The organism is Candidatus Saccharimonadales bacterium (assembly GCA_035697325.1).
Classification (GTDB): Bacteria; Patescibacteriota; Saccharimonadia; order Saccharimonadales; family Saccharimonadaceae; genus JALRBM01.
The window spans coordinates 167,044-222,221 of the sequence record DASSDB010000004.1; the positions used below are offsets into that span (position 1 = coordinate 167,044).

Below are 55,178 nucleotides of genomic sequence, written 5' to 3' on the forward strand. Positions count from 1 at the left end.
TGCGCCTCGACAAGGCGGTAGGCGACGCCGTCAAGCACCGCTTGTGGGCTTGGCTCGTACAGCGCATCGCGGACACTTCCCGATACTTCCGTCTCAGTATAGCCGGCAGGAAGTACTCGCTTGACTATCGCTTTCTGGTTGATGCTCGAGATGAACTCGGTATAAATCACGTCAACAGCATCAATCTCGCCGCGCTCAAACAGCCCGATCGCTGTATCGAGAATTGCATGAAGCTCAGCACCATTCGGCCTGTCAGGAAGCCCTTCGTAAACCCCACTGAGTTCAACGTCTTTCAGACGAGTAGCAAATTGAGATACACGGCGGCCCACGGTAATACTTGTATTTTCGATAGCTGCTTTTTTATCGGTTTCAAGCTCACGGATATATGCCTTGAACACATTGCTATTATAGGCACCTACTAGTCCGCGGTCGGCAGCAATAACAATAAGAAGCCTCCTCTTTACCTCGCGCACCTGAAACAACGGGTGTTCATCAGTAATACCTTGCTGCGCAAAGTAGGTGAGCAACTCATTTGCTGCTCGAGTATACGGTGCCGAAGCCTTATCTGCTTCCTGCGCACGACGCATTTTACTTGCCGCAACCAACTCCATCGCCTTTGTAATCTGCTTGGTGTTCTTTACCGAGCGAATGCGAGATTTAAGCTGACGGATAGAAGCCATTGTTAGCCCTCAAATCCTTTCGCGGCTGCCTTACCGGTTTTTTCGATCAAGCTAAGCACCTTCTCGTCGGGCTTATCACCCTTGTTAAGCGTTCGCATATCTTCTTTATGATCCGTCCAGAGCTTCGTAAGAAGCGCGCCCTGTGCATCTTTAATTTTTGCGACAGGCACACTGTCAAAACACCCCTGGTTTACGGCGTAGACACTCGCAACCTGTTCCCAGACACCCATCGGCTGATATTGAGGCTGCTTCAAAAGTTCAGTCAGACGCTGACCACGGTCAATCTGTGATTTCGTCGCTTCATCAAGGTCACTACCAAACTGCGCAAAGCTTGCAAGTTCGCGGAACTGGCTAAGGCTAAGTTTAAGGTGTCCGCTTACGCTCTTTACGGCCTTGGTCTGAGCATTACCACCCACACGTGAAACAGAGAGACCGGCTGAAATTGCGGGGCGGATACCCTGGTAAAAGAGGTCCGTTTCCATGAAAATCTGACCGTCTGTGATCGAAATCACATTGGTTGGAATATAGGCAGAGATGTCTCCAGCCTGGGTCTCAATAATAGGCAACGCCGTAAGGCTTCCCGCACCAAGCGCATCAGAAAGCTTAGCCGAACGTTCAAGAAGGCGAGAGTGAAGATAAAAAACGTCTCCAGGAAAGGCTTCGCGTCCCGGTGGACGGCGAAGGAGCAACGACATTTGACGATAAGCAACGGCATGTTTTGTGAGGTCATCGTAGATCATCAGCGCATGCTGCTTGTTGTCACGGAAGTACTCTCCCATGGCGGTGCCGGCATATGGCGCAAGGTAAAGAAGAGAAGCGGGATCACTCGGGCCGGTTGCCACAATAATCGTCTGGTCCATTACACCCTCTTGCTTCAGCCGCTCAACCAGCCGCGCAACCTTAGAGCGCTTTTGACCAATCGCAACATACACATTTACAATGCCAGATTTTTGACGTGCTTGATTGATCATCGTGTCGATGGCAATGGCCGTCTTACCGGTTTGGCGGTCACCGATAATAAGCTCACGCTGACCACGGCCGATAGGGAACATCGAATCGATTGCCATAATACCGGTCATCATCGGCTCGTGCACAGGTTTACGACCCATCACACCAATGGCTTCGCGTTCTACCAAACCGGTTTGCTTGGTTTTGATAGCAGGACCACCATCAAGTGGGTTACCGAGTGGATCAACCACACGGCCGAGTAGCTCGGGACCAACAGGTACTTCAAGCACAGTACCCTTAAGCTTTACTGTGTCACCGGCAACCACATCGGCGTCGCTCCCCAGAAGAACCGCACCGATTTCGTCTTCCATAAGGTTGAGGGCAAACGCCTCAACGATGCCATTCTTTGTTTCAATCTGGAGTACTTCTGAGTAGCCAGCCTTTCGAAGGCCATGCACCCAAGCCACACCGTCACCTACGCGAGTGACGATGCCTGTTGCCTCCAGATTTCCCTTTGTTTCTAGCTTCGCGATGGCGTCGCGGAGCTCCCGGGATAATTCGCTTACTGCAATATCTGCCATTATTTCCTTCTTTCTTACCGTTTTAAGCTTTCAGTGCTTGGATTTTCCGTTTTAGAGTTGCGTCGAGCCGTTCGCCCGGAGTTGTAAGGCGAATGCCCCCTAAAACAGCAGGGTCAACCGTTTCACGCAAGATGAGTTGCTTGCCGCCCACCAGCTCCTTGATGTTGTTTTTGAGCGTTTCAGATAGGGGATAGGCACTTGTCACATCCGCAATCACGACACCGTGGGTCGAAAGCGCATATTCAATGTCGCGAACAAGCAATTCTAATTCACGAGTGCGTCGGTTCTCTACCAAAAATGCTGCTACCTCAAGAAGAACTTTCGTATCATTCTTGATCAGACGCTCAGCGGCGTACTCGGCAATTTTCTTTCGTGACAAACGCGTAGCCATAGCTACTTCGCTTCCTTTACGGCTTCTGCGACCACATTTTGGTCTACCTTAGCCGTTACCACCTTGCCAACTACTTTTTCAGTTGCCTGAGCCACTAAGTCAAGCGTTTCGCTTCGCAGGGCTTTCCGGGCAGCCAGAACATCTTTTTCAATCTGCTCTTGAGCTTCTGCCACGATGTGCTCGGCACGTGTTTTTGCCTTGGCACCAGCACTTTCTATAGTAGCCGCAGCTTCTTCTTTTGCGGTAGAGACGATATCGCTCGCTTCCATCCGGGCTTGTTTGAGTAACTTTTCAACCTGATCACTCGCTTCTTCAGCCTTCTTCTCAGCCGCTTGGGCTGCTTTTACACCTGCTTCAATATCAGCCTCGCGCTTATCAAGCATCTTAGTGAGTGGGGGATACACGAACTTACCCAGAAACCACAGAAGCACCAAAAAGGCGATCGTCTGTAGTACAAGCAGTTTCCAGTCGATACCAAGCGCCTCAAAGAAGCCTTTTCCTTCGGCCGCCGCTATAGTGGTTAGTATGCTCTCCATAAAAAGCTACCTTAAATAAACTTCGCGATAATTGCCACGATAATACCGATGATGGCAAGGGCGTCAACGAATGAAATACCAAGAATCATCATCGTACGGATGTCGTTGATCTTCTCTGGGTTACGGCCAACCGCATTTACAGCAGCGTTAGCGACGATACCCGCACCAAGTGCTGCAAACCCTGCTGGAATTGCGTAAGTCAAGCCAAAAGCTAATTGTTCCATTTTATTATCTCCTTTTATTTATTACCTAAATTATATCATTCCCTCGTTGGGACAGCCTTGGCAGTCTTAGGGGTAGGTGAATGATCGGATACATGTTCGTCGTGCGTGTCGTGGCTGACGAGGCCCAGGGAAATAAACACAGTGGTAAGCATAAAGAAAATGTACGCCTGAATACCTCCGATGAAGAGTTCGAAGATATAAAACGGTGGCAAAGCGGCCACAGAAAAGTACGATGTAAGGAAACCTACCATTACAAGAAGTACCTCGCCGGCAAAAACATTACCGAATAAACGAAGACTCAAGGCTACGGTACGCGAAAAGTCGGCGATGATCTCAAGAATTCCCTCAAATGCCCCGGCCGGATCCTTGATAGGATTCTTGATAAAACGCTTTACGTTTCCGAAGAACCCATGGGCGCGGATAGCATAAATTTGCATTGTAACGAGCGTAATGATGGCAAGCCCGAACGTTGTGTTGAGATCGGCCGCAAAGCCACGGAATAAAGGTGTCTCATGTAACGTCACTGGCCCAACGAACGGTAAGATACCCAAGTAGTACTGTGTAATAATGAAGAAGAAGAGAGTGATTGGCAGCGGCGCCAACCGTTTTGCAACCGTCTTGTCACCGATGATATTTTCTACTGTTTTATAGAGGCCCTCGTATCCCCAAACAATCAATTTTGTAAGAAATCCGCGCTTTTTATTTTTCTTGACAACATATACCGCACGAAGCAAAACCGCAAGAAGGACTACATACCCTAAAACACCAAGCAAGATCGCATTTGTAACCGGAACACCTGCTACATTAAAAATTTCTTCAGCAGCAAGTGAAACATGAGGTCCTGAATGTTCAGCGGCAAATTGAGTGAGCTGTATCATAATTGTTTTACCTTCTTTATTTGTGCACGTACTAATAGATAGGCAATCACTCCACCAAGTATGATCGATGCGACCATAACCCACGGCTTTGTTCCGAGCGTTTTATCAAGTAACAACCCTGCGATTGTCATTCCTACAAGGGGAACAAAAAGTCGCCATGTCGTGTCAGTGATCGTCAGCATTAAAAGAACCGTCGAAGCTTTCGGCGGCAGCTGGTGATCATCGCCCTGCTTTGGTGATGTAGCCATGTACTCATATACTATAGCAGCAGACAGATCATTTGTATAGTAGTGAAAACTTCTCTATACGACATAAAAAAACACCCGGGAAGGGGGGTGTAAAGGTGGTGTGCATGCGACTCCCGGGGACATCTCTGTCCTCCAGGAGCCGCATGCACGTCGGGTTGGTACTAGCGGTTGACCGGAGCAGTGAACGAAGCCATCTTGGGGGCCCAGTCCGGAAGGGACTGGGACACGCTCGAGTCAGCGTCGGTCACGAACAGGTCGACACACACGGTGTTCGGAAAGGTCAGGACGATCGTCTTGCCCTTGTCGATGACCTGGGAGTCCAGCTGGCCCAATGCGTTCTCACCCTTCAGGGTGGGCAGCGCCAGCATACCGTTCTGGGTCCAGTCGACTATGACCGTGCAAGTCGTGCCCTGGTGGGAAACGAAAACGCCCCGGGGGACGTCGCCGTAGTCGAAGGCGTTGCAGCCCAGACCGTCACGACCGGGACCGGCCTCGACGGGGACAACCGTGATGCGACCCGTATAAGACGTGTACACCGCGGCCTGCCTGGCAGCCACCAACTCCTCGGGCGACTGACTGGTCAAGGGGCCGAACGTACCGAGCATGGCCAACGCCATGGCTGCGGCGACGCCCATGGGGACGGCAACCCGCACACCGGTGACGAGCTTGTCGGTGATGTCGAACGCCACGAAGGCCGCCCCGATCGTCAGAACCCCACCGACAACAACGGCGATGACGCCAGCGGTCGTGAGGGTGTAGTTGACGAAGGAACAGACGGAAGCAGCGATGACGACGAGGATGCTCAGCAAAAGGCCAAGCCGACGCAAGACTTCGGACACGGTGATCTCCTAGATCTAGATCAGTACCAATGATTGACGTGCGAGATTGAAAAGCCAAAAACTCTTCTCAATCAGTAAATACAATTATAACACTTTAATTTAATATAGTCAACTATCATTATTCATATTAAGATAGGGGTATGCCCCGACGAAACAATCGCCAATTATCCAAAATTTCTCCTGTCCAAGGAAATTGCCAGACTAAACGACGCTACGCTACAAAAAGCGAAGCAGAAGCAACCGCCAGCTATCAAATGACCCTAAAGCCAGAACTACACCTGAGAGTATATAAATGTCCTATCTGTAACAAATGGCACCTCACTAATCAGAAATAGTTGTGGTTGTTGTCAGCTCATAAAATGATATTATGTATATGTCAATCCGTGAACGAAGGAAGGAAGTGGCACATTGCGTATCTTACGTGGTGGAGCAATGGCTCTCGCGGCCAGCTTCGCCCTGCTGTCCACCGGCTGTGGTGCCGAGGACTGGAAAAGCCCGAACGAAAAGCTGAGCGAACGGCTGACCGCCGACCTGACCAAAAGCGGCTTCACCGATATCACTGTAGAAAGTGCCGACGTGGGCATTTTCTACGATGACGGCCAAGCGCTGGTTTCCGTCGACAACTGCCGCATCCGGCTCGACTGGAGACAGGGCAACGGCTGGAAGTTGCACGAAGGTACGGTGGATACCGGACCGGGTGAGCTGACCGCCGACCTGATCAAGAAGCAGCCCCAGTTTGCCGGGTGCGTGAAGCAACCGACGACATCAACCACACCAGTGCCCCCGAGCCAGTAACTCGTTCGCGGATTCCGCTTGCTACCATGCGTGGCAAGCGGTTTTCGCTATTTAAATACTGATATACTAGGTGTAGAAAAAGACAAGAAAGTATACTATACTTAGTATAGTAAAGGGGAATATATGGACGAACCAACCAAGCAGACAATCGACGACAACGACTCAAAAGTCATTATCTATAGCACAACGTGGTGTGCATTTTGTAAAACCGAAGAGCAATACCTTCAAAAACTGGGTGTTGGCTACGTAAAAAAAGATATTGAAGAAGATAAAGAAGCTTACGAAGAACTCATGGAGAAGAGCAATGGAGCCTTTCAGGGAGTTCCCGTAACAGACATCGCGGGCGATCTCGTGCTCGGTTTTGATAGAGCTAAAATCGATACTCTATTGAAAGAAAAGCAGCTCGTTACGGCTTAATCCGGCTCTTATGTAAAAAAACAGCACTTAGCAATAGGTGCTGTTTTTTACATAAGAGATGGTGTGCCACTTGCATTTTTTTGAAATTAGGTCAATAATACCTACCGCAATCCCGATTACAAGGAGGTTAGTCCCGATGAGAATCGGTGCAATGTGTTTTGCTCAGATTCGCGACGAGCAAGGGCGCTACTGCTTGCTCCTCAACAAAGGTCGACTGAAGCACAGCCAAGAGCGTATCTTGTCACCTGTGGGTGGCGGGATCGAGGGTAGGGACGCTGGCCTGAAGCACTTGACCAAGCTAGGTGCAACTGACTTCGAGAGCCTTCCCGATTTGCGGTTCCGCATCGCAGACGAGAAAGTGGCCAAGGTCGAGGAATGGTTCGCGAAGCAGGTCGACCGTGAGGTTTCGGTACTTCGCGAGCTCCGAGAGGAGCTGGGCGAGGAAACCGGCGTTCTCTCCGAAGATGACATGCAGCACATCACCGAAAAGTTCATCGAAGCCTCACGCTTCGATGCCTTCACCAAGCGGCGCAATGTGGCCGAGAAGAAGACCGCCTACCTCATTGAGGTGTTCCAGGTGGGCTTCCCGGCCAACGTCATGCGAAAGCTCTTGGAAGCAGCCACGCGTCCCATCGAGGACCGCTGGGCGTACTTCGTTTCGCGAGAAGAGATCGAGAAGGGCGAAACGCACGACTCGGTCAAGATCGGCCCCATCTCTGCGTACATTCTGTAATCGGGATCGGACAGTACCCGTACTAGGGTGCTGTCCGAAAACGATTGACATTTATTCATTTTTCTGATATAGTTATCGCCATGTCTGCCGGAAGTTTTGTTTCTCGGCAGCGTACATCTCAGCGACTACCTTAAGGAGTGATCGCCATGCTCGACACCCAGTCCCGCCCGAGTCCCGCCACGTTCGCCAAGCTGCTGGCCGCCAAGAAGGCCCAGCCCGCGGCACCCGCCACGAGCACGACCAGGCCGGCGCCTTCGAGACGACGCAAGCCGTACACCACCCAGTCCGCCGGCTACGAGGTCCCGCGCAGCCTGCCCGCGAAAGCGACCCCGGTCGACCAGCTCGTGCCGCGCGACATCGACCCGCTCGACTCCGACATCATCGAGCTCGAGGGCGACGACACCGAGCGCGAGCCCGAAGGCGACCGCGCTGACGTGTGGATGCCGGGCCTCGGTGCCTTCGACATCGACCAGAGGCCGCGCCTCAAGCGCCCCACGATCATCGACGAGCTCGACCCGACCGAGGAACTCGACCTGACTCCCGAATTCTGGGGATTCAGCATCGTGACCTGGTAGTTTCCATCTGAGATAGCCGGTATCGCAACCCTTACCAAGGGGGGCGCGATACCGGCTTTTTCGCACTCATTCAAGATAGAGAAAGCAAGACCGACTCTCTTCTATGCACCAATTTTTATTACTTCACCTCCAATAGCCTGTTGAAAGTAGCCATCATGGCTCACATAGAGGATCGCACCGCTATATTTAGCAAGTGCCGTTTCAAGTTCTTCAATACTAGGGAGATCCAGGTGGTTAGTAGGTTCGTCGAGTATGAGTAGCTGGGGATCATTCGCCAGCATAGAAATCAGCTGAAACCTAGCCTTTTGGCCTCCGCTAAGACGAGAGAGAGGCACTTTGCCATCTCCTTCGGTAAAGAGGTAGTCATTCATAAGACCTCGCACTTTTGTCGTTGAAATGGACAATCCGCGGTCAAGATACATGCGTTCGATTGCGTCTTCAAGAGGGAGAGGGAAGTACTTCTGATCAACTTCTTGCTCATAGATACCGATACGAACGCGCGTATCAAGCGTGACTTCGCCGTCAAATAGGCGGATTGCTTTAGTGACACCATAAGAATCTACCTCAGCAAAATGGCTTCTCGCCAGGTCTGATAAGGGCCCCGGCGCCTTTTCAGACGTGGGTTGCAGATATTTTGCATCAGTAAAATTCTCATGGTTATTGCGTTTTGCAAGCAGTACCTTAATCAACGTCGTCTTACCCGCACCATTCCGACCTCTTAGTTCCATCGCTTCGCCCTCACGCAAATCGATATTCACCCCCGAAAAAAGAGGCGTATCGCCATACCCAAGGCTGACATTTTTAGCATTCACAAGAATATGCTTACTCCGAGATTCATCATTTCGAAGATTCATGCGGATATTCTTAGCTTTGAACTTATCGTATTGGGAAGCTACTTTATAATTAAGATTCTCAGCGGATGCTTTATCGATCCAAAACGTCGGCTTCTCCTTTGCCTGAAGTTCCGCCAGCTCTTTGCGCGATGTCTCCTCAAGTCGTTTGAATTTCTGTATCGTGCCTGGGTTCCGTGACTTTTCCTTTAGCCGCTGATAGTCAAGCACCTTTACCTTCAGATTAGCAATGCGTTTTTCAATCATCTCGAATTCGTTCATCTGTGAGCCGGTACTAACGGCATTTTGCTTAAGATATGCATCGTAATTACCCTTATAACTGACACTTCCGCCGTCCTTTAATTCAACGATGCGATCAACCTCATTTAGTACATCGCGATCGTGGGTAATTACGAGAACAGCTTCTTTTGCCGATTTTAGCCATTCAACGAACTGAGCCTTCGCAACATAATCCATATGGTTTGTCGGTTCATCCACCAACGCAAGCTGCGCTTGAGAATGCATGACTTTTACTACCTCGACAAGCCGTTTCTGGCCACCAGAGAGAGTAGAGAATTGTCGGTGAGCAATGCCCTCAAGCTGAAAAGCATCGAGCTCGCGTTCGATCTGCTCCTCAATCTGATAGAACCCTTTGTCGTCAAACCGCTGCAAGGCCGCAGTATACTCTTCGATTTTCTTCATGTCGCTCCCCATTGTTTCAGGGTAGGTTTCGATAATGTCACTGAGCGAGGCATACTCTGGCAGCCCTTGCAATACATATTGCAATACGGTGGTATCGCCAATATCGTGATGCTCTTGCTGTGTTGCTACCACTACGGTTCCCCGACGATATACGATGTCGCCGGTAAAATCGTGATCTGTGCCAGCCAAAATACCGAAAAGGGTAGATTTACCAACACCATTACGACCTATCACGCCGATTTTTTCTCCGTCATCAATACTAAAGCGAACTCCGGTCATAAGTGACTTGGGGCCAAAGCTCTTTTCAGTAATGGTAATATCAGCGATCATATCTGTAAAAGTATACCACAAATGAACTCCGGGTATTGCATTTTGTATGAGCTTATGTTATAATAGTTATTGAATCGGTTTGGATCTACACCTAGAAGGAAATCGAGGAACCTCATGAACATCGACCCTGTCGGCTGGAGCGGAATCATCCTCGTCGGCATCCTGATCGTCGGTCTGATCGTCAACCGCATCGCGAAGACGTTCGGCAAGGCCGACACCACCGTCAGCGATGAAGCCCGGATCACGCGCGACATCGAGCTGGAGCCGACCGCTCTGGCCAAGATCGACACGCAGTTCCGCGGCCTCGGCGACACCCTCGCGATGACCGGGCTGCGCAACATGCTCGCCTGGAACGAACTCCCCAGCTACATCACCGAGGAGGTGGTCGAGCAGGGCATCGACGCCGTCGAGCGACTGATCGAGCGTACGAGCTACCAGCGCACGCAGGCCGCGCACACGTTCGTGAAGACCGGCCTCGTCACCGCTGTCTGAGGCAAGCGCCGAGAAGTACCCCCGAAGCTTTTTCTATAAACGAAAAGAGCGCCGGGTACTCCCCGGCGCTCTTTTCGTATCAAAAAATAACTTTCCTTACATTGCAATATGTGTTTGATATGTGTAATAATAGTAAGGCTTTACCTTATGCCGTTTCTGCCGAAAGGAAAGCCATATGAACAGTCAAGAGTTTGCGCGTAAGGCACTCGTACTTATCTACCAGACAACAACGACACAAATGCCTGGATTCGACATTTCCCGAATCATTCAGGGAACACAAAGTGCCCTTCCGGCCTGCTTCAGCACTGATGATCTCGCGACCAACACAGCGTTCATCACTGCGCTTGAAGCCAAAGCCGAGGTGCTCCCAGAGCACGAGCTACAAGGCCTGGCAAGGTTGGCTCAAACCCTTGCCGCGTTTGAAAACGCCATGCATTATCACTTCGCGAGTGGCGAACTTCCGGTATCATGGGCGCGTCGGTTCAAGGATTGTAAGAGCGACTACCGCACACTTGACCTGCTCCATCAAGGAATGAAAAACCTCGTGTCTGAGGCTGAGTAATTCCTACAAGCGCCAGCAAAATCGCCTTCGCCCGAACAACAAGGGGGAGCGCCGGTACTTTTCTGGCGCTCTTTTCTATTTCGTAATAATGGGTGCCACCTCATAAAGGGCGATCATTTTTTTAGCAAGATGCATTACGTCAAAGTCTTTTGCCACTTTGCGGGAGGCCCGTGCCATAGCTGCAAGCCGCTCATCATCACTCAATAGCTCATCGAATGCCTTAGCAAATGCTTTTCCGGATCGGCCACGGGTAAGAAGAGCATTTTCTTTGGTAAGGCCCTCTGTAAGCTTATTATCGCAGTATACCATTGGAAGTCCGCTCGCGATCGCCTCTAAAATAACCATGGGCTGATTATCAAAGCGATACGAAGATTGCACAAAAATATCCGATTGCTTCATGATTGCCGCAACTGCGGGAGAGTCCTGGTGACCAGCAAAAATAATCTTATCCGAAACACCCAGTCCTTCCGCTTGACTTCGCAGTTCTTCATCAGACGGACCCGTGCCGACAAGGATTAGTTTGACATTGGCAGTCTTTATATATTTCATGGCATCGACAAGGACTTTTTGTCGCTTTTCACCACTTAAACGTCCCACGCACAAAATGAACTTTTCGCTCTTGTTTTTCGTAAGCGGCGAATCACTGGCTTTTGCGGCAGTGTAATTGTCAAGAAAAACGCCGTTCGGAATGACATGGCATTCGGTTTGAGCACCATGGGCAATCAAAGTTTTAGCAAGGTGGTTTGACGGCGCAACAAAACCGCTGGTGTGATTAACAAACTCCGCCATAAGGCGCCAGCCTTGTTTCTTTTTGATGTCCGTAAATGTAGAATATGGCCAATCAAGAATCTCGCGTGGATTCGTATATGGCAGTACTGGCTTGGATTTAAATAAGAAAGGGAAGCCGATTGAAAACGCAATAAGGCCCGCGCTCACGGCAACGGGATAATCATCCGCCAGTTCCGTAAAAAGGGTGTGAATAGTGGTGATATGCGGAATGCCTTTACGCTTCGCTACCATATAGGCTAGACCGCCAAGATAAAACTGGGTCTGACTGTGAATAACATCAAAATCATACTGATCGAGTTTGCGAGCAATACCGGGATAATGGATAGAGATTGGTCGTTTGTCAAATACCATTGGATTAATAGAGGGAAGACGTATGATATGATCGTCGTTATCCTCATAACCAGCATTTTTGGGCGCAACGATATACACCTCATGGCCCAATGCTTCAAAAGCCTGACGATAATTTTGAATTGAACGAGTGACACCGTGTACGAACGGCAGGTAATCATCTGTAAAAAAAGCTATTTTCATATTGGTAAAATGATCGCCGCTTGGCAGCGATCGATTAGCGCTAGTATAGCAAACCTAGGGAGGCTACGCTATTTCTTTTACTGCGTCCACCACGGACTGAACGGTCATTGTATAGGGGTGGTCGTGGTCTTTATATTGTTTGTCAAAAACTACAACACCCTTGGCTTGGAGGTAATTTCTCACAAGGTTATACGCGATCGGATCCGATAAATGGCTGGCCGTTCCGCGTGTCATCAGTACAGGGACGCCTTGTTCCCGAAGACCCGAAACGTCGCCAAGATCATGCAAAAACCGGTCGCGCCGAAGGCCAGTAATATACGGATAATTCGCAGGCCACGCCTCTTTAACGCGAGAAGCCCAGTGGAGTAGTGCTTCAGGGGGAATAATAGCTGGGTTTTGCTCTAGATAATTTTTTGCGTACCGGTTTTGCAAGGCAAATTGCGCCCCAAGCGTCACCATTGTGCGTTCCTTAAAGTTCACTCCTTCAGAGAAGACAATCCCAGCAGGCGGGTTTCCGCTATCAAACGTCGCCGCCACAGCCGCACCAGCGAGGGCGACACCTTGAGAAGAGGAGTGGTAGAAGTAATCGCCAGATAGCCCAAATTGCTCCGAAGCGCCGGCAAGGGCTCGCGCCACCGCCGCCCCAACCTTTTTGAATGAACCCTTCGAACGTAACTCTTCTATCTGGTCGGGGGTTATACGGTGATCTTGAGCATATTCTTCGTCGCGCCACTCTGAAAAATCAACCCCTGGAGCATTAGGTGACACCACAGGCCTGCCAGTAGCATGGGCAAGAAGCGCATCGAAGTAACCGCCTTCTAGACGACCATTATCGTCACTCCAGGCAGGAAAACGCACGATAGGCGTCGCTTTACGATTAACCCCTTCGGGTACGGTAAGGTAGACGGCAAGTTTTTGATCGCTGGTATCGCCAGCGCCTGTAGAAACATACGCCCGCTCACGAGTTTCAATGGCGGCCTTAGCTATAGCATCTTCATCATAGGGGGTAGTGTAAGCAAAATCTTCAAATCGTGGCTTTGTCATAGAATTTTATTAAAACATATTTCCATTACTTTTACCATTACTGCTGCGGCAAAAGAGCCACCAAAAAAGGTGGCTCACGGAACGGACACAATGCCGCCGTTCCTCGGCTTCTTGATGCCTGGCTAGTCCTCATCCTCGTCGTTGATGGCGTCGCCAAGCGCTTCCCGGAGCCGCTGCTCCAGGGAGTCGAGCTTCACACCAACCTCGTGCGGGTACAAAGCTCGCTCGGTGCGACCGGTCGCCGCGTAGGGGGCCACCATCAAGCGCAACACCGGATACGAGCGCTTCGGCTCGTTCGTCACTCGCAAAAGCAGCAAGTGCCCAGTGATGGCATCGAGGCCAAGGGCGATGAGACCGAGCATATGCCCATCTCCGCCGCCCAGCATTACCGGTTCACTCAGGCTGGAACCCATAGTAGCCAGCTCCTCACGAACCTTTTTGACATTGTCCTCTGCCAACAGCATTTCCTTGTCCTCCCTGTGCCACACAGTGGACTTGAGAGGAATGGCGCGCTCCGGCCAAATGTTCATCAAACAATCCTTCCAGTAGTAGGCAAGATTTCGTTTAATATTATATCATATTATAAATAATTTTGCAATTATATCTTCGAACTTGAAGAGGCCACTAAGGCTGCAAACCAGCGTCGGCCATGTGCTCGGCGGCTTCGAAATGAAGAATATGACCTGGCCCAGGAATGATCAGTATGCGAGAAAAAGGAAGAAGGCGGCGCATGCGGTCAAAAGAGCGTTTGGTCGCAACGTTATCCTTCGTGCCAAAAATAATTGTGATTCGCTCTTGCACTGACCGTCTTGGAGGTACAGCTTCGTAAGGATTGTGTGTCTCAAGGAGCATCGCCATGCAATTGCTAATCTTGGCATCAATAAACGGTATTTTATGGAGTTCAGACTCTTTTAGCCACTTTTTAGATGAACCGTCCCGCATTTTGCTCAAATAAGCGACCCGCGTATCAATGGCTCGGCGCGAATTATAGGCCGTGGTGCCGATCGATCCGGGCAGAAGGCCGCTAGCCACCCTAAGAGCACGTGACGACCACGCTACACGAGGGGTAGGGCAGGCTAAAATGATGTGAGTTCTTTCGTTTACCAAGTCACGAACGGCCATATTATAACAGATACCCGCAGCAAAAGAGTTTCCTATTAAGATATCTGGAATGCACTCCATTGCCCTAATGCAATTACTTAGCCAATCGCCAAGTGCGTCAAACGTATCAATGTCAAGAGCCGGTGCACTACCATGACCAGGAAGATCCGGCGCATATACCGCAAAGCCGCGCTTTACATATTCTTTTCCTACGACCACCATATCAAGCTTATTACCAGTAACACCGTGTACAAGAACGACGCTTTTTTTTGCTTTTTCATTAGTGACAAGCCAACAGAATGTTCCATCTGCGGTCTTAATAGTTTTTTCGGTGAAGATTTTTCCAATTTCAACAAGAGTAGTGTGGCTCTGGCCCATATAGCAAGTATACAACATGCGTCTCGTCTCCCGTGGTATACTGCGAATATGAAATTGTCTGTCGTTATCCCTTGTAAAAACGAGGCCGGAACTGTCGAGCATCTCCTTGATTCTATACTTAAGCAAACACGTCTTCCTGATGAAGTTATTATCGTCGATTCGCACTCCACCGATACGACGGTGGCATCAGTAAATAACTATGTCGATAGATTGCCAGTTCGAGTCGTCGCTGCTCAAAAACAAGGAGTCACCCATGCCCGAAACGAAGGAGCAGCGGCCGCTATGGGTGATGTCCTTCTTTTCATTGATGCGGATGTGCGGCTAGCCCCTAATTTGATAGAAAAGATAGTAAAGTACACCAACAAAGGTGTTGAGGCAGGAGGATTCTCGCAGCATATGGATGCCGAGGCCGCTCATCTGCGTGTAGGGTCACGTGTTATGAACGGCTATGTGCGAACGATGTCACTCACGCCATGGCCTATCTTTTTTAGTTGCTTTTTCGTGACGAAAAGACTTCACCAAGAACTAGGAGGTTTTGACCCAGATATTTGGATAATGGAAGATTACGATTACGCATACCGGGCCCGTCAACACGGCGCTAAGTTTCGTATTCTTCCGGGCACATATTTCATATCTTCGGCACGCCGGTTTGAAGAAGGTGAGAAGCATAGCATACTAAGGGCAGTCTACGCTGAGGCGTACCGGTATACTCATGGCATGAAGATCACCAAACCGCTTTTTCGTTACTCTATGGGCGGGCACGAAAAGAAAACAGGGAAGTAACTTACGCTTTAATACTGCGGGTATTCCCACGGTGACTGCATACTACGCTCAGAGAGTGAGCGCAGGAGAGAGTTAACAGCCAACTCATAATCAGCCCTCCGGTTGGGTGGTATTTCACCATTTTCATCTTTCTCCCAAAGACCATCAGTGACACCAGTAGCAACTTCAAGAGGTGTCCAGCGCTTCGCACTTTCAACACGTTGCATCCTACCGTATACCGTACCGAATGTCGTTAAATATGTCCTTTCGCCCCTCTCTACAATCTCTGCCATAGTAAAGGAATTGCCGTTGACGTCGACGACCACACCCATAGGCCCCCCATCTTCAGCCTCGACTACATCACCAAAATTTACCGTAACTCGCGGGGGTTTTTCTGGATTACTCACTTTATTTTTGTCCCGATTACTTTACCCGCAGCAGCGCTTGCTATGTTGCCCGCCTTAAGCAACTCAAACACGATGATCGACTGCATATTATCCGCCGCCAGAGCTATAGCCGCTTTGTCCATCACGCGGATTTCGGGCCGTTCAACAGCCTCCTGAAGCGTTAGGGTTTCGTATTTTGAAGCCGCTGCGTCGCGCGTAGGATCAGCGGTATATACGCCATCGACTTTCGTGGCTTTAAAAATCACATCGCAGTTAAGCTGGAGTGCGAGGCTGACCGCAGCCGTGTCGGTGGTAAGATATGGCTGACCGATCCCGCCCGCAATCACCACAACGCGGCCTTTCTCCAGGTGACTGAATGCCCGGCGATGGGTAAATTGATCGAGGATCTGATCGGCCTTGATACTGCTAAGTGATCGTGTTTCCAGCCCGGCCGAATTAAAGACATCCGTTACGGCTAGTGCGTTCATCATCGTGCCCATCATTCCCATATTATCGGCAGTCACACGGTTGATCGCATCGTTTGTCACTTGGGCTCCGCGCACAAAATTACCACCTCCGACCATAACGACCACCTGCGTATCTTTGACCTTTTTGATTTCATCTGCGACCCATCGTATTCGCTCCGTATCAATGCCGCTATCGTATTTGCCTTGAAGTTGCTCGCCTGAAAGTTTTAAAAGAACACGTTTATACATAGTTTCAGTATACAAGATTGAGCAAAAGCGCTTCTACCTCTGATATAATGTAAAAAGTTATGCCAGGTAAAAAAAAGAACTCATCGTCTGCAATTGTTAATCGTCGTGCACGATTTGATTATGAATTGGGAGATGAAATTATTACCGGGCTCGTGCTTGTAGGTCCTGAGGTGCGGGCGGCACGAGATGGACACATTCAGCTGAAAGGCTCTTATGTCACTATAAAAAACAATGAACTTTGGCTCAATAATGCCAGTTTTAGCCTCAAACTTAATCAGGCCGGACAGGCGGGAGCTCGCAGCGTCGATACGACTGCACGTAAACTCCTTGCCAGCCGCAAACAAATCGAAAGTCTGGCCGAACAAAAGCATAAAGGGATGTCGATCATCCCGATAAAACTTTTAACAAATGGTAAATATATCAAGCTCGTTATTGCGCTTGGTAAGGGCAAAAAGAAGTACGATAAGCGCGAAACATTGAAACGCCGCGACCAAGAGCGCGATGCTAAACGCATGATGAAATAAGAAACCCCATAGCTGGCTGCTATGGGGTGAAGAAGGCTAGGAGTTCGTATCGAGCCTCCGAGCGTAATCCTGCGCACTGCGCAGTTCATCCGGGCGCAAGCTGCCAAGCCAGAACATGATGTCGTCAAACGGCTGCCAGCCCTCAAGCTTGACCTGACCAATGAGGTCGGAGCCGCAAGGCGATTTGAATTCATCGTGCTGCCATAATTCAGCAACGAATTGTTCGAGGAACATCTTCATCGTCCAGGCTGCTTCGCCAAAAGTACTCTTCGAAAAGTGCACCGAAAAGCTGTAGCGCCCAAACGTTCGAGTTGTCACCTCAAAATCGGGCCGACGGGCTTTCAAGAATTCGCTGAAGAGTGCACGGAGCGGATGCCCTTCTTCTCCCATTTGCTCAAGGAGTACGTGGTATTTGGGCGAAAACGAACCTTCGAAACGAAGAATGAACTGGTCACTCTCAATCCGCTTGATAATCAGGATCATAGCAGGCTCAACTTCCTCACAGGGTTTCTTCCACAGACTTTTATATCAGCATTCTCGAGTTTATACAAATAATCTCCGGACTAGAGAAGACCCCTAGCTGGTACCATAGTAAAAAGTGCCCTATACTGGACCTATGAAGATCTACTCATGGAACGTTAACGGCATCCGCGCCGTTGTGCGTAAAGAACTATTTGTCCCATTTATTGAAAAGCATCAGCCCGATATCCTTTGCTTGCAAGAAACAAAAGCACAGCAAGGTCAGGCCGAAATTGAGCTTTCGGGGTATGAAGAATACTGGAATTCCGCCGAACGAAAAGGGTATTCCGGAACAGCGATTTTTACAAAAGTAAAGCCCATTAGCGTTGTAAATGGCTTTGCCAATGGTATCGCAGAAAAGCACGGACTAACTGCCGATGGCTATGGAGACCCAGCAAAAGAGGGGCGGGTTATTACGGCAGAATTTGAGGATTTTTATATCGTCACTGTTTACACACCGAATGCCAAGGACGATCTTTCGCGGATCCCGCTTCGCCACAAGCAGTGGGATCCGGCATTCTTAGAGCACTGTAAGACGCTCGAGAAAAAGAAGCCCGTCATTTTCTGCGGAGACTTGAATGTTGCTCACACAGAAGATGACCTTGCCCGACCGAAAGAAAACCGGGGTAAAAAGGGCTTTACCGACGAAGAACGAGAAGGTTTTGATAACTTTGAGAAAGCCGGATTTATTGATACATTCCGGCAATTTGTACAAGGAAATGGTCATTACAGCTGGTGGTCAAACTGGGGCAAAGCACGAGAGAGGAATGTCGGATGGCGCATTGATTATTTCCTTATTTCGGATTCCTTAAAACCAAAGCTCAAAAGTGCCGCCATTCATGCTGATGTTATGGGAAGCGACCACTGTCCTATTAGTATTGAACTCGACACTAAAGCATAATGAACCTTCCGTCGCTCGATGAAATAGCAGCACGTGCCGGCACGTATCAACCGAACGAACATGTCGGTAACTCGCTTCGTAAGAAGCATCTCATTATGTTCGTAGGCCCCGTAGCAACAGGTAAAACATTCATCATGAAAAAAGTTGCCGGGGCGCGCTCGGATTTTGGATTAGTAACATCATTTACCACAAGAGAGCCGCGCGAAGACGATGATCCTACTATGTTTCGCTATCTGCCACATGATAAACCGCATATTCAAAGTCTCATTCACAAAATCGACGCAGGTGAGGTCGTTCAATATGCTATTCATCCCACAAGTCATCGGTTTTACGGGAGTGAACCGCAGGACTATCCATACACTTACAATATGCTCGCCACGCTTTCTGGAGTCGTGGAACCAATGAGTTCGCTTCCATTTGAAAAAAACCACCGGATTGGATTGGTATGCCACCCTGAAGTATGGGAGATTTGGCTTAAAAAGCGCTTTCCTACAAATAACGAAGACCAGAAAAGGCGAATGCGAGAGGCTATCCAATCGCTCGAATGGCTTTTAGAAACCAGCCTACCGATTGTATGGATAGAGAACAATCCTGAATCAGCCGAGAAAACGATTAGCGACACGCTTGACGCGGTCCTATATAATAAAGCCAATGCCGGAGGGAGAGAACTAGCAAAGGCGATGCTAAAAAAAGCTAAGGAACTTATATGACCGAAAAAGTATGCACGTTATTGTTTTTGCGCCGCGACGATGAAATATTACTCGCCATGAAAAAGCGTGGTTTTGGATCAAATAGATACAACGGCGTCGGAGGCAAGATTGAACCTGGAGAAACTATCGAACAGGCACTTGAGCGTGAATGCCAGGAAGAAATCGGCGTGACACCGCTCCATTACTGGAAAGTTGCCGAGCACGACTTCATGCAAAAGGAAGGCAACATGCCATGGCGAATGTATGTTCATGCCTACCTTTGTGATAAATGGGAAGGTGAGCCTATCGAAACCGACGAGATGGCGCCGGAATGGTTCAAAATACAGGACATCCCTTATGATGCCATGTGGCAAGATGACGAATACTGGCTCCCGCAAGTACTTGCCGGTGATAAGGTAAGCGGAGAGTATACATTTGACGAAAATGACCGGATGCTCACACACGATATCCATGTTGTTGAAACACTGCCGGGAATTATCCCCTCAAGCCCAAAGAAAGGATAGGATCATGTCAAAAGCACCAGCCCAACAAGAAATAAGCCTCGAAACACTCAATCAGATTATCTGGAAGCATCTTGAGGCACGAGATTGGCACCGCAACAAAAGTCGCGGCCTTGCTATTTCACTCGCACTCGAAGCTAATGAGCTGCTTGAGCATTACCAATGGGGGGAAGAACCCGTAGGGGGCAGGGATGCGATAGCCGAAGAGCTTGCCGATGTTCTTATTTATGCTTTCCAAATCGCTCAGCAAAACGATATTGATATTGCCGACCATATTAAGAAAAAGCTCGAAAAAGCTGCCGCAAAGTACCCAGCAGAAGCGTTTAAGGGCAAGTTAGGCAAAGAACACAGTGACGCATGGTTCAAACATAAAATGGACTACAAAAAGAAGGGGCTCTAGATGAAAAAGTTCGCCGTTTTTGATATCGACGGAACTATTTTTCGCTGGCAGCTTTTTAGCGAGATCGTTTTTGAACTAATCAACAACGGTTACATCCCTAAAAGCGCAAAGGAAAATATCGATGCAAAGATGGCACAATGGCGCAGCCGGCTGCATGCACACTCGTTTCATGATTACGAAGTCGCTATCATCGAAGCCTTCTTTCCGTATGTAAAGAATCTACCCGTAGCGAGCATAGAAGAAGCTGCCGAAGCGGTGATCGCACGAAGCGGAACCCATGTCTATATGTACACACGAGATCTCACAAAGCGTCTGAAAGATGAAGGTTATACGCTCGTTGCCATCTCCGGATCACAAGATGAAATCGTACAAAAATTCGCTCAGCTTTGGCACTTCGACATCGCTATAGGCCAAGTTCATGACTCTGAAAACGATATTTACACAGGAACAATTCCCGGCAACAAACTGCTCGTTTTACAAAAAGGAGACGTGCTAAAAGACATCGTTAAAAACCATGGGTTAGACTGGAAAGAAAGCGTGGCAGTCGGTGATTCAAGAAGCGACATCGCAATGCTTGAGCTGGTAGAAAATCCAATCGCTTTCAACCCAAATGACGACCTTTTCAGTGCTGCCCAAAAACACGGCTGGAAGATTGTTATAGAACGAAAAAACATGATTTACGAACTGGAGCCTAAAGATGGAACATACGTATTGGCGAGTGCAAGTACCCGATAAACCTCTGTTTCCTGATGTAGAATGGAGCAAACCAGAGCAACGCTCTCAGGCGGGGCGTCTTGGCATTATCGGCGGAAATAAGCTTGGCTTCGCCGGTGTTGCGGAAAGCTACAGCACTGCACTTCAAAGCGGAGTAGGGCAAGTACGGACACTTCTTCCTGATGCTCTGCGCAAAACGATCCCAACTTCAATTACGGACACTACTTTTGCTCCAAGTAATCCATCAGGTAGCCTTTCTAAGGAAGCCTTTGGAGACATGCAAGCGCTTGGCGCATGGGCCCACCATATTCTGCTTGTCGGTGATGCGGGCAGGAATAGTGAAACGGCAGTGCTTTACGAAAACTTCATCCAAGATTATAGTGGGCAACTCACACTCACAAGAGATGCGATTGATCTAATAAAAAATGGTGCCACGCTCCTCGTCGAGCGTCCGGATACGCTTTTGGTAGTATCGTTTGCACAACTACAAAAACTCTTTCAAAGCGTTTACTATCCAAAGATATTGACTTTCAGTATGCAACTGAATAGCCTCGTAGAGGCTCTTCACAAATTTACCATTACTTACCCGGTAGGAATCGCAGTACTTCATAAAGATTACCTCCTCGTGGCCGCAAAGGGAGAAGTAGTCTCTACTTTATGGCAAAATCCTATGGCTATTTGGCGGGGTCAGACTGCTACAAAAGCAGCCTGTTATTGGTTATGGAATCCTGGTCAGCTAGTCAAGAGCGTTTCTGCCAGTCTGGTTAGTAAATAGTTTCCTGGCGAGGAATCTTCACCTCTACAGGAGTGCTCCTATCGGTTGTCGTACCATCTCCAAGCTGACCGTTATTGTTACGACCCATAGCATACAGTTTTCCATTATCGCCCAAAATAAAGGCTGTATACTCGTCACCATTTGCGAGCGCGGTTGCCTTTACGCCAGCTGGAAGTTGCACTTTGGCTGGACTTGGATTACATGCTTGTAGTGGGGCACCTGTGCCTAATTTTCCGTAAGTATTGTCTCCCATGGCATAGACATTTCCAGCCGTCGTGATGTACATGGCTGAATTCATCTGATATGTAGCCTCGCTATTCATACTATAAAGAGCTGTCTCGCCGCTAAAGTTAAGCATGCCAGACCAACTTGGTATTCGCGTACAACTACCCGTGCCAAGTTCGCCGAACGAATTGCTTCCCATACACCACACACCACTATCTGGCGGTAAGCGATCTTTAGCAATTACGCAAACTGCATGTTGGTCGCCACCCTGTTCTCCAAGGCTAAGTGTTCGCCCGAACGCGCCGCTCGTAATACTTCGCGGAGTTGAGTAACAATTGACGCTGCTACTAACCGCACAAGAACCCGAAAACGCACCATCGTTTGCCGTACCGTAGCCGTTTTGCCCACTCATATAAACAGTTGCCGAAGGTGGATTATTAACGTTAAAGAAAACTGCCTCTTGAGCCCCATGATACGACAAAACAATGTCCGTCACCGGAGGATTACCTGGTATCTGGGCTCGCCCAGGAATCGACTTACCGATCCAAACATTGGTTGTAAAGTTTGCCTGACCAAGCTGGCCGTAATTATTATCTCCCGCGCAGTAGGCTTGATCATCTGATGCGATAACACAGGTGGTGCGGTCCTGATTAAATATCGACTTCACGGTTAATGAAGATGCCGAACCTGATACCGGTCCGGGGCTCGCAAGATCGAGCCTAAATTTCACCGGTGAAGTGAAAGGTACGTACGAATTGCTTGTTGTACCAGAGCCAAGCCCGCCACTGTCATTCAAACCTGCGCAGTATGCCTGAAGGTCGGACGCTTTTACGCACGCGCTATTCTGGCCATAGCCATTTACTCTCATATCCATTGCCGTGAGGCCTGCCGGAAGGCCAAACCGAACCCAGTCGGTTCCTCCAGTCAACTCCGTACCCCGACAATATGCTTGGTCACCGGTGCTTGTATTTGTAGCAAGAATACACAAAATACTTGCTCCTTGACCGGAATTATACACTTTTTTTACCTTGCTCACTCCGACAGGAAGGTCAATTTTAACTGGTATGGTTACTGTCGTGCCTAATGTTGTAGGATTACCAAGTTGATAACTCCCATTGTCTCCCCAGCCATAAAGGGTTCCGTTGGCTGCAAGCATATAGCCATTATGCCCAGCCCCCTTCCAGCCCGCGCCACCAGCAATTTGCGGGGCATCATTATAACGAGAATTTTCGGCTGCGACATACGTGTACGTTCGCCATACCTGGTTTGGATCAGATGCACGAGTAAGCTGTACTGTTCCTGTCGAAATGATCCTTAAAGAGCTGGACACGCCAACCGTAGGGGCGGGCACGCTAAACGTTGATCGGATGTTATTGGCATTTACTATATAAGCACTAATGGGGCTAGCGTCCTCACCATAACAGCCTGTATTAGGCTTAAGGGGTGTCGCGTCTGTCCAAGTGGGGGAGTAGTTAAAATACCGAAGGCAGGCACGGGCGGTCGCCAAACCCGATTCTGCCGCCTCGCGGGCGAGCTGATTGTAGTATTGGTTAGCAAGCGAAGAGGTGACTGAGCCAACTGCCGTTACCGAAGTTACCAAAATCGTTAAAAGAATAACCGATGCAATAATAACCGTCGGCAATGCAAACCCTCCGGTCGCTTGGTGCTTGGTAAGCATAGGCTTCATACTAGATTTATGATAGCACCAAAACAAGGGGAAAACCAACAAAAAAGAACAAACTATTTAGAGTTTGCTCCTCTTCTTGGTACCGCGAGCCGGACTTGAACCGGCACGAGCTAATGCTCACCAGATTTTGAGTCTAGCGTGTCTACCAATTCCACCATCGCGGCACGTGTCATGGTAGTTGCTACCAATGTATTGTACAATAGATGTCAGTAGGAATCTATAGATGAGACCAGATGATCAAAACAATGGGCGATTGGGCACGCCGTTGGTACCGCAGCGACAACTGCTAAAACCATCTGGCGCCGACCCGCGCGCTCGTACCACCGAAGCAGCCGCCAATATCGTACGCGGTCAGATTAATTCTATCTATGAGCAGCCTGGGCAATCCCAAGAAGCACAATCTTCTCCCCCCGCTCAACAAATTGCCCCCGATACTCAACCTCATCCCTCACAGGGCGAGCAAGCCACCGATCAAAATCCTTATGAGCGTACCCATACTCCCGTCCATCAGGTACAGGCCGACCAGTGGAAGCAATACCATAGCGCATGGCAGGATTATTATCAGAAATATTATGAACGCTACTACCTTGGGCAAATCCACGAAGCCAAACAAGCGATCGCAGCCCAAGCTCCGCAGTCATCACCCGACGCAGACCAAAAACCTCAAACTATTTCTAAGGACGAGGCGATGTACGAGCTCCGCAGCACATTGGTCAATAAACTTCAAACTGGCGCAAAAAAAGTTCGAGGAAGCAGGCATTTTATTCCTATCGCCGCCGCAGCCTGTGTCATGCTTGTCTTTCTCTTTTTACAATACAACCGGGTATTATTCGCCAACGTTGAGGCGTACGTAAGTCCGGGCAATATTAACCCAGCAAATATCATCGTAGACCCGGTAACGGAAGTCCCTGTTAGCGCCGACCCTAAACTTATCATTCCTAAGATTAACGTTGATGTGCCGGTAGTCTTCGATACTACTCCCGATCAAGCGTCGCAGCTCAAAGCCATGGAAGGTGGTGTGGCATGGTTTGGCATTCCAGGCGCGAACAGCAAGCCGGGACAAGTGGGCAATACCGTTCTTTCGGGCCACTCTAGTAATGACGTTGTCGACAGAGGTGACTATAAATTTATCTTTGCCCGGCTCGAACAGCTAGCGCAGGGTGACACAGTTTATGTCAACTATCAAGGCAAGCGCTACACGTATACCATCACAAAAAAAGAAGTGGTTAAACCCACTGAAGTGAGTAAGTTGGTCTACGCAACCGATAAACCTATCCTGACATTGATTACCTGTACACCTCTTGGTACGGCGCTTAATCGCCTCCTTGTCACAGCCGAGCAGGTAAGCCCCGACCCTAAATCGGCGGCTAAAGCTCCTGATTCATCAGGCGGTAATAGTGCCGTTGATATGCCAGGCAACTCACCCACATTCATTCAACGGATATTCGGGCAGAATTAGAACTGACTATTACGGCAGTACGAGGCGTGCGCGAGTCAGCTGAACGTTGCCTGATTCGCCCGCGGTAAAGGCATATACATACGTATCGTCACTACTCAATGTCACCATCGATAAATTAGCCACAGGCATAATGTCGCTCTGATTGGCACCATCAAATTCGTAAAAACGGAGGAGTCCATCGCGGTTGCTCCAAAGCATATAATTATCCAGCCAAGCCACATTTGATGATACCGGGCCTTCGCCTTTTAGCATCGTTTTACTCAGCTGCTTTAGCTCGTTGTCGTATACATAAACATCCGCATTTTGCTGAGCAATAACGAATCGGCCGCTCGTTCGGATATCAAGATACTGCGCACCGCCCGGAATTGTAACCGTTGTTTCACGAGTCAGCTTTGCGGTGTCTTTTTCGTCATCAGGCAGACTACCCCGCAGTATCTCAACGCTATCTCCATGGGCGATTGCAAGATACGGCTCGTTAAAGTACTTACCGAATGCAATATGAAGAGGTATTTGGCCGTTATCCGTGAAAGATTTAATTGTGCGAGGTTTCTCAGCACCATCTTCATAGTATCCTACCGTGCGCGCTCCTGATTGATCGAGGTGTGTCGTATAAAGGATGGTCGAGCGGTCAAAAAGGCTGAACTCCGCTACGTTACTCACCAACGGACGGCTCATGGTAGCACCATTGATATCCACTTTTCGGACATCCGTATCGGTCTGAGCATACACTATATTGCTATCGGCATTGCTGAACACAACTTTGGATATAGAGATATTCAATAACGCAGTGATGTTTTTAGTGTGCGAAATGTCCTGGGTATCTGCCACGAGCCATTCGATTGTGTCATTCACCACGTGGCGAATAAGCACGAACCTGCTTGATGGATCCCAGCCATCTAAGATAAACTGTTGGGATTTACCAGCCACAGGGGGGGTAAATGAGCCTTGAGGAAACACCAGCTCTTTTTGTTTTGTCTCCGCACCCGAGATATCAATGAGATAGAACGCCGGCACACTCGGATCTTCTTTGGCTGCAATAAGTTTTTCGTTCGGGGAAGCAACACTTGAAGTCACCGTGCTGAAACTCGCGACGTTCTCTTTCTTTAGCTCGCTTGGAATAAGTCGCGCATAGTTGAGCCACAACACCGCACCCGGGGCAAGGTTGACCGTTTTTTGCCACTGTTTATACCCATTTTTATTCATAGTAAAAAGGTGGCTACCGGCATTGAGAGTGCTCTTGGTTGCCGTAGGAGAGCCAAGGCCAACTCCATCGATCGTGACATTCGCCCCGCCAGGCACAGAATCAAACTGGACAAGCCCGCCCTGCTCAATCTGGCCATCGGTACGATTAAACTGGTAGCCTTGGACCACAAAAAGCAACGCCACCACAAGTCCAACGACAGCAAGCGACATGATCGTATAAATAATGACACGCTGAATCAATTGCTTTCGTTTAGAAGGTTGTTTGTACATTGCTTTTTATTATAGCAAAACCGCTTGCATATTTTGCTCACGTTACCTACTATAAAAGATATCGGTCTTAAAGATTAAACACCAGGCAGACAAACAAGGGCGAAATAGGGGATAGTATGAGTCAAAAAACAATCACTATTAACGGTAGGATTTACGATACACACACTGGCATGCCGGTTGATACTCCCGCACCAGATACTGCTCCTGCACCTGAAAAGGCATCGCCAAAGCGTTCACCACTTCATCATTCGCAGTCTATGCACCAAACAGCCCAAAAGTCCCACACGCTCAATCGCCGAGTAGTCAAAAAAATAGTCGCAGCTCAGGCTCAGGCACGTGAAGCAAATCAAACTCAAAAAAGCCCGCAAATCACTAAATTCGCCAGCCACCCCAGCGCTGTCAAGCCCCGCGTCATGTCTGATATCGCCGCAACGACTCACCCCCATGTCGCAAAGGCAAATCAAGCACTGGCTAGCAAAAAGCAAGTAACAGCTTCCGCCCCTAAACCATCGCATGTCATCAAGGAAGAAGTTATCAAAAATGCGCTTGAAAAAGCTCCAAGCAAAACCGATAAGCAAGTAAAAACGAAGAAATCGCGTAAGTTTTCGCGCTTTGCAAGTATTACATCGGCAGCCTTTGCATTGCTTCTGCTTGGCGGATATTTTACGTATCTTAATATGCCGAATTTATCGGTGCGCGTCGCTGCTGCACAGGCTGGTATCAACGCAAGCTATCCAGAGTATCGCCCCGACGGCTACAGCCTTAAAGGTCCTATTGGCTACAGCGATGGCCAAGTGAATATGAAGTTTGCCGCCAACGCCGGCCCGCAGAGCTATACTGTTTCAGAACAAAAAAGCGGTTGGGATTCAAGCGCCGTCCTTGATAACTACGTTAAAGAAAAAGCAGGCGATAACTATATCACCTACAATGAGCGTGGTCTGACTATTTATACTTTTGACGGCAATGCGGCCTGGGTAAATGGTGGCATTCTCTACACAATCTCTGGCGATGCACCACTTTCAAGCGACCAAATTCGTCGCATAGCAGTTAGTATGTAACTTCTTCGATTCCATTATAGAATAGTTTGCTGTTAAAAAGGCGCTTTCTATCCATGCGTAGGGCGTGCATAATCCTTGCCGCCATTTCTTCGCTAATATACTCAACCCCCCTTGAACCATACAGCTTTTGCACTTGTTCGATAATCTGCGCCTCCGGCATTGTTTCTCCTCGCTCCCAATATCCTGCATGAATTTCAATCAGCGCCCTGACATGAACCGCAAGAGGAGGTGTATCTGGAATAAAATAGATACTTGTAAAATCTGGACATGTGTCGTGCGTCTCTGTGAATAGTTCAATCCGACGGCGATATTTATCATTTCCAAGCTCCCCGGGGTCACTTATTGTATCGAAAGACGGCACACGCCCGCTTTTTGTCAGCACATACTCTTCGCCAAACAACTCGCCAATAGAAGTGTCCCCGCCAAAACGATACGGATTATCGTTAAAATATTCTATATCGCTCACATAGGTGTCACTGAGTAATGCGGGCCTTTCTTTGCGAAGCACAGCTTCAATATCATCCCATGTGGCACTCTCCGTCAAGCGGATTCCCAGGCCGCCTAACGTTTTAGCGACGGTCTCTCTGTGAACGTCATCCAGTACCTCGCCGAGTGCAAGGCGATTTTCAAAACTTCTCATAATTGTTCTTTTTACCATAAAACTTACCCTGTGCCAATATCCAGACATCCCGTGCCTGTGGTACAATAACCCCTATGAATACCGTTCGCACTCGATTCGCTCCAAGCCCCACTGGCTTTCTCCATGTTGGTAATATCCGCACCGGACTTTTTGCCTGGCTTGTTGCCCGACACTTCGATGGCACTTTTATTTTGCGCCTTGAGGATACGGATAAAAAACGAGAGGTAGAGGGGAGTGCCGATCATCTCCTTGAATGCCTGAAGGTTCTTGGTATCCAATACGACGAAGGTATTGGTATTGGTGGCCCCTACGGCCCCTACAAACAAAGTGAGCGGCTTGATATTTATAAAGCGTGGGCACAAAAACTCATCGACAGCGGCCGTGCCTATGCCGACCCATACACACCCGAGGAGCTCCAAGCTTTCCGCGAGCAAGCTAAGAGTGAGAAGCGTGCCTTTTTATATCGTCATCACCGGCCAGAAAACCCACCAACGTGGGATGGTACGACACCGCTCCGTTTTAAATCGGACCCAAAAAACTATTCGTGGCACGATGAAGTTATGGGTGATCTTTCTACGGGTCCCGAAGTTATCGATGATATCATTCTCATTAAGTCGGATGGGTATCCAACCTACAACTTCGCGCATATCGTTGACGATGCCGAGATGAAAGTAAGTCACATCATTCGCGGACAAGAGTTTATTGCCAGTCAGCCGAATTACCTCAATATCTACGAGGCTCTTGGGCTGATACCACCGATTTTTGCCACTATGCCGCATATCTTAGCAGCTACCGGCGGTAAAAAGCTGGGCAAGCGCGATGGCGCCAAGGATGTGCTCGATTACATCCGAGATGGCATCCTTCCTGAAGCACTGCTTAATTTCATCGCGAGTCTCGGCTGGAATGACGGCACAGAGCAGGAAGTATTTTCTGTTGAAGAATTGATAGAGAAGTTCACACTCGACCGTGTACAGCGCAGCGGAGCCCGCTTTGACGAACAGCGCCTCCTTTGGCTCAACGGCCAGTGGATTCGTCGGATCTCACTCGACGATCTTTCAAAGCGAGCCAAACAGTTCTGGCCAGAAAGTGCGCAAAAAGCAACTGATGAAAAACGCCTCCAAGTACTAGGGCTTGTTCAAGACCGACTTAAAACACTGACCGACTTGCCCCTCCTCACACGCTACTTCTTTGAAGAACCTGGCGTTGATCTTTCGCTTATCGAAACGAACAAGCAACTCAAAAAACTCGACAAATCTGAAATATCGTCACTCCTTATTCAAGCCAAAACCGCGTATGAAGCTGCGGGTTTTGAAAGCGCAGATTCGATCCAGGATACACTCAATCAGCTGCTAGAAGTAACCGGCCAAAAGCCTGGTATTCTCTTCGGTCTTATCCGCCTGGCGGTGTCGTGGGCACCGTTTAGCCCCGCACTCAACGACACACTTTTCGTCCTCGGTAAAGATACTGTTCTTCAAAGGCTTAATACATCACTCGAAGTTTTCCAATAGCCCATGGAGCCTCCAGAAATTCAAACCGGCAACGCGGCAAATGGCCTGAAAGGGTGGTTTATAGGAGGCAGTATCCCTGAAAGTTTCGGCCTAAGGCACACTTTTGATGTTGAATTAAAATGGAGTATCCACAAAGCCGGTGAAGAGCGGCCCGATTGGGTGACAAAAGAAGCCCGAACTACTGTTGCAATTCTTATTTCTGGCAAATACGAGGTTATATTTCGGGAGCAATCATCAATCCTCTCCAAACAAGGAGACTATGTCATGTGGGGGAAGAGTTGCGATCATAGAGGCAGAGCTCTTGAAGATTCGATCATTCTAACCGTGCGTTGGCCATCTATTCCGCGCTCCACTTAAAATATTCATCTGCTATAATAACCTTAAGCATGAACGATGGATTCGCAAAACCAACATTTTTTAGGCGGCTTAGGAATTGGGTGAGTACCCACCGTACGCGGACCATCGTCTTTCTTGGCATCATTCTTATTGCGGCAGCCGGGGTGACGGCGTATGCGCTTTTATCGCAAAATAGTCCGGCGTTAGAGTCGCTTCACCTTCAAGCCAAGCCCAAGCCAGCTCCACCCGCACCTGTATTTTACTCGCCACTTACCGGTGTAAAAGTGCCGGATGAGGCCAGCACAAAGCAGGCTGTAACGGCGATCATGATCGAAAACAGCCCCGATGCCCGGCCACAATCGGGCCTTAAACAAGCGGGAGTCGTCTACGAAGCGATTGCGGAAGGTGGTATCACGCGGTTCCTAACACTTCACCAAGAAGATAAGCCTCAAGTCATCGGCCCCGTCCGCAGTCTTCGCATGTACTATGTAGATTGGCTGGCACCGTACAATGCAAGCGTTGCCCACGTAGGAGGCAGCGCAGCCGCACTTGCTGAAATACGAAACGGAAAATACCGGGATATCGATCAGTTTTTCAATGGCGGCAGTTACTGGCGCGCGACCGACCGATATGCTCCGCACAACGTCTATACCAGCTTTGCCAAACTCGATGCGCTTAACGCCGCCAAAGGCTACACTAGCTCCACTTTCACAGGCTTTCCAAGGGCAGACGGTAAACCAGCAGCCAAGCCTACAGCGAGCGTCGTGACTATCAACTTCAGTGGCGCACTTTACAACACAGCATATGGCTATGACCCTGGAACAAACTCGTACTATCGCTCTGTTGGTGGAAAGCAGCATATGGACCGCGAAGAGGGACAGATTCATCCAAGTGTCGTCATTGCTATGAAGGTAAATATGCACAAAGTATTTGAAGATGGCTACCGCGAAGATATCAATGCCAATAGCACCGGTCAGGCTAACCTCTTCCAAAATGGCACAATGCAAGAAGTGACGTGGTCAAAGCCGTCACGTGAAAGCCAAATCACCTTCAAAGATGAAAACGGTAAAGAGGTACCCTTGGTGCGCGGACAAACCTGGATTACCGCCGTGCCAAATGGAACGGGGAGCGTTTCATGGCAGTAAAGCAAACCCCTCCACAGCTGGTAAAAAACTACTGGCCTCGCTACCGCAGGCAGGCTATTGCTATCACCATTTTGATGCAAATTGCCGCAACACTCGCTATTGGATGCGCACTTCTGGCAACCGGCGCTACGCAACCGACGGTTCCTTTTTGGATCATGCTACTTGCCGTTATTTTTACATCAATCGGCGTTAATATTCTTCTTGTTAATCAGCTGCTCACGCCTTTGAAGGACCTTACGAGCGCACTCACGCATATCTCGGGCGAGCCCAGCACCATTACACCACCAAATCCAAACGCAAGCCACTTTGAGCGAGACGGTTTTAAACCATTGCTTCAGCTTATTTACGAGCTGGCCGCCGACAAAAAGACCGAAACCGAACAGAAAGAAAGCCAAGCTGAAACGGCTTCAAAAGAGCAATCGGTCTCAGAAATTGCTACAGCATTCGAGAATACCGCCGCCGGATTTATTATCATGAAAGCATCTGGCGACATTCTGTATGCCAATAAGAATGCGCCCGTCCATACTGATCACGAAAATACAAAAAAGATTGATCTTATATTCGACGATTCGCCCAGCCTTACCGAATGGCTGAAGGATTGTGAAGAGCATGCCGTTCATGCCGAGCAAACATGGGAACGAGTTCCTAGCCAAATCATTGGGGAAGAAGACCGCAAAATCTATGATCTTGTCGCTTCATATGATAAAGGAAGTTCAGCAGAAGTTGTCATTACGCTTTTTGATCGCACAGCTGACTATCAGCCCGAAGATGATAGCCTTGATTTTATTGCTTTTGCAGCCCACGAATTGCGCGGGCCAATTACTGTTATTCGGGGCTACCTTGACGTGCTTGAAGATGAGCTCACTGATAAGATTGACGCTGAGCAGGGAGAACTTTTCAAAAGGCTTGTCGTTTCGGCCAATCGTCTTAGCAGTTATGTTAATAATATTCTTAATGCTTCGCGCTACGACCGGCGCCACCTTAAAGTGCACTTGCGCGAAAATAACCTATCCGATATTTATGACACGATCAGCGACGACATGAATCTTCGCGCATCGTCGCAAAACAGACTTTTGGCCGTGCACTTTCCCAAAGATCTCCCCACGATCGCTGCCGATAAAGCAAGTATTAGCGAAGTTATTTCTAATCTTATCGACAATGCTGTCAAGTACAGCAATGAAGGGGGAGCGGTAAATGTGACCGCCGTGGTGGACGGCGACTTTGTGAAAGTATCTGTAGAAGACCACGGTATCGGCATGCCCGGAAGCGTCATTAGTAATTTGTTTCACAAATTTTACCGCTCGCATCGTTCCCGCGAAACGGTCGCGGGTACAGGCATCGGCCTATATATATGTAAAGCGATCGTTGAATCACATGGTGGTAAAATAGAGGTACGAAGCACCGAAGGCGAGGGGTCGGTATTTGAATTTACTATACCGATATACAGTACCGTTGCAGATAAACTCACCGCCAATAACAACAGCAACGAGGGATTGATTGAACATAGCGAAAGCGGGTGGATAAAAAACCACGCGATGTACAGGGGATAAAAATGGCTATAAAGACAATATTATGCATTGAAGACGACCGTTTTATCGGAGAGATGTATGTCCGTAGCCTTAAAAAAGCCGGTTACGACGTTGATTGGATGGTTGACGGCAACGATGGCCTGGTAGCTGCCCGTAATAAAACATATGATCTTATTCTGCTTGATATCATGCTCCCCGAACGACGTGGTGGCGAAATTTTGGCCGCTTTGCGAGGCGAAAAAGGCGATCTTATTCCTAAAACAAAGGTAATCGTTATGACCAACTTTGAGCAAGACGATGAGTCACGTCAGGCTATGCAACATAATGTTGACGCATATCTTATAAAGGCAGAGATTACCCCAAAGAAGCTCTTGGGCGTTATTGAAAAACTCGCAACAGCACCCTCTCAAGTAGCATAGATTTGATACTTAGTCATATTTGTGATATAATTAACTTAAGCTTCGTTCGCCGTGCGGACAAGCAACCGCACGTCACAATTGAAGGGAATCGCTGTTGCGAACCATACTTTTGTTTCTTCGCCAGTACTGGCTCAAACTTGCCGGAGGGCTGGCCGTTCTTGCGCTTACCGCGGCAACGGCATACTACGTCGTTCAGGCGTTCGGCCCATCACCTGTGCCGCGGGCTATTCAGGCCCAGCAGGTGAGCACTGGCGCCTCTCCCGAAGGGTACATGACTCTCAGGGAGACACTACCGGCGCAAGTGATCATCGACCCGCAGACCTGCGCAGCGAGTATCGCGGGCGTCACAGCCACGAAGAAGGGAGTAATCTGCTTCGTGAGCATCGATCTTCACACATACCCGCTCGTCAGAGGAAGTGTCGGATTCTGCCAGGATCTCGACACTACTTCTCCCGAGAATAGCGCGCAGAAGTTCGTTCTGGCCTTCAAGGGCAAGGAATCACTCATCCTGGGACTATACACCAAAGCACCCGAAGTGCTGCCCGGGCTCGCGGACGACACTCCGCCTGTTAGCGTTTCAGGCATCGATGACTCGTACGGAGGCGTCGACTGTACCTCGCTGCCCGCCGATCCCAACTGACGTGCGTGGGGTAACCTTGGCTCTCTGCGAAAGCAATGAGCCAAGGTTGCCGTAGCACTCCGCAACCACCAAGTGTGGTCTTTTTTTAACTTGTCATAGCCCAATTCTCTCGCTACAGTAGTGAAGTCACTCTTTACATATCCTACCGGAAGGATGAAAGTGCGTACCGAACGCCGGGACTACCTCCCTGTCGTCAGACAGATTTATCCGCGCAACCCGCCCCAGGGCTTACCTTCGCTCGTGTATGTCGTCCAAACACTGGAGAACGGCTACTTCACCAGCCGTCAAAAGGAGCTTCTCAAGACGAAGCTTCAGGAAAAAATGGGGACAGAGCACATCAGCGTCAGGGGAAACGGCAACGAAGTCACTGTTGCATCGGCGCCCTACGATTCGATCGACGGACGCTTCGTGCTCTTGGATGCGCTTCATGAAATCACAAATCCCCAGGCACCATTCAGTGCACTCGGGACTCTGCTTTCCAGCTCCTTTAACGTCACCAACTACGTGCTGGGGTTGCAAATCCTGGGAACACACAGCGACGCCTCGCTTGCCCGTATCCAACAAGTGCTGAATGGAGTTACTGGCATTGAAAGCGTGCTGCGTGAACCCGATTACCCCAACGTTTTTAACATCTCGGTAAACGACGACTGGAGGCAAGCTAACACGAAGCTTCTTCGTGATCTTTTCAGTTACGGATTTGGAGCGAGCCTCCACGTAAATCAGCGACAGTAAAGAGTGGCCCGTGGCGCAAGAGATGGTGTTTTCTTGCGCCACGGGTTATCTTAATTGGTATACTAAAAAGACGCCCTCAACCGGGCGCATTTGTTGTAAGGAGTGAAGAAGTGTCGGGTTTTAGCCACGGGTTCCGCCGTGATACACCCAAGTCGTTCATGACCATCGAGGAAGGGAAGCAGGCCATCTTAGACGCCTGTAAGAAGGGTGCATCATACCAGGGATTTGATGCGCTCCTCACGGCAGTCAACGACGTGAGAGGAGGAAAGCGTCTGTCGAGGCAGGATGCTCATGCAGCACTCAGCTCGCTTCGCGGCGATGGTCTGATCTCACCAACGAATTCCAACATCCACTCTCTGTAACAAATGTACCTCGGAGGCCTCCCTAAGGACGGGGCCTCCGAGGTACATATTTCGACTAATCTAAAATTACTTTTATGAAAACAGGGTAGACCCTTACGCGCCCAGTTTAAGAGCTTCGTAAGGGTCTACCCTTGGTACAGGCACTACACGGTGAAGTTGTGCAGCACAGCCGGCCCGGTCGCGAGCCTGACACCCGAGCCGGAGAGCACCCTGAGCTGCGAGAAACTGAAGGTGCTCTTACGCGCCTTGATCTCTCGAGCGAACCGCTTCATGACACCGAGGAATACGTCGTCGTAGTTGAGCGGCGAGGCCATGCCTCGGCCCAACTCCAACGTTTCGTGATCGTAGAACGTCGTTCGGCCGGAAAGCGTGAAGACAGTTTCGGTACCACCCTCGAAACGAAGAGTGATCGTCTCGGGGAAGTGATTCGTCTCCAGCTTGCGGCTGCCCGAGCAGAAGAAGGTCACTCCATCGTGCAGCGTACCGGCCACCGCGTAGCGGTCGGGACTGTTGGCCAGCCGGATCGCCGTGAACGGCTGCCATCCGAGCAGCTTCATCAGGTAGCCGATCTCGTGACCCCAGTGATCGAGGAGAAGGCTACGCCCCTCCTTCTTCCAGGGGTTTTCCGTGGCGTGATACGTGAAGTCGAGCCCCACGTGCTCCAGTGCGCCATACTTGCGCTGGAGGTTGCCGAGATTGGCACACGCCCATCCGTAGGGCGCGTTTTCGAGCTCGTTGCGCGGATGGCACGTCGTCACCAGCACCTTGTTGGTTTCAGCCTCCACGAGCGCACGCTCCACGACCACCAGCCCATCCTGCGTGGTGGCCAGCGGCTTCTCGCAGAAAACAGGCTTACGCGCACGAACGACTCGAGCAAGCTGAGCCGGATGCGCCTCGTCGATCGACGCAATCACGATCGCGTCGATGTCCGGGTCGCGAAGGAGGTCTTCCTCTCGGCCGTAGCCCGGAACGTTCTGACCCACCTTCTGCCTGAACGTCGCGATACTCCTTTCCGAAGGATCGAACAGCCCGGCCAGCGAAAACTCACCGGTCTGGAGAGCAGGAATGGCGTGTGAGCGCCAGGCATGGTTACCAGTACCCAGGAAACCCAAGCGGATTACCACAATTTCCTCCGTTGATCGGTCCAAACTGTACCCCTAAACCATACCATTTTAAATTAATTTCAGCAAACCATTTCACCCTTAAGTAGGTGCTGTGTGTCATGTGATAAAATTAGTGAGTTGTCAACGGAGAGGAATCCTGATGTACGAAGTTGAGTTCACGATGGAGCCCAAAGTTCGTGTCGCGAGTCAGGCGGACTTCACTCACAGCATTGCCTACATCGTGAATCGGATTGAGCTGAACGAAAATCGCTGGGATGGTGAGGTGCAGCTTCGTCTAGTCAATGACGAGGAAGAGGGGACGATTGTTTCGTGCCCTGAATTTACCGCCGAAAACGACGAGCAGGCAAAGGGATACGCCGTCACATGGCTACGGACTACCCTCGGCGGGCTTCTCGGCTGCGCACCTGATGAAGTAATCTTCGAAAACCTCACCTGGACAAGGACAAGAATCTAGTCAGACAACGGACCTAGCCATACCCTTATTTTTTCGGGTATGGCTAGGTCATGCGTTTTATTGACATCATTTTTTATCTATGCGAAACTAGAAAGCAATAAGCGTGAGCTTAACGGGGGATAGACAAATGAAACCAAAAAAAGCAATTATTATAGCTATTGCGCTTGTTATTTTCGTTGGCGCAGGAGCATGGGCTTTCTTTTCATCACGTTCTCAAAATACTTCACCGTCGCAGCAATCTGCTATCTCAACCGTTAAGCTCAATATTCCAAACTCAAGTCTTGAGCTAGCCAAAACAAGTAAGTCACTTGATATATCCGTAGATATTGAGGGCACGGCCACTATCGCAAGGGTTGAGTATCTGCTTGACGGAGAAGTAGTGGCTCGGAGCATAGAGCCTCCTTACAAAGTCACGATAAGCCTCGCCAAGTTAAAAAAGGGCGAACACACGCTCCAAGCTATTGCCTACGACACCTCTGGCGGCAGTGCCAAGAGCAAAGTGTTTACCTTCACCATCGATGATTCAGATACGGTAACTCCAGCAAACGACGAGTCCCAAACCACTGTTGAAGAAAGTACTTCGATCCCAACCGCAAGGGCATCTCGTGTGACTACGGCAAAGTCGGGAGGCTCTAGCGGTTCTAGCGGCACTTCAAACAACAACGATGGTGGTACGCCTACACCAACCGACTCTGAGGAAAATTACCGTACGGCCGGAGGTTGGTATGGTTCTCTTCCTCCACAACTAGAGATTTGTAGTAACAATGGCTGGAATGGCGGCCCCTCAAGCGCACCCGCAGGCAGTAATACTATTATCGTTCCCGCAGGCGACAACACCGGCTTCAATTTCACTCAAGATAATAAAATTTTCTGGTTTGCGCCCGGTGAGCATACGCTTGGAACAGGGCAATTCTCTCAGATAGTCGTCGGAAATAATAGTACTTATATTGGTGCGCCTACCGCGGTTCTTAATGGCAACAATAACAACCAGTATGCCTTTACCGGTAATGCCACCAACGTACGTATAGCTTATCTCGAAGTTAAGAACTTCGGTAGAGGTACAGATAACCAAGACGAGGGAGTTATTAATCACAACGCGGCCGACAATTGGACCATGGAGTATCTTTACGCTCACCACAATGATGGCGCAGCAGTATTCCTTGGCAGCAATAATACCGTTCGCTATAACTGTCTAAAAGATAACGGCCAGTACGGGTTTAGCATGTTCAAAGACCAAATTGAAGGTGATTCTGCTATTAAGGATATCGTCCTTGACCACAACGAAATCAGCGGAAATAACCAGGATAACTGGGAGGTTCTTTCGCCAGGATGTGGCTGTACGGGTGGGGGTAAGTTCTGGGATGTAAAAGGTGCTACGGTCACTAACAATTACGTTCACGATAACCTTAGTACAGGGCTCTGGGCAGATACGAACGACATCGACTTCTTGTTTGACAGTAACTGGATCGAGCATAATTCGGGCGAAGGAATCTGGTACGAAATCAGCTACAATGCCACGATAAGCCGCAATACCCTTAAACGGAACGCCTGGGTAGGAGGCAACCGCAATACAGGTTCACCAGCACCCGCAATTTACATTTCAGAGTCTGGCGGCGATAGTCGACTGCAATCAACCACCAGCGGAAGTACCAATCTTCAAATCAAAAACAATTTACTTGAAGACAACTTCTCTGGCGTATCTGTCTTTGAAAACTCAAACCGTTTCTGTGATTCCAACGGTAACACGAGCAAATCGTACTGTACACCTTTTGTCAGCCCAACGATCATCCCTAAAAATCCGACCACACCCCCAACATATGACTTCACATATCCTAATCCTATCGGCTTAAATCACCCTTGCTACACAAGCATTTCATCTGCTCCATATACATTTAATTGTCGCTGGCATTCTCAAAACGTTAAGGTATTCAACAATGAGTTCCGCTTTACGGCTGCGAATGTTCCATGTGCCGGCACTTTTTGCGGCGTTCAGGCGCTCTTTGCAACAGGTGCAAATAATATACCGTGGGCTCCGGCAGCGTACAACATTGGAAACATCCAAAACGATGTCATGTTTAACAACGGAAACAAGTTCTCTAATAACACCTATATAGGAGACTGGCGATTCGCTAAGGGTAGCGGTGAAACAATCAACTGGAATATTTGGCAGTTAGCACCGTTTAATCAGGATACTGGCAGTACCATCAGTGGTCAGACTCCAGTCGCCAATGCGCTCGATACTAACACGGCTACTCTTGAAGGCTCAATCGGACAGTGGCAATCTTGGTTTACAACAAATATCGCCCAATCAACACTAGAAGCACATAGTGGAACCCACAGTATGAAGATAGATACCACTGGTGGAGGAAGCTGGGGAGTGCAACTTGCCAATTATCCAGGATTCCGTGTAACTCCAGGGTCTAAACACGTCAGCTTCTGGGCAAAGAAGACCGCTGGAACGACTTCGGCAGTACGCCTCCAGCTTACCTGGCGAGACAGTGACGGGAACGTCATTAACCCAACACCGGCAGATCTTACACTAAGTGGCCTTAATTCAACCTGGCAGCAAGCGAGTGTAGATATGGCTGCACCAAACAACGTTTCGACGGTCTTTATTAGCTTCCTCGGAACGGGCTCATTGGGTGACACGGTATTTATCGATGATATTGTCGTAGGAGATAATTAAAAAATGATTTATTTAATAGCCATAAGCAAAATGTTGTGATAGTGTAGTAAAATAAGGATAGAAAAGGTTAGAAACAGGAAATGGCACGTTTACCAACACCAGGCTCAGATGATGGCACATGGGGCACCGTTCTTAACGATTTCTTAGCGGTCGCCCACGATAGCGGAGGAGGGCTTAAAGCTGGCGCAGTCAGTTCTTCTACGATTCAAGATAACTCTGTATCCGGCAGCAAGCTCCAAGATGGCAGTGTAACCAACGCCAAACTTGATTCAGGGGCTGGCAGTGATGGACAGGTTCTCACCAAAGACAGTGCCTCTTCGGGTGGCTTCAAATGGACCTCTACGGCCGGTACACCCGATGCTACCACTAGTACCAAGGGACTGGTTCAGCTGGCAGGGGACTTAGGGGGAGTCGGTACGGCTGCCGCCGCCCCTATAATTAGCAATAATGCAATTACCAATGGCAAGATTGCCGATAACGCTGTCACATCTGCTAAAATTGCCGACGGAACCATCGTTGATGCTGATATTTCAGCGAGTGCCGCTATCGCTAAGAGTAAACTCGCCGCACTCAATATCGGTGATGCTGATGTAAGCGCCATTTCTGAAAGTAAAGTCACAAACCTCACTACAGATCTTGCGGCTACCGAGAAAACCGCTAATAAAGGTACTGCCGGTGGATATGCCTCTCTTGATGGCTCCACAAAGGTACCTATCGCACAAATTCCTACGGGCACAACGGGGACGACGGTAGCCCTTGGTAATGACTCACGCATTACTGGTGCTGAACAAACGGTAAACAAAGGTGCGGCAAGTGGATATGCGGGACTGAATGCATCGACACATGTACCTACAGGCCAGCTAGGCTCGGGTACGGCAGACTCTACGACATTCTTAAGAGGTGACTCGACATGGGTAACCGTATCTGGCGGTGGTCCTGCGGTAACTCCTACGAATGGTGGTGGCGAAACATACTACGATATTGGTAACTCGGGAACCGCAGCAACAGCAGACCTTACTAACGGTAACGTTCAAAAACTGACGCTGACAGGCAACTGTACGCTTACTCTAGCAAACCCGGCAGCCGGAGCCATGCGCGCAATGACACTACTTGTATTTCAGGACGGCACAGGTTCACGAACTATCACTTGGCCTGCGTCTGTAAAGTGGGGTATCGCTGGAGCACCTGTACTATCGACCGCAGCAACAAAGATGGACATTGTCTCTCTCTTTACTGTTGACGGTGGCACGACCTGGTATGGAGCGCTTGGCGCCAAAGGCTACTAAAAAATGGGTGCGCTCGCATCACTTCGCTTTACGGAGGTTCGACACCGCGATCAATACCCGGGTTTAATTGGAGCTTGGGGATTCGATGAGGGTACCGGCCTCGTAGCCGTCGATAGCTCTACGAAGGGCTCCGATCTCACGGTCAGCCCCGGTATGACATGGGCCACGGGATACGCAAGCGGGACGGCTATTCAAAATGGAGGTGGTGGTGGCGCCGGTGGCGCTTTTCGCCAAAAAGACATTGTTGACAGCAACATGACAATCATGGGATGGGCACGGCCACTTGATCTAACCTCTGGTACGTCCAGACCACTCTTTGGATTTTGGGATGCAACCAATGCGGCAGGGAGTACCTGGCTGGCAATCTGGGCACAACGCAACGATTTCGGAACGGGAAATGTTTTACAAGGGAATGTGCGCGCAGGAGGATCTCTCGTCGCGCTTAATGGCTCGGCACTCACCCTCAATACTTGGGCTCATCTTGCTCTTACCTACAATGGAACAAACATAATTCTTTATAAAGATGGGGTATCTGTTGCAACGGTGGCACAGCCCGGCGCAGCGTACACAGGTACTGCCTATTTTCTCGTGGTACCAGATTCTGGCAATGCTCAAGTTGATGATGTGCGTGTTTTTAATACGACATTATCGCAAGCTGAAATACAGTCATTCATGCAACAACCCGTTGCCGTGCCGTAGGCCAGCTCGAAACCGAACAAAGCGGAATATGCGTCGTGATGAACGCGGTGAGATTTATGCATCGGGAATCGTAACGGTGATATCGTCAAAGATTGTGCCGCTTGGGCAATTGTGCACAAGATGGGCAATCTCGTAAAATCCGGGCACAAAATCTCCGGGCGCTATAGTTTCAAGTTGCGCCCAGAATGCCTCACCAACTTCAGGGCGCAACTCGGCTTCGCGCCCTGGTCTGGCTTCGGCCGCTTCAAAAAGATGGACGAGCATATGGCGATCAAGGATATTCCCGCGAAATCCACGAACATAGACTCCGCCCCGATACGTAAGTCTTGCGATTAGGCCAGCTTTTTCCGCCAACTCCCGGGCAGCCATCTCGTCAAGTTTCTCACCAAAATGAAGCATGCCATGCGGGAAACTGACCAAGCCTACGTTGGGCTGCCGGTGCCACCGTGAAAAGAGATACTCATCATTATCATTCTTACAAACGATCGCCGTGAGAATCTTAGGTTGTTGGCGCGTCTTACCCGTTTCAAGACTGAGTGTTCCTGCAAACTGCAACCCTTTGGTGCTTAACCGATAGTGTTTCTCGTACTTCTCAATCAAGTCGTCTTTTATAAGGCCTTTCAGATGATACATAAAAAGATTGCCTTCAACACCCTTAGGACGAAGTTCACTATACCGGCGCGTCGCATGTCGCGTCAGTTCAAGCAATATATGGTATTGGATCCAGCTGAGCATTGTTCAATTATTTTTGAGTCAAAAAGCCTTACTTACGAAGCCATGCACTTCACTGATATCATTCTACTGTACCTTGACAGAAGAGATGACTCAAGCGGATGAAGAAAGGTCTAAGGTTGAAACTGACATTTACACCGCCTAGCGACGGCCGAGTGCACAGCTACTGCCTTTATTGCGGGCAAGAAAGCCCTCGCAGTGGCTTGCGCGAGAAGCGTCTTGCGTATGAATGCAAGGCGTGTGGCCGACGGCATACCCGAGCACTCATCATTGATCCCGGTGTTCGATGGTGGTGCGATGAAACCGGTGAATACTGGCACGAGACAGCAGGGATTTTCCTCAGCAACAATCAGGGGGAGTTTCTGTTTTTCGAGCGGACACGCCATCCGTTCGGGCTAACAGTTCCGGCGGGTCACGTCGACACCGGAGAGCTCGAAATGACGACGGCACGCCGGGAACTCGGAGAAGAAGCGGGCGTTCTGCTTCCGAATTCGGCTTTCAGGCACGTGGTGAGTGAGGCTATTTACGGCGACGAATGCCGGCGCGGAGCTGATGTTCATCGCTGGCATATTTTCACCGCCAAATTGCCCAGTCATCTGTCGATTATCGTTGACGAGCGCGAGGGAGTAAATCCAATCTGGCTGCGCCTTGAAGACGCGCTAGAGCGCAAGCTCACTTTTGCAACACGGTACATCATCTCACGGCACTGCGAAGCTATCGCGCAGATCGTCGGGTGAGTAATACGTGACCAAGCTGCTGTTTTGCGGCAGCTTGGTCACCAACCCATATATTTGACAAAATAATTCAAAAGAGCTATTATACTCAGAATCATGTCCGAGGTCACACGCACCCCCGACTCCTTTCGGCACGATTCCGAAGTGCCACCATCTTCCATGCCCGATAGCCGTACTCTTGGCAGGGAAGCCCTTCGGGAAGTTAACTCCTCACTCAAGCGAGAGTTCGAAACATTTATTGCTCCTCATGTTTCCCTTATCTTAGGAATCGCGCGTAAATCACTGAGCGACCCGCAGGATGCCGAAGACATCCTTCAGGAAGTGCTCATAAAGACATGGCATGTTTTCGAAAAAGGAAATCGGCCCAAGAAAGGTTGGTTTGCCACCGTTACCCGTACGACAATTATTGACAGTTACCGTAGAGAATCCCTGCGGCGCCCTAATACAGAAGCCGTTGATTACACCTCTTACGAAAATCAGGCTCTCCACCCCTCATATTCGTTCGAAGACACAATCAGACAGGAGATGCTTGCGGGTGACGATGCATTTATGCAATTTCTCGTTGATATCCTTAGAACACAGCATATATCCGGCGAGGAGCTACTTGAGCTGGTTATTGAAATAGCAAACGGCTCCAAAGTAAGCGAGTACGCCGCGGCACACAATATGCCGGGCGGACAGGCTCGCCGCCATCTCTATATCGCGCGTAATCAGGCAAGAAAGTACGAAGCCCTCATACAAGCTTATCTTGCGGGTGAAGACATTTCCTCCAAAACATTATAAAATATGAACACACTGTCAGCAGAAGGGAAGTGCGCGTGCAACCCCCGACTCGAGAACTCGAAATCTTGTTGGCAGTCGCAAAAGGAGACAGCCACGAAGAAATTGCCAGAAATTTTGGCATATCCGAAATGAGTGTCAAAGCTAGCCTGGTCAAGACCAGGGAACGATACGGAGCAGTAAACAACGAAGAAGCTATCGGCTTTGCGCTTGCCGCTCGTCACATTCCTCTTCGTAAAGGGCAGAATCCCGGCACTCCTCTCAACCAAGCAGAAGTCGACTTTCTTAGCCTCGTAGCTGGCGGAAACCAAGATGAGGACTTGGAGAAGATTTACTTCTGTTCGCGGAAGCTTATCGATAATTACATGAAAGTAATCATCGGAAAACTGGATGCCGTCAACCGGTGCAATGCCATTTATAAAGGGTTTCGCTACGGACTGTTGATTGAGAGGGGTGAGCGGTACTACGCAAAGCATCTTCGCAACTCCCAGGCAGATGCATTGCTTGCTTCCGCCGTTACTGCCAGTCTAGAAGAGGCGGCGGCGATACTTTGCCTTAAGCCGTCAACAGTAAAAACGCACCTGCAACACTGCCGGCGGCGACTTATTGCCAATACGACGCCCCATGCGGTGGCTATTGCGATTCACAACGGAGAATTGTTTTGTCCGCCCGCTGACGAGAATTCGGCAAAAACGCTTGAGTGGAGGGAACGCCAGGCGCTCATAAACATTGCCCAAGGATATAGTGATCCGGACTCCGCAGCGATGCTCAAAATTGGCGTTCGTACGCTGACTCGAGCAGTTGCTTCGGCTATCGAAAAGCTAGAAGCAACAGGTCGAGAGAACGCTGTCTTCAAGCTGTTTCAACAGGGAGTTCTTAAGTGAATCTCTCTTGAAAGGGTCGCGGGTGTCACGTATGTGGCATCCGCGACCCTTAAAAAATATGGACAACTAAAACTATCCGTAAATATCACGCACCGGACCTTCAACGCGAATATCACTTGGGAGATACGTCTTATCATTGGCATTATATGCAAAGGTCATTGTGTGGATAGTTTCAAAATAATCAGCTTCTTTACGCGTTTTATAAATAAGTTCCGACTCATGATGCTCCCGAGTCAGCGCAGGGCCATCATAAATAACAAATTCTCGCTCTTCATGGGGCCGCAGCTCCGTATCCAACTCACGCGTCGTACCAAAGATACGTATTTTGTCGAGCTCAACCGCCTCAGGCCAGTTGTTCACGATATGACAGTAGAGTTGCATATGCGTTCCATTATTGTGCGGTTTTAAACGTTTAATAAATACCATCGGAAAACTGCTGTCATGGCCTTTTATGATGCTCGATGCCGGCTGGGGAGCATCGCCATCACTCGTTGGTTCGTTACTTGGAGCGAAAAAATCAAATAATCCCATATTTTTACTATAGCAGAGCAATCTGAGAAGAAATTTAAAAGGCCCGTGGTATCGCGTATTAACGCGACCCACTGACGGCCTGTGCCCTGAAGACCCATCGTTCACTTTTTGGTGACTACTCGGACCCTCTGGTTCGCCTTGAGTTCTCTCGTTTCACCATTGGACGCAGTAATCCGCACAACTGCGCCAGATGAACTCTCAACGGCTGATACGGTAAGGTATGGGCTGATAGCCACACCCAAACATAGTACGTAGAACGTCTGACCAACTGCCAGATCACGTGCACGCATCGCAAGAACTCCTTTTTAGGCAATACCAATTATTACTGTCCTCGATTACACTTGATGTGTCAAATATTTGAGCGTTATGACGAGAAAGTAAACGTAAAAGCCAGCCCTGGGTGAGCAGCCCTTGCCTGCACATGCCAGGTTTGGCCTTCGGCAACCTCCTGTGGCGAGTGGTTCGTCGGCGCCGCGATGATTCGCGTCACCATCGGGTAACGCTGGTGACCGTTGCGCAGTTCGCGTGCCGTCAGCGTGTCCTTGAGGCTCGTCAACACCCGCGGAGGGGCATCGAAGAGCTCTTCGAACACGGCTACTCGGCACGCCAAGAAACTCAGTTCGGGACTGTACTGAAGGACAGCCTTTTCCGCGCCGCCCTGTCGATTCAGGGCGTCGAGGTCGAGGCCACCGTAGAGCTCCTCCGGAGAGGTACCCTGGCCAAACGACTTGACGTACGGAGTCACGTCCCTGATGGCACCAAAGGCGGCCTCCAAGAACTCCGACTTTCCGTGACCGCCAGGGCCACTGAAAATCAGATTGACACCTGCGGCTATTGCGAGCGAAAACGCCTTGCGCATTTCATCTGCGTAGACGAAGTGACCCGTAGCACTCTCGACCCAGGGAAGGATGAGGGTGTGGGAAAGAGTGTCCATGATCGGCTCCTAACCGTAGTGATTGTGGATAAATAGATGGAAAGCTACTATAAGTGCGCAGCAGAAAATCTGGCGCACTTTCGCTGGTAATTATATCATATTTATAGTTTTTTGTCTACTCAGGGTTCAATCGTTCCCTATGGGTCACTTTCGGGCTCTTAAAACGACATAATTTCTATCTCATTTTGAGAGTCAGCCCGACCCGTTCGCCTTGAAACTGCGAACGGGTCGGGGTAAACCGCTTACTTCGAATCGGCCGCCTTCACCAGCGTGAAGGTCGTGGCGTACAACCTGCCCGACACCAGCGGATATCCGCTGCCACGGCGGAACAGCACGACGTCACCCGCGTGGGGGAACTTCCTGCTCCCGCCGGGCAGATCGTAGGTGATCTGGCGCCGGTCCTTGATGTACTTGCACTGGCCGGCCCTCACGTAGAGCTGGGTACGCCCCTGGTACTTCTCGGTCTTGAGCGTTCCCGTCAGCCAGCCTTCGTCCCGGAGGGCGGAGAGCAGCCGGCGCTCGATCTCCTGCGACAAGCGCAGGTTGTCGCTGTCCGGCTCCTGGGTCAGCCACCACTTGTAGGTGGTGACGCTGTTGGTCCTCAGCACGTCGCCGAGTTCCTTCAGCAGGGCGAAGCCGCCGTTGGCCGCATCCATCTCGAGCGCCATCTGGATCACCCACGTCCCGGAGGGCGTGAACCGGCGAGCCAAGTCGAGCTGCACGCAGAGCGGCAGCTTGGCCATCACATCGAGCGACACCAGATCGAAGCTCTGGAGGTTCGTCGCGGCGAGCTCGAGCAAGGCATCCACCTTGCTGTCACCCAACCGCAACCTCAGCTTCTCCGAGGTGGTGAACCACTCGTTGGAGCCTCTCCCGCTGAACAGCATGTTCGGCGCCGTCTTGGCGACGATCTGCATCGCGGTGAGCAACTGCTCGTCGTCGAGGATCCCCCAGTAGCTGTCGGGCTCCTCGAACACGCCGTGGCCGTTGGTCAGCTGGCGCACACGGCCCGACCCGTTCCCCACGAAGGCGTGCTTCGTGAAGTTGATGACGTTGTAGCGATACTCCACCTTGGTCTGGCGGAGCTTCTCGAAGATCATCTCGGCGAGGTCGTCCTTGCTGATACCCACCTTCAAGGCGTGCACCAGCCAGTAGTCGTACGCGGCGCCAGCCGCGAGGAACACCTCGCGGACAAACGGCACGCGCTGCTCGTCGCCCAGGGCGAGGAGCAGCCACTCGTTGTTGAGCAGGTCTTCTCCGACGTGGAAGTTGTCGAGGTGACGCCGGTAGAATTCCTCCACCGACGACCCGGCCGCTTCCAGCAACTCCAAGAACAACTGCGTGTGCTCGGAGATCCACCGCACGCCCTGCGAGTAGGGGATGCCCTCGTACCCGTCGGGGTGGGTGGATTCCACAGCCGTGTCCAGCAGCTCCAGGCTGACGGTACCCTCGCGGGTCGCCTCGGCCAGCTGGCCCTGGATCACGGTGTAGTCGATGGTCGCGGTCATAGCAATCTCCATTCTTCTCAGGAAGACTACGCTAAGAAAGTAGTCTTTCGAAAGCCGAACTACTCACTTAATACGGAATAAGCAGTTCGGCTTCCAAAAGATCTATTCGATGTAAGAGGTCATGCCAAAAGCAATGCTTATGACAATTTTTATATTATAGCATAATAGTTATATTTTTTCAATAGCCTGCCTCTTAGGAAGACCGGGGGACCTTGGGGAAGTGCGCTCTTGTTTGCTTATCCAAAACAAGAAAGGCAATGGCCGCAAGCATGATAGCCCCGCCTGCTTGAGCGATATCAAACCAGAGTGGCAGATTCGGCGTAAATACAATGAACGCTACTGCACCAAGAGGAGCTAATACGCTTATGACGCTCAGCCGCACCCAACTACTCCTTTTTCCTTTAGACATTTGCTTTAAAAGATACAGCAAAACCAACCCGCCAATAACCCAAATTCCACCACGTACTAGCACAACGTCAGCCGTATCGCCGATCATTGCACCTCTCATAATAAGTGCTGCCAGAAAAAATATAACGTTCCATGCTATAAACAAGCCGGCTACCTTTTTTGCTTTACCAATAGTGTTGTGTAAGTGTTCGCTCATGTATTTCTCCTTTACTTTTTCGTTGCTCGCATAAACATTTGCCAGATTGAATCCGCATACTTTTTTGAATTGATGGCCGGATTTTCCAAAAGATAAAAAGACGACCCATCAATAACAAAGCGGAGTGATACCGCCATTGTTCTTGCATCAAACTCGCCAAACTCACCCCCGTTCTGCCCCCTTAAAAAGAGCAATTCCAATAGATCAACCGCATTGCCACTATAGTCGACCGCGGGCGTATTCAATATAACCTGGTGCACGGCCGCAATCTGATCGGCATGCTGGGCAAGATACTCAATATTAGAAGTTATGTACGCTTTTAACTTGTCGGTCATCGTTTGTGCGGCATCAATACGCGGCTTCATATAGGCTGCACCTTCCATATAAGCCGTCTCGACAATGGCACCAATCAGCTCATCCTTTGTTGCAAAATGATACATAATTGTTCCTTTGCTCACGTGGGCTTCCTTGGCAATGGACATAATTGACGTGGCTGCGTAACCGTCCCGGTTAATAATTTTCGTCGCAGCAGTAATAATATCTTGCCGACGCACTTGCTGAATCCGAGTCGTCTGAGCTTCTTTTTTTGAACGCATGGTTAAATTTTATACCAATCGTTCAACATTTGCAATGAGTTGTCATGTTCATAAATCTACACAAAATTACTGTTTATGAAGCCATATCCTTGCTATAATCGGGCAAGTTGGTTCCAAAACCCGAGAAGGAAGAATAGTGGAGCTCGTAACTTCAACCAGACTTGCCGATAAGCTGCGAATCACCGCAGACACGCTCGCCCAATGGCGAAGAGTCGGTTTTTTAGCACCCGCAGAAACCATCAACAATACAAATCACTACAAAATCACAAATGTAGACGAAATATTGCAACGAGGAGCGACAAATCTTAACCATAAGATATCCGCCAAGGATGTCTTATGGGGCAAGGTGGTGCTCTTACCCATAGGTGATGCCGCAGAGAAGCTAGGCACAAGCACTAATGCGCTTCGTCATCGCATCGAACGAGGGAGGTTTGGGGCCATCAAGCTCCTGTCGGAATGGCGTGTCCTCGAAGCAGATGTCGACCGGTTTCTCATGCAAGCTAACAATCCAGATTACATATCACGAGAAGAAGTGGCACATATTTTTGGATCGCGCCTTGATTACGTCAAGGAGCGCATCCAGAGCGGGGAGTTGCGGTGCGTTACGATTCCTGGCAAGCCGATCAGGAGGCCAGTCACCCTAGAAAGCATTCTCGCTTTACTCCAAAAACTCATCCCAAAGTGGGTAGACGCCAAAGAGTGGATCGCAGAGCGCAAAAAAGACGAGCGTCCCTTAATAGGGCTACGAGAATTCGAGCGTTTTCTTGGACTTAGTGCCAACACAGGGCAGAACGTGTTAAAAGATGGGCGGATCGCTTACCTCCAAACAGAAGGAGGTTTGATAAAGATTTCCCCCGTGTCAGCGAACCGCCTGCTTGATCGGCAAACTCCACTCAACGTAGGGCAGGTAGCCGCGATCTTCGGGGTAGACGAGGATACCGCCGCGAAAGCTTGGCAATCCGGAGATCTTGAATGCACTTTGCATCATCATAGCGACAAAAAACTCCGACAAGCGTGTGTCGTAGAAATGCTAAGGGATTGTCTCAGTCCGGGAGTCACCCAGCGAATAAAATGGTGTGAGCAACGCTTGCGTGACCCCAGCCCGCTCTTGTCTGTAGCTGAAGCAGCGGCCTTTTTCGACGTTTCGGAAAAGCAAGTTACACATTTCCTTCAAAGCGGTAAGCTGCGAGGAGTTAAGCTACCCGGCAGAACCACCGAGTGGCATATCGCGAAGGATATGCGCTAGCTCTTAAACCTCCATGCGAGCTTCTCGTGCTCGCATGGAGGTACTCTTTTTAGTCTATTGTTTTTGGATACTGACAGTATACAAAGCATTGCACAAGGAGAAAAGTTAGTTTAAAGTAATACTTCTGGCCTCTGAAATACAACAACTAAAAAAGCCCCATCAAAAAAGTGGGGCGCCCAGGAGGAGAACGAGTCATCCTCCTGGGCCTTCGTCACCCCTCGGGCGTGAGGGGGACGGCGTGGGGATTGAGCTGTCGCCAGGCGAAGCTACCGCGCAGCTCCGCGTCGGCCGTGAGGTAGAGGATGGCGAACATCGCTGTCACCAGTTCGGTCAGGCCAAGCGCGTTCACGATGTTGCGAAGCACGAGCATGGGCACGCGCGCGCCATCGTTCTTCGTGACAGTCAGCGGCTTCATGATCCCGAACGCGTAGTAGAACGCGAACGGCTTCGACAACCCGGTGTTCGTGTCGACCCCGTTGCTGAGGGTTGCAAGCATGTCTTGCACGCGAGTTTGCCGCGCCTCAGGGGTGCTACCCTCGGATACCCTTCTGGCAGTAGCCATCTTGACATCATCACTACGCACTGCGGCGATTTCAGCCTCTCCTTCGGCCAGGCGCATACGCGCTTGGTGAAGCAGTTCATCCAGTTGTTCCTGCGGAGTGTCCAGCGGAATGCTGAACCACTCCTCCGCGGTCATGGTCATTGCCGATCACTCCTAACAGAGATGCGGTTTTAACAAATTTATATTATAGATGCAAAGGCGTTTTTTGTCAATGACTTGCTCATATCTTACGAAATAGGGTGGTATTTAGCACAACAGAGGATGTAATATATAATTATGAAAGACTATCGTGCATCCGCTCAAGCTATCTTAGCTGACAACATATACGGCACAATCGCCACCACCTCCAAAGACGGCTTACCATGGGCGGCACCCCAATTTATCGCCTTTGATAACGATTTAAAAAACATATATTGGTGTGCCGCTCGTACCAGCCAGCACGGTCAAAACATTCAAGCAAATAGCAAAGCCTTTATCGTTGTGTACGATTCAAGTGTTGGTCCGGGTGAAGGCAGTGGCGTGTATCTGCAAGCAGACGCCGCTATCGTGACCGATCCGGACGAAATGAAGCGCGCTATGACCCAACTGATCGACCGCCATCAGAGCATACCCTACTTCACTCTAGAAGACGTCCAACGGCCCGATGCCACAACGGTTGTCTTCAAAGCCCATATTCGACAAGCTTGGATTAATAGCGGGCGTGAAGAGAATGGCCAGTTCGTTTTGTACCGTGAACCTGTAAAATTATAACTATTGATTGGAAAATATATGGAACAAGAATCTTCAGCCCAGCCAGCAAATTAGCACAGTCAACTGCCGGTCCCAAATACAACCTCTTGAAGTTTTGATTGGGCGCTGGATGACAAATGGCAGCACCTTTGATGAAAACGACAAGCCGCAGTTAGCTATCAATACAGTAGATATTTATGAGTGGATCCCTGGTAAGCGTTTATTGTACATACCGCTTTTGGCCTCACGGGTGAGATGAACGTCGTCATGAGCGGTTAAATCCTGCCGGTAGCTGGGAACATTCGATGGATGTTACATTATCCAAAGTGGAATGAGGTAAGCAAGAAGAAATAAGCAGAAACAGAGTAGCAGTTCCTAAAAGCACTTCCATAAATGCGTTTAGGAACTGCCAGGTGAGCACGGGCGGCATCGCCGTCGTGCTCACCTGAAGCTCTCTATCTTTCAGTTCGTCGAAGCCGCTCGTAAGCGACGGAATCTCCGACCAGTAGTCGGCCGTTGTCACCCAGACGCGTCACGTTGGTGAAGTTCGTCTTCTCGTCCGTGATGAGTTCATAGGTACGACCCACGAACTTTACTTCGCCTCCCACACCACTGATGATGCGTGGAATGCCGTGGACCGGGCTGAGAACGTATGCCCAGAACCGGCCGCACCGATCCCCGATGAAACCCAGCAGGTAGAATTCGCTCCAGCTCTCGCCACCGTCCTCACTGTAAAAGACGCAGCTCTCGCCGGGGAAGTTATCTTCGCTATCATTGAGGCGTTTTCTCCACGTGGTGACTCCCTCCGTGACCAGCAGCCGAAACTGTCCGTTTGCCTCTTGTCGATAGGCGTGAGCGTGGGGTACGTTGACCTCAGTGATCATGATGTCCTTTCAGAACTTGATTACGGCGAACTAGCTATGGTTTAATAGCCACTTCGCCGTAATCAATGAGATAGAGAGTTAAGATACTTTGGAGTTGCCTCACAAAATACTCTTATGTTATATCATTAAGTATAATTTATGTCAATCATCGCAAGGATACCGAAATAACAGAAGTAAATTACAAAATAAAGGCCGGGGGAATACTCTCTGGGACTCCTCACTTTATTACAAGATAGTAGGAGTCTTAAACCATACGCGACAAATGTGAAACACTCTACCGCCTGGTATAAAACGTATTAACCTACAGCTTATTGCGCTAAAGATTAAGGAACAGGCCGCAAATCCCCGGAACTAAGTACTTCGTTCACGACGCAATAAATCCATCTTTGTTTCAAAGATAAGTTTGGCATACTCATTTAAGATTACTCGAATACCTCGGGAGGTCGTCGTCCATCCCTCTCTAGTAAAATCGTACGACATAGAGTCAGAGGCAACTGGTACTGTTTTGATAGCCCAAGGTGTAAATTTATACCAATCCATCTCGCAACGACGCAGTGCAAACGGTGATGCAACTATAATTAATTTAGCAGGCTTAAAATCAATGTCCTCAAACAAATCAAGAGTACGCTTCACGTTATCTGGTATGGTTATAGCTTTCGGCTCTAGCAGCAATGCTGATTCTGGAACTCCTTCGTCTAAAGCTACCTTGGCCATTCGCTCAGCTTCATTTTGCGTATGGCTTGCGTAAAAAGGTCCGTGACCGCTTATAACAATCTTATCGGAAAATCCAGCTTTGTATAATTCAATAGCTTTTCGTATTCTTAAATCGTTTGGAGATCCAAAAACAAATATTGCGTCGGCATTTTCCGGCTCTTTATTTATAACAAGCTTGTCGTAGACGGCTGCGTAAAGAGGGTCTGTTTTATTGAACATGCTCGCCTCAAGCTTATCAAAGCATGCGAGCAAACGTGCGTCTAGCTCGACGAGATCTATTTGTTCGTACACACTCAACCAATCACATTCCGCCCCATATTTACGACACAATTGCTTAAAGGGTATAAAGATATCTTGATGAAGTTTCAGATAATCGTAATAAACAGCAAGTCTTTGGGATTCTTTTGCAAGAATCTCCCATAACTCACTGGCGGAGGGTAGCTCAGCATTACTTGTCCTTGGCATGATGACTTCTACTATATATAAACCTAACGGGAGTATAACACCAATTTAACAGATATAAAAAGCCAAACAAAAAAGTTCCAGCGAATATTTTCCGAAACTTCTTACCTCTGTTGAAATTGAATAATGTCATGGTGACCTCACGGGGAATCGAACCCCGATTGCAAGGATGAGAACCTTGTGTCCTAACCGTTAGACGATGAGGCCATTTACTTCGATAACTATACCAAACGATACTCATTTTGTACAGAGGTGACACATGCACTAAGGGCGGAGAAACTCTTCCAGGGGCCACCTCTTGCATCACCTTACGATATGCGGTACGATGGCGCATGCGCGGATGAGGTGGTACGACCAGAATATCAACGAGAAGGGAATCTGAATGCCTGCTAAAAAGCCCATCGATACCCCTGCACAGATCGCGACACTCACCGCTTTCGAACTGGATGTTCTCCAAGACAAAGCCTGCGGCCTCACTGATGCCGCAGTCGGCGATAAGCGAAACCATGCAAGTATCTCTACTGCCAAAAGCTGGCTACGTGATATCTTCGAAAAGCTTGGCTACTACCAGGATGATGATGTGGCTAAGGATATCGAAAACCCCGCCGCTCGAGCCGTCTGCGCGGTCCTCCGGGCAAAAAAGATCGCTGGACCCCCGGGAATGAAGGGTAAAGTTCAGGGCCTCAGCAGGGAGGAGCAAAGTGTCCTTGATTTCGTTTCACTCGGCTATTCCACGCCGCAAATCGCCAGCTACCTGTATTCCGGTGAAGAGACTGTTAAGGCACGGATTCAGAGCGCCGGCAAAAAATTGGGCGTGAAGTCTCGCGTCCAGATAGCAGCCGCCGCAATCGCTCATGGCTTAATCGAGTAGAAGCACCTCATCCGCGCTTCTACTATTTTTTAGGGAGCTGCTCTTTGAGGGATTTCATATCGTCAATTTGTATGGCCTGCGCCCATAGCATCTCAAAGAACTGCCGCTGCGCATCGGCGATTTCTTGATTATGAATCTCGATGCCAAAAACCTCACCATCCCTCCAGTTAAAATACGATGTCACATCATCATAAATAGTCGTTGAGTGGGTAATAGGAAAGACACCATCAGGAATATAACGTCCCTCCCAATTGATAAGGCGTTCGTTGGTATTGTTTTTGTACCATTCTTGCTGCGTGCGTACAAAGTTATCGCTTATAATACTTCGTGATTTCATTCCGCGCTCGTTACATACTCGCACCCATCGTTCAAAAAAACTGAGCTTGGTACGATTTTGCATGTTTTCAAAAAGGATTGAAAGATTTTCGCCCTTGCTGCGTGTCTGGTTCCAAAACATTTGTTTCAGACCATCGACGCCCTGATATGCTTGAACTTTTGTCGCTTCAGATAGGTGATTTTTGTTTGAGAGGACTTCCTGAAGATCACCAAGGCCCCTATAGAGTTCATGAAGATCCTGCTCTTTTTTTGATAGCAAAATTTGAAGATTTGAGATGGGTGCGGCCCGGAAGAGCTTGCGCTTGTACTGCGCCTCAATTTCTACTAAACCGCTTGATTGCAACTCGTCCATAAGCCGATAGATACGAGTTCGCTCCACGCCGGAGCGGCGAGCAAGCTGCGATATTGTTTGCTCGCCATATGCATAGAGTGCCAAATAGATATCGGCTATTTCCGAGGAAAGACCAAGTTTAAAGAAGTACGCCCTGATGGCTTGCGTATCACCCAACATTTCTTCATTTATATCACTTATTGTCACGTTTTGCAAGTTACCTCAACTGCATATCCGGGTTACGCATAAAGGCTATGTCCTGCGCTCGTAACTGCTCCCAACTTTCGATTTTTCCTTCGCGAAGCTGTTCGGCTACAAAATTGGTGTAGCGCGTCACCTGAGTACGATGGGTTGCCAGCGCACCCTCGGCTTCAGGTAGTAGGTAGCGATAATTTTCAACGAAGGGAGCTTGTTTTTCGTAAAATTGCGGAAAACCTGCCATGTCGGGCGTTTCGCCTGCGTTCGATCCTTGCCGCTGTGCGTACAATTGGTGACCAAGATAGGGCCCATAGGGCTTATATAACGCTCCGAGATCAGCCGACGCTACGCTTTTGGCAAATAATTCTTCTTCCTTAGAGTCGTACTCAAGCTGCTGCGCCATTTGACCGATAATCTTACCTTTTATAGGTCCATCGGCGTCAAAAAGCGGCTCGGTTCCTAAAATAGCTTTAGCGCCCATCTTAGCCACTACACGGTCAAACAATCCTGCCTCAACAATCCTTTGTTCGATCCACGCTGCACTGTCCCGCTCATCGGCCCCTCGGCCC

General features: G+C 49.5%; 67 protein-coding genes and 2 tRNA genes (2 of these 69 only partly in view). 35 read left to right on the forward strand and 34 right to left on the reverse strand.

Features of this window, described 5'->3' with window-relative positions:
- The 8 genes from atpG to VFH06_04775 all read right to left on the reverse strand — a co-directional run.
- Window positions 1-680, reverse strand: partial view of an ATP synthase F1 subunit gamma gene (gene atpG, locus VFH06_04740; GenBank protein ID HET6747384.1) — the 5' portion only. Its footprint begins 190 nt before the window's first position; 680 of the gene's 870 nt are visible here — the first part of the coding sequence; it begins with the start codon at window positions 678-680; its stop codon lies off the left edge, out of view.
- 2 nt (window positions 681-682) lie between these two features.
- Window positions 683-2,209, reverse strand: a complete 1,527-nt coding sequence (gene atpA, locus VFH06_04745; GenBank protein ID HET6747385.1) for a F0F1 ATP synthase subunit alpha — start codon at window positions 2,207-2,209, stop codon at window positions 683-685.
- 22 nt (window positions 2,210-2,231) lie between these two features.
- Entirely contained in the window at window positions 2,232-2,600 is a 369-nt protein-coding gene (locus VFH06_04750; protein ID HET6747386.1) for a F0F1 ATP synthase subunit delta, read from the reverse strand.
- A 2-nt stretch (window positions 2,601-2,602) separates the two neighbouring features.
- Complete coding sequence (atpF, locus tag VFH06_04755; protein ID HET6747387.1) at window positions 2,603-3,136, reverse strand: F0F1 ATP synthase subunit B; 534 nt, start codon at window positions 3,134-3,136, stop codon at window positions 2,603-2,605.
- A gap of 11 nt (window positions 3,137-3,147) precedes the next feature.
- Entirely contained in the window at window positions 3,148-3,360 is a 213-nt protein-coding gene (locus VFH06_04760; GenBank protein HET6747388.1) for an ATP synthase F0 subunit C, read from the reverse strand.
- Between the two features lie 35 nt (window positions 3,361-3,395).
- Window positions 3,396-4,238, reverse strand: coding sequence for a F0F1 ATP synthase subunit A (locus VFH06_04765; protein ID HET6747389.1), 843 nt, complete (start codon window positions 4,236-4,238; stop codon window positions 3,396-3,398).
- Complete coding sequence (locus VFH06_04770) at window positions 4,235-4,486, reverse strand: AtpZ/AtpI family protein (protein ID HET6747390.1); 252 nt, start codon at window positions 4,484-4,486, stop codon at window positions 4,235-4,237. Before VFH06_04770 ends, VFH06_04765 begins: the two co-directional genes overlap by 4 nt.
- Window positions 4,487-4,647: 161 nt before the next feature.
- Window positions 4,648-5,325, reverse strand: coding sequence for a hypothetical protein (locus VFH06_04775; protein ID HET6747391.1), 678 nt, complete (start codon window positions 5,323-5,325; stop codon window positions 4,648-4,650).
- 432 nt (window positions 5,326-5,757) lie between these two features.
- On the opposite strand from VFH06_04775, the gene VFH06_04780 reads away from it, so the two are divergent.
- The 4 genes from VFH06_04780 to VFH06_04795 all read left to right on the forward strand — a co-directional run bounded on the left by VFH06_04780 (window position 5,758) and on the right by VFH06_04795 (window position 7,845).
- A complete protein-coding gene (locus VFH06_04780; GenBank protein HET6747392.1) occupies window positions 5,758-6,120 on the forward strand; it encodes a hypothetical protein in 363 nt (120 codons plus the stop codon).
- A gap of 123 nt (window positions 6,121-6,243) precedes the next feature.
- Window positions 6,244-6,537, forward strand: a complete 294-nt coding sequence (locus tag VFH06_04785; protein ID HET6747393.1) for a glutaredoxin domain-containing protein — start codon at window positions 6,244-6,246, stop codon at window positions 6,535-6,537.
- A gap of 136 nt (window positions 6,538-6,673) precedes the next feature.
- The gene (locus tag VFH06_04790; GenBank protein HET6747394.1) at window positions 6,674-7,270 is read left to right on the forward strand and encodes a hypothetical protein; all 597 of its coding nucleotides are present in this window, start codon (window positions 6,674-6,676) and stop codon (window positions 7,268-7,270) included.
- Window positions 7,271-7,416: 146 nt separating this feature from the next.
- Window positions 7,417-7,845, forward strand: a complete 429-nt coding sequence (locus VFH06_04795) for a hypothetical protein (protein HET6747395.1) — start codon at window positions 7,417-7,419, stop codon at window positions 7,843-7,845.
- A 101-nt stretch (window positions 7,846-7,946) separates the two neighbouring features.
- On the opposite strand, the gene VFH06_04800 is transcribed toward VFH06_04795, so the two are convergent.
- Complete coding sequence (locus tag VFH06_04800) at window positions 7,947-9,707, reverse strand: ATP-binding cassette domain-containing protein (protein HET6747396.1); 1,761 nt, start codon at window positions 9,705-9,707, stop codon at window positions 7,947-7,949.
- Window positions 9,708-9,821: 114 nt separating this feature from the next.
- On the opposite strand from VFH06_04800, the gene VFH06_04805 reads away from it, so the two are divergent.
- Together VFH06_04805 and VFH06_04810 are read left to right on the forward strand one after the other, a co-directional pair.
- Complete coding sequence (locus VFH06_04805; protein ID HET6747397.1) at window positions 9,822-10,199, forward strand: hypothetical protein; 378 nt, start codon at window positions 9,822-9,824, stop codon at window positions 10,197-10,199.
- Between the two features lie 175 nt (window positions 10,200-10,374).
- Entirely contained in the window at window positions 10,375-10,761 is a 387-nt protein-coding gene (locus tag VFH06_04810) for a hypothetical protein (GenBank protein HET6747398.1), read from the forward strand.
- 75 nt (window positions 10,762-10,836) lie between these two features.
- Here VFH06_04810 and VFH06_04815 read toward each other — a convergent pair whose 3' ends face one another.
- From VFH06_04815 to VFH06_04830, 4 genes are all read right to left on the reverse strand, one after another.
- A complete protein-coding gene (locus VFH06_04815; protein ID HET6747399.1) occupies window positions 10,837-12,081 on the reverse strand; it encodes a glycosyltransferase in 1,245 nt (414 codons plus the stop codon).
- Between the two features lie 63 nt (window positions 12,082-12,144).
- A complete protein-coding gene (locus tag VFH06_04820) occupies window positions 12,145-13,125 on the reverse strand; it encodes a hypothetical protein (GenBank protein HET6747400.1) in 981 nt (326 codons plus the stop codon).
- A gap of 122 nt (window positions 13,126-13,247) precedes the next feature.
- The gene (locus VFH06_04825) at window positions 13,248-13,655 is read right to left on the reverse strand and encodes a hypothetical protein (GenBank protein ID HET6747401.1); all 408 of its coding nucleotides are present in this window, start codon (window positions 13,653-13,655) and stop codon (window positions 13,248-13,250) included.
- A 94-nt stretch (window positions 13,656-13,749) separates the two neighbouring features.
- Window positions 13,750-14,604: an alpha/beta hydrolase gene (locus tag VFH06_04830; protein HET6747402.1), complete on the reverse strand. Its 855-nt coding sequence runs from the start codon at window positions 14,602-14,604 to the stop codon at window positions 13,750-13,752.
- A gap of 48 nt (window positions 14,605-14,652) precedes the next feature.
- On the opposite strand from VFH06_04830, the gene VFH06_04835 reads away from it, so the two are divergent.
- Complete coding sequence (locus VFH06_04835) at window positions 14,653-15,387, forward strand: glycosyltransferase (protein HET6747403.1); 735 nt, start codon at window positions 14,653-14,655, stop codon at window positions 15,385-15,387.
- Window positions 15,388-15,395: 8 nt separating this feature from the next.
- On the opposite strand, the gene VFH06_04840 is transcribed toward VFH06_04835, so the two are convergent.
- Both VFH06_04840 and pyrH read right to left on the reverse strand, forming a co-directional pair.
- Window positions 15,396-15,773, reverse strand: coding sequence for a hypothetical protein (locus VFH06_04840; GenBank protein ID HET6747404.1), 378 nt, complete (start codon window positions 15,771-15,773; stop codon window positions 15,396-15,398).
- Entirely contained in the window at window positions 15,770-16,468 is a 699-nt protein-coding gene (pyrH, locus tag VFH06_04845) for a UMP kinase (GenBank protein ID HET6747405.1), read from the reverse strand. Before pyrH ends, VFH06_04840 begins: the two co-directional genes overlap by 4 nt.
- Window positions 16,469-16,527: 59 nt before the next feature.
- On the opposite strand from pyrH, the gene smpB reads away from it, so the two are divergent.
- A complete protein-coding gene (smpB, locus tag VFH06_04850) occupies window positions 16,528-16,992 on the forward strand; it encodes an SsrA-binding protein SmpB (GenBank protein ID HET6747406.1) in 465 nt (154 codons plus the stop codon).
- A gap of 36 nt (window positions 16,993-17,028) precedes the next feature.
- On the opposite strand, the gene VFH06_04855 is transcribed toward smpB, so the two are convergent.
- The gene (locus tag VFH06_04855) at window positions 17,029-17,475 is read right to left on the reverse strand and encodes a hypothetical protein (GenBank protein ID HET6747407.1); all 447 of its coding nucleotides are present in this window, start codon (window positions 17,473-17,475) and stop codon (window positions 17,029-17,031) included.
- Window positions 17,476-17,608: 133 nt separating this feature from the next.
- On the opposite strand from VFH06_04855, the gene VFH06_04860 reads away from it, so the two are divergent.
- From VFH06_04860 to VFH06_04885, 6 genes are read left to right on the forward strand one after another with little or no spacing between them, the layout of a single operon-like run.
- Window positions 17,609-18,412 carry an exodeoxyribonuclease III gene (locus VFH06_04860; protein HET6747408.1) on the forward strand — a complete coding sequence of 268 codons (804 nt, stop codon included), beginning with the start codon at window positions 17,609-17,611 and terminating at the stop codon, window positions 18,410-18,412.
- The gene (locus VFH06_04865; GenBank protein ID HET6747409.1) at window positions 18,412-19,122 is read left to right on the forward strand and encodes a hypothetical protein; all 711 of its coding nucleotides are present in this window, start codon (window positions 18,412-18,414) and stop codon (window positions 19,120-19,122) included. Before VFH06_04860 ends, VFH06_04865 begins: the two co-directional genes overlap by 1 nt.
- Window positions 19,119-19,625 (forward strand): 8-oxo-dGTP diphosphatase, encoded by a 507-nt coding sequence (locus VFH06_04870; GenBank protein ID HET6747410.1) that lies wholly within the window; start codon window positions 19,119-19,121, stop codon window positions 19,623-19,625. The genes VFH06_04865 and VFH06_04870 overlap by 4 nt, the downstream gene beginning before the upstream one ends.
- Before the next feature lie 4 nt (window positions 19,626-19,629).
- Window positions 19,630-20,022 carry a MazG-like family protein gene (locus VFH06_04875; GenBank protein HET6747411.1) on the forward strand — a complete coding sequence of 131 codons (393 nt, stop codon included), beginning with the start codon at window positions 19,630-19,632 and terminating at the stop codon, window positions 20,020-20,022.
- Window positions 20,023-20,757 carry an HAD family phosphatase gene (locus VFH06_04880; protein ID HET6747412.1) on the forward strand — a complete coding sequence of 245 codons (735 nt, stop codon included), beginning with the start codon at window positions 20,023-20,025 and terminating at the stop codon, window positions 20,755-20,757.
- Window positions 20,720-21,511 carry a hypothetical protein gene (locus tag VFH06_04885; GenBank protein ID HET6747413.1) on the forward strand — a complete coding sequence of 264 codons (792 nt, stop codon included), beginning with the start codon at window positions 20,720-20,722 and terminating at the stop codon, window positions 21,509-21,511. Before VFH06_04880 ends, VFH06_04885 begins: the two co-directional genes overlap by 38 nt.
- On the opposite strand, the gene VFH06_04890 is transcribed toward VFH06_04885, so the two are convergent.
- Together VFH06_04890 and VFH06_04895 are read right to left on the reverse strand one after the other, a co-directional pair.
- Window positions 21,501-23,423: a hypothetical protein gene (locus tag VFH06_04890; GenBank protein ID HET6747414.1), complete on the reverse strand. Its 1,923-nt coding sequence runs from the start codon at window positions 23,421-23,423 to the stop codon at window positions 21,501-21,503. The two genes, VFH06_04885 and VFH06_04890, sit on opposite strands and share 11 nt — an antisense overlap.
- Window positions 23,424-23,500: 77 nt before the next feature.
- Window positions 23,501-23,587: transfer RNA gene (locus VFH06_04895), tRNA-Leu, on the reverse strand.
- A gap of 59 nt (window positions 23,588-23,646) precedes the next feature.
- On the opposite strand from VFH06_04895, the gene VFH06_04900 reads away from it, so the two are divergent.
- Window positions 23,647-24,882, forward strand: coding sequence for a sortase (locus VFH06_04900; protein ID HET6747415.1), 1,236 nt, complete (start codon window positions 23,647-23,649; stop codon window positions 24,880-24,882).
- Window positions 24,883-24,891: 9 nt separating this feature from the next.
- Here the strand turns inward: VFH06_04900 and VFH06_04905 are convergent, their stop codons facing one another.
- Complete coding sequence (locus tag VFH06_04905) at window positions 24,892-26,355, reverse strand: PEGA domain-containing protein (GenBank protein HET6747416.1); 1,464 nt, start codon at window positions 26,353-26,355, stop codon at window positions 24,892-24,894.
- A 116-nt stretch (window positions 26,356-26,471) separates the two neighbouring features.
- On the opposite strand from VFH06_04905, the gene VFH06_04910 reads away from it, so the two are divergent.
- Entirely contained in the window at window positions 26,472-27,413 is a 942-nt protein-coding gene (locus VFH06_04910; GenBank protein ID HET6747417.1) for a hypothetical protein, read from the forward strand.
- Here VFH06_04910 and VFH06_04915 read toward each other — a convergent pair.
- Complete coding sequence (locus VFH06_04915) at window positions 27,403-28,053, reverse strand: hypothetical protein (GenBank protein HET6747418.1); 651 nt, start codon at window positions 28,051-28,053, stop codon at window positions 27,403-27,405. The genes VFH06_04910 and VFH06_04915 overlap by 11 nt on opposite strands.
- 74 nt (window positions 28,054-28,127) lie before the next feature.
- Between VFH06_04915 and gltX the strand changes: the two genes are divergently transcribed.
- The 8 genes from gltX to VFH06_04955 all read left to right on the forward strand — a co-directional run bounded on the left by gltX (window position 28,128) and on the right by VFH06_04955 (window position 34,724).
- Complete coding sequence (gene gltX, locus VFH06_04920) at window positions 28,128-29,561, forward strand: glutamate--tRNA ligase (GenBank protein ID HET6747419.1); 1,434 nt, start codon at window positions 28,128-28,130, stop codon at window positions 29,559-29,561.
- A gap of 3 nt (window positions 29,562-29,564) precedes the next feature.
- Complete coding sequence (locus tag VFH06_04925; GenBank protein HET6747420.1) at window positions 29,565-29,918, forward strand: hypothetical protein; 354 nt, start codon at window positions 29,565-29,567, stop codon at window positions 29,916-29,918.
- A 29-nt stretch (window positions 29,919-29,947) separates the two neighbouring features.
- Window positions 29,948-31,042 (forward strand): DUF3048 domain-containing protein, encoded by a 1,095-nt coding sequence (locus tag VFH06_04930; protein HET6747421.1) that lies wholly within the window; start codon window positions 29,948-29,950, stop codon window positions 31,040-31,042.
- Window positions 31,033-32,592 (forward strand): HAMP domain-containing sensor histidine kinase, encoded by a 1,560-nt coding sequence (locus VFH06_04935; protein HET6747422.1) that lies wholly within the window; start codon window positions 31,033-31,035, stop codon window positions 32,590-32,592. Before VFH06_04930 ends, VFH06_04935 begins: the two co-directional genes overlap by 10 nt.
- Before the next feature lie 2 nt (window positions 32,593-32,594).
- Window positions 32,595-32,990, forward strand: coding sequence for a response regulator (locus VFH06_04940; GenBank protein HET6747423.1), 396 nt, complete (start codon window positions 32,595-32,597; stop codon window positions 32,988-32,990).
- Window positions 32,991-33,084: 94 nt separating this feature from the next.
- The gene (locus tag VFH06_04945) at window positions 33,085-33,630 is read left to right on the forward strand and encodes a hypothetical protein (protein HET6747424.1); all 546 of its coding nucleotides are present in this window, start codon (window positions 33,085-33,087) and stop codon (window positions 33,628-33,630) included.
- Between the two features lie 153 nt (window positions 33,631-33,783).
- A complete protein-coding gene (locus VFH06_04950) occupies window positions 33,784-34,362 on the forward strand; it encodes a hypothetical protein (GenBank protein ID HET6747425.1) in 579 nt (192 codons plus the stop codon).
- Between the two features lie 110 nt (window positions 34,363-34,472).
- Window positions 34,473-34,724: a hypothetical protein gene (locus tag VFH06_04955; protein ID HET6747426.1), complete on the forward strand. Its 252-nt coding sequence runs from the start codon at window positions 34,473-34,475 to the stop codon at window positions 34,722-34,724.
- Window positions 34,725-34,867: 143 nt separating this feature from the next.
- Here the strand turns inward: VFH06_04955 and VFH06_04960 are convergent, their stop codons facing one another.
- On the reverse strand, window positions 34,868-35,872 hold the full coding sequence (locus tag VFH06_04960; protein ID HET6747427.1) for a Gfo/Idh/MocA family oxidoreductase: 1,005 nt from the start codon (window positions 35,870-35,872) through the stop codon (window positions 34,868-34,870).
- A 115-nt stretch (window positions 35,873-35,987) separates the two neighbouring features.
- Between VFH06_04960 and VFH06_04965 the strand changes: the two genes are divergently transcribed.
- The 4 genes from VFH06_04965 (at window position 35,988) to VFH06_04980 (ending at window position 40,973) form a co-directional block, all read left to right on the forward strand.
- Window positions 35,988-36,302, forward strand: a complete 315-nt coding sequence (locus VFH06_04965; protein ID HET6747428.1) for a hypothetical protein — start codon at window positions 35,988-35,990, stop codon at window positions 36,300-36,302.
- Window positions 36,303-36,429: 127 nt separating this feature from the next.
- Complete coding sequence (locus tag VFH06_04970; GenBank protein ID HET6747429.1) at window positions 36,430-38,988, forward strand: right-handed parallel beta-helix repeat-containing protein; 2,559 nt, start codon at window positions 36,430-36,432, stop codon at window positions 38,986-38,988.
- A gap of 80 nt (window positions 38,989-39,068) precedes the next feature.
- A complete protein-coding gene (locus VFH06_04975; GenBank protein ID HET6747430.1) occupies window positions 39,069-40,274 on the forward strand; it encodes a hypothetical protein in 1,206 nt (401 codons plus the stop codon).
- A 3-nt stretch (window positions 40,275-40,277) separates the two neighbouring features.
- On the forward strand, window positions 40,278-40,973 hold the full coding sequence (locus tag VFH06_04980; protein HET6747431.1) for a LamG domain-containing protein: 696 nt from the start codon (window positions 40,278-40,280) through the stop codon (window positions 40,971-40,973).
- 54 nt (window positions 40,974-41,027) lie between these two features.
- Here VFH06_04980 and VFH06_04985 read toward each other — a convergent pair whose 3' ends face one another.
- Entirely contained in the window at window positions 41,028-41,708 is a 681-nt protein-coding gene (locus VFH06_04985) for an NUDIX domain-containing protein (GenBank protein ID HET6747432.1), read from the reverse strand.
- A 98-nt stretch (window positions 41,709-41,806) separates the two neighbouring features.
- Here VFH06_04985 and VFH06_04990 point away from each other — a divergent pair, with 98 nt between their 5' ends.
- The 3 genes from VFH06_04990 (at window position 41,807) to VFH06_05000 (ending at window position 44,103) form a co-directional block, all read left to right on the forward strand.
- Complete coding sequence (locus tag VFH06_04990; GenBank protein HET6747433.1) at window positions 41,807-42,442, forward strand: NUDIX domain-containing protein; 636 nt, start codon at window positions 41,807-41,809, stop codon at window positions 42,440-42,442.
- 93 nt (window positions 42,443-42,535) lie between these two features.
- Window positions 42,536-43,222, forward strand: coding sequence for a sigma-70 family RNA polymerase sigma factor (locus VFH06_04995; protein ID HET6747434.1), 687 nt, complete (start codon window positions 42,536-42,538; stop codon window positions 43,220-43,222).
- A gap of 35 nt (window positions 43,223-43,257) precedes the next feature.
- Window positions 43,258-44,103: a LuxR C-terminal-related transcriptional regulator gene (locus VFH06_05000; protein HET6747435.1), complete on the forward strand. Its 846-nt coding sequence runs from the start codon at window positions 43,258-43,260 to the stop codon at window positions 44,101-44,103.
- Window positions 44,104-44,175: 72 nt separating this feature from the next.
- Here the strand turns inward: VFH06_05000 and VFH06_05005 are convergent, their stop codons facing one another.
- The 6 genes from VFH06_05005 to VFH06_05030 all read right to left on the reverse strand — a co-directional run bounded on the left by VFH06_05005 (window position 44,176) and on the right by VFH06_05030 (window position 48,276).
- Complete coding sequence (locus VFH06_05005) at window positions 44,176-44,634, reverse strand: hypothetical protein (GenBank protein ID HET6747436.1); 459 nt, start codon at window positions 44,632-44,634, stop codon at window positions 44,176-44,178.
- Between the two features lie 101 nt (window positions 44,635-44,735).
- Entirely contained in the window at window positions 44,736-44,924 is a 189-nt protein-coding gene (locus VFH06_05010; protein ID HET6747437.1) for a hypothetical protein, read from the reverse strand.
- 74 nt (window positions 44,925-44,998) lie between these two features.
- Complete coding sequence (locus tag VFH06_05015; protein HET6747438.1) at window positions 44,999-45,568, reverse strand: AAA family ATPase; 570 nt, start codon at window positions 45,566-45,568, stop codon at window positions 44,999-45,001.
- A 242-nt stretch (window positions 45,569-45,810) separates the two neighbouring features.
- Window positions 45,811-47,076, reverse strand: coding sequence for a hypothetical protein (locus tag VFH06_05020; GenBank protein ID HET6747439.1), 1,266 nt, complete (start codon window positions 47,074-47,076; stop codon window positions 45,811-45,813).
- A 193-nt stretch (window positions 47,077-47,269) separates the two neighbouring features.
- Window positions 47,270-47,680, reverse strand: coding sequence for a hypothetical protein (locus tag VFH06_05025; protein HET6747440.1), 411 nt, complete (start codon window positions 47,678-47,680; stop codon window positions 47,270-47,272).
- A gap of 11 nt (window positions 47,681-47,691) precedes the next feature.
- Complete coding sequence (locus VFH06_05030) at window positions 47,692-48,276, reverse strand: TetR/AcrR family transcriptional regulator (GenBank protein ID HET6747441.1); 585 nt, start codon at window positions 48,274-48,276, stop codon at window positions 47,692-47,694.
- A gap of 136 nt (window positions 48,277-48,412) precedes the next feature.
- Here VFH06_05030 and VFH06_05035 point away from each other — a divergent pair, with 136 nt between their 5' ends.
- Window positions 48,413-49,522, forward strand: a complete 1,110-nt coding sequence (locus tag VFH06_05035; protein HET6747442.1) for a helix-turn-helix domain-containing protein — start codon at window positions 48,413-48,415, stop codon at window positions 49,520-49,522.
- 211 nt (window positions 49,523-49,733) lie between these two features.
- On the opposite strand, the gene VFH06_05040 is transcribed toward VFH06_05035, so the two are convergent.
- On the reverse strand, window positions 49,734-50,225 hold the full coding sequence (locus VFH06_05040) for a hypothetical protein (GenBank protein ID HET6747443.1): 492 nt from the start codon (window positions 50,223-50,225) through the stop codon (window positions 49,734-49,736).
- 135 nt (window positions 50,226-50,360) lie between these two features.
- Between VFH06_05040 and VFH06_05045 the strand changes: the two genes are divergently transcribed.
- Window positions 50,361-50,834, forward strand: a complete 474-nt coding sequence (locus tag VFH06_05045) for a pyridoxamine 5'-phosphate oxidase family protein (GenBank protein HET6747444.1) — start codon at window positions 50,361-50,363, stop codon at window positions 50,832-50,834.
- Window positions 50,835-51,268: 434 nt separating this feature from the next.
- On the opposite strand, the gene VFH06_05050 is transcribed toward VFH06_05045, so the two are convergent.
- A complete protein-coding gene (locus tag VFH06_05050) occupies window positions 51,269-51,421 on the reverse strand; it encodes a hypothetical protein (protein HET6747445.1) in 153 nt (50 codons plus the stop codon).
- Window positions 51,422-51,445: 24 nt separating this feature from the next.
- Between VFH06_05050 and VFH06_05055 the strand changes: the two genes are divergently transcribed.
- Entirely contained in the window at window positions 51,446-51,742 is a 297-nt protein-coding gene (locus tag VFH06_05055; protein HET6747446.1) for a hypothetical protein, read from the forward strand.
- Window positions 51,743-52,048: 306 nt separating this feature from the next.
- Here VFH06_05055 and VFH06_05060 read toward each other — a convergent pair whose 3' ends face one another.
- Window positions 52,049-52,876 (reverse strand): YdcF family protein, encoded by an 828-nt coding sequence (locus VFH06_05060; GenBank protein ID HET6747447.1) that lies wholly within the window; start codon window positions 52,874-52,876, stop codon window positions 52,049-52,051.
- Window positions 52,877-53,005: 129 nt separating this feature from the next.
- Window positions 53,006-53,080, reverse strand: a tRNA-Glu gene (locus VFH06_05065).
- 175 nt (window positions 53,081-53,255) lie between these two features.
- Between VFH06_05065 and VFH06_05070 the strand changes: the two genes are divergently transcribed.
- Window positions 53,256-53,744, forward strand: a complete 489-nt coding sequence (locus VFH06_05070) for a LuxR C-terminal-related transcriptional regulator (protein HET6747448.1) — start codon at window positions 53,256-53,258, stop codon at window positions 53,742-53,744.
- Between the two features lie 22 nt (window positions 53,745-53,766).
- On the opposite strand, the gene VFH06_05075 is transcribed toward VFH06_05070, so the two are convergent.
- Window positions 53,767-54,618, reverse strand: coding sequence for a helix-turn-helix domain-containing protein (locus VFH06_05075; GenBank protein HET6747449.1), 852 nt, complete (start codon window positions 54,616-54,618; stop codon window positions 53,767-53,769).
- Between the two features lie 10 nt (window positions 54,619-54,628).
- Window positions 54,629-55,178, reverse strand: partial view of a hypothetical protein gene (locus VFH06_05080; GenBank protein HET6747450.1) — the 3' portion only. Its footprint extends 314 nt past the window's final position; only the last 550 of its 864 coding nucleotides appear in the window; its start codon lies beyond the right edge, outside the window; the stop codon is at window positions 54,629-54,631.

What these genes read in the sequence shown, in the direction of transcription:
- VFH06_04925 (HET6747420.1), top strand. Translation starts at nt 29,565, where the DNA reads ATGGAGCCTCCAGAAATTCAAACCGGCAACGCGGCAAATGGCCTGAAA.
- VFH06_04865 (HET6747409.1), top strand. Translation starts at nt 18,412, where the DNA reads ATGAACCTTCCGTCGCTCGATGAAATAGCAGCACGTGCCGGCACGTAT.
- VFH06_04860 (HET6747408.1), top strand. Translation starts at nt 17,609, where the DNA reads ATGAAGATCTACTCATGGAACGTTAACGGCATCCGCGCCGTTGTGCGT.
- VFH06_04770 (HET6747390.1), bottom strand. Translation starts at nt 4,486, where the DNA reads ATGGCTACATCACCAAAGCAGGGCGATGATCACCAGCTGCCGCCGAAA.
- VFH06_04970 (HET6747429.1), top strand. Translation starts at nt 36,430, where the DNA reads ATGAAACCAAAAAAAGCAATTATTATAGCTATTGCGCTTGTTATTTTC.
- VFH06_04790 (HET6747394.1), top strand. Translation starts at nt 6,674, where the DNA reads ATGAGAATCGGTGCAATGTGTTTTGCTCAGATTCGCGACGAGCAAGGG.
- VFH06_04870 (HET6747410.1), top strand. Translation starts at nt 19,119, where the DNA reads ATGACCGAAAAAGTATGCACGTTATTGTTTTTGCGCCGCGACGATGAA.
- VFH06_04815 (HET6747399.1), bottom strand. Translation starts at nt 12,081, where the DNA reads ATGAAAATAGCTTTTTTTACAGATGATTACCTGCCGTTCGTACACGGT.
- VFH06_04935 (HET6747422.1), top strand. Translation starts at nt 31,033, where the DNA reads ATGGCAGTAAAGCAAACCCCTCCACAGCTGGTAAAAAACTACTGGCCT.
- smpB (HET6747406.1), top strand. Translation starts at nt 16,528, where the DNA reads ATGCCAGGTAAAAAAAAGAACTCATCGTCTGCAATTGTTAATCGTCGT.
- VFH06_04985 (HET6747432.1), bottom strand. Translation starts at nt 41,708, where the DNA reads ATGCTCAGCTGGATCCAATACCATATATTGCTTGAACTGACGCGACAT.
- VFH06_05060 (HET6747447.1), bottom strand. Translation starts at nt 52,876, where the DNA reads ATGCCAAGGACAAGTAATGCTGAGCTACCCTCCGCCAGTGAGTTATGG.
- VFH06_05040 (HET6747443.1), bottom strand. Translation starts at nt 50,225, where the DNA reads ATGACCATGACCGCGGAGGAGTGGTTCAGCATTCCGCTGGACACTCCG.
- VFH06_04995 (HET6747434.1), top strand. Translation starts at nt 42,536, where the DNA reads ATGTCCGAGGTCACACGCACCCCCGACTCCTTTCGGCACGATTCCGAA.
- VFH06_04765 (HET6747389.1), bottom strand. Translation starts at nt 4,238, where the DNA reads ATGATACAGCTCACTCAATTTGCCGCTGAACATTCAGGACCTCATGTT.
- VFH06_05070 (HET6747448.1), top strand. Translation starts at nt 53,256, where the DNA reads ATGCCTGCTAAAAAGCCCATCGATACCCCTGCACAGATCGCGACACTC.
- VFH06_04875 (HET6747411.1), top strand. Translation starts at nt 19,630, where the DNA reads ATGTCAAAAGCACCAGCCCAACAAGAAATAAGCCTCGAAACACTCAAT.
- VFH06_05010 (HET6747437.1), bottom strand. Translation starts at nt 44,924, where the DNA reads ATGCGTGCACGTGATCTGGCAGTTGGTCAGACGTTCTACGTACTATGT.
- VFH06_04800 (HET6747396.1), bottom strand. Translation starts at nt 9,707, where the DNA reads ATGATCGCTGATATTACCATTACTGAAAAGAGCTTTGGCCCCAAGTCA.
- VFH06_04885 (HET6747413.1), top strand. Translation starts at nt 20,720, where the DNA reads ATGGAACATACGTATTGGCGAGTGCAAGTACCCGATAAACCTCTGTTT.
- VFH06_04810 (HET6747398.1), top strand. Translation starts at nt 10,375, where the DNA reads ATGAACAGTCAAGAGTTTGCGCGTAAGGCACTCGTACTTATCTACCAG.
- VFH06_04760 (HET6747388.1), bottom strand. Translation starts at nt 3,360, where the DNA reads ATGGAACAATTAGCTTTTGGCTTGACTTACGCAATTCCAGCAGGGTTT.
- VFH06_04750 (HET6747386.1), bottom strand. Translation starts at nt 2,600, where the DNA reads ATGGCTACGCGTTTGTCACGAAAGAAAATTGCCGAGTACGCCGCTGAG.
- VFH06_04820 (HET6747400.1), bottom strand. Translation starts at nt 13,125, where the DNA reads ATGACAAAGCCACGATTTGAAGATTTTGCTTACACTACCCCCTATGAT.
- VFH06_04950 (HET6747425.1), top strand. Translation starts at nt 33,784, where the DNA reads ATGAAAGTGCGTACCGAACGCCGGGACTACCTCCCTGTCGTCAGACAG.
- VFH06_04990 (HET6747433.1), top strand. Translation starts at nt 41,807, where the DNA reads ATGAAGAAAGGTCTAAGGTTGAAACTGACATTTACACCGCCTAGCGAC.
- VFH06_04930 (HET6747421.1), top strand. Translation starts at nt 29,948, where the DNA reads ATGAACGATGGATTCGCAAAACCAACATTTTTTAGGCGGCTTAGGAAT.
- VFH06_04830 (HET6747402.1), bottom strand. Translation starts at nt 14,604, where the DNA reads ATGGGCCAGAGCCACACTACTCTTGTTGAAATTGGAAAAATCTTCACC.
- VFH06_05015 (HET6747438.1), bottom strand. Translation starts at nt 45,568, where the DNA reads ATGGACACTCTTTCCCACACCCTCATCCTTCCCTGGGTCGAGAGTGCT.
- VFH06_05025 (HET6747440.1), bottom strand. Translation starts at nt 47,680, where the DNA reads ATGAGCGAACACTTACACAACACTATTGGTAAAGCAAAAAAGGTAGCC.
- VFH06_04855 (HET6747407.1), bottom strand. Translation starts at nt 17,475, where the DNA reads ATGATCCTGATTATCAAGCGGATTGAGAGTGACCAGTTCATTCTTCGT.
- VFH06_04780 (HET6747392.1), top strand. Translation starts at nt 5,758, where the DNA reads ATGGCTCTCGCGGCCAGCTTCGCCCTGCTGTCCACCGGCTGTGGTGCC.
- pyrH (HET6747405.1), bottom strand. Translation starts at nt 16,468, where the DNA reads ATGTATAAACGTGTTCTTTTAAAACTTTCAGGCGAGCAACTTCAAGGC.
- VFH06_04910 (HET6747417.1), top strand. Translation starts at nt 26,472, where the DNA reads ATGAGTCAAAAAACAATCACTATTAACGGTAGGATTTACGATACACAC.
- VFH06_04915 (HET6747418.1), bottom strand. Translation starts at nt 28,053, where the DNA reads ATGAGAAGTTTTGAAAATCGCCTTGCACTCGGCGAGGTACTGGATGAC.
- VFH06_05045 (HET6747444.1), top strand. Translation starts at nt 50,361, where the DNA reads ATGAAAGACTATCGTGCATCCGCTCAAGCTATCTTAGCTGACAACATA.
- gltX (HET6747419.1), top strand. Translation starts at nt 28,128, where the DNA reads ATGAATACCGTTCGCACTCGATTCGCTCCAAGCCCCACTGGCTTTCTC.
- VFH06_04825 (HET6747401.1), bottom strand. Translation starts at nt 13,655, where the DNA reads ATGAACATTTGGCCGGAGCGCGCCATTCCTCTCAAGTCCACTGTGTGG.
- VFH06_05020 (HET6747439.1), bottom strand. Translation starts at nt 47,076, where the DNA reads ATGACCGCGACCATCGACTACACCGTGATCCAGGGCCAGCTGGCCGAG.
- VFH06_04785 (HET6747393.1), top strand. Translation starts at nt 6,244, where the DNA reads ATGGACGAACCAACCAAGCAGACAATCGACGACAACGACTCAAAAGTC.
- VFH06_04880 (HET6747412.1), top strand. Translation starts at nt 20,023, where the DNA reads ATGAAAAAGTTCGCCGTTTTTGATATCGACGGAACTATTTTTCGCTGG.
- VFH06_04795 (HET6747395.1), top strand. Translation starts at nt 7,417, where the DNA reads ATGCTCGACACCCAGTCCCGCCCGAGTCCCGCCACGTTCGCCAAGCTG.
- VFH06_04905 (HET6747416.1), bottom strand. Translation starts at nt 26,355, where the DNA reads ATGTACAAACAACCTTCTAAACGAAAGCAATTGATTCAGCGTGTCATT.
- VFH06_04900 (HET6747415.1), top strand. Translation starts at nt 23,647, where the DNA reads ATGAGACCAGATGATCAAAACAATGGGCGATTGGGCACGCCGTTGGTA.
- VFH06_04940 (HET6747423.1), top strand. Translation starts at nt 32,595, where the DNA reads ATGGCTATAAAGACAATATTATGCATTGAAGACGACCGTTTTATCGGA.
- VFH06_04805 (HET6747397.1), top strand. Translation starts at nt 9,822, where the DNA reads ATGAACATCGACCCTGTCGGCTGGAGCGGAATCATCCTCGTCGGCATC.
- VFH06_04965 (HET6747428.1), top strand. Translation starts at nt 35,988, where the DNA reads ATGTACGAAGTTGAGTTCACGATGGAGCCCAAAGTTCGTGTCGCGAGT.
- VFH06_04835 (HET6747403.1), top strand. Translation starts at nt 14,653, where the DNA reads ATGAAATTGTCTGTCGTTATCCCTTGTAAAAACGAGGCCGGAACTGTC.
- VFH06_05005 (HET6747436.1), bottom strand. Translation starts at nt 44,634, where the DNA reads ATGGGATTATTTGATTTTTTCGCTCCAAGTAACGAACCAACGAGTGAT.
- VFH06_04980 (HET6747431.1), top strand. Translation starts at nt 40,278, where the DNA reads ATGGGTGCGCTCGCATCACTTCGCTTTACGGAGGTTCGACACCGCGAT.
- atpA (HET6747385.1), bottom strand. Translation starts at nt 2,209, where the DNA reads ATGGCAGATATTGCAGTAAGCGAATTATCCCGGGAGCTCCGCGACGCC.
- VFH06_05030 (HET6747441.1), bottom strand. Translation starts at nt 48,276, where the DNA reads ATGCGTTCAAAAAAAGAAGCTCAGACGACTCGGATTCAGCAAGTGCGT.
- VFH06_04890 (HET6747414.1), bottom strand. Translation starts at nt 23,423, where the DNA reads ATGAAGCCTATGCTTACCAAGCACCAAGCGACCGGAGGGTTTGCATTG.
- VFH06_04975 (HET6747430.1), top strand. Translation starts at nt 39,069, where the DNA reads ATGGCACGTTTACCAACACCAGGCTCAGATGATGGCACATGGGGCACC.
- atpF (HET6747387.1), bottom strand. Translation starts at nt 3,136, where the DNA reads ATGGAGAGCATACTAACCACTATAGCGGCGGCCGAAGGAAAAGGCTTC.